This is a genomic window from Streptomyces sp. AC550_RSS872 (assembly GCF_019049285.1).
GTDB lineage: Bacteria > Actinomycetota > Actinomycetes > Streptomycetales > Streptomycetaceae > Streptomyces.
In genome coordinates this window covers 1-54,448 of the sequence record NZ_JAGMUL010000004.1, presented here as the reverse complement: position 1 = coordinate 54,448, position 54,448 = coordinate 1, and the positions used below count along the sequence as shown (strand labels likewise).

At 70.4% G+C, this 54,448-nt stretch carries 60 protein-coding genes and 1 pseudogene (1 of these 61 cut by a window edge); 33 read left to right on the top strand and 28 right to left on the bottom strand.

From position 1 onward, the window contains the following. From pstC to mshD, 10 genes are all read right to left on the bottom strand, one after another. A protein-coding gene (gene pstC, locus KUM44_RS01175) for a phosphate ABC transporter permease subunit PstC (RefSeq protein WP_217205608.1) crosses the window boundary here: on the bottom strand, window positions 1-722 show its 5' portion. It extends 283 nt beyond the left edge of the window; only the first 722 of its 1,005 coding nucleotides appear in the window; its start codon is at window positions 720-722; its stop codon lies off the left edge, out of view. Between the two features lie 103 nt (window positions 723-825). After that, window positions 826-1,950, bottom strand: coding sequence for a phosphate ABC transporter substrate-binding protein PstS (pstS, locus tag KUM44_RS01170; RefSeq protein WP_217205606.1), 1,125 nt, complete (start codon window positions 1,948-1,950; stop codon window positions 826-828). A 269-nt stretch (window positions 1,951-2,219) separates the two neighbouring features. After that, on the bottom strand, window positions 2,220-2,642 hold the full coding sequence (locus KUM44_RS01165) for an NUDIX hydrolase (protein WP_217205603.1): 423 nt from the start codon (window positions 2,640-2,642) through the stop codon (window positions 2,220-2,222). A 43-nt stretch (window positions 2,643-2,685) separates the two neighbouring features. Further along, on the bottom strand, window positions 2,686-3,912 hold the full coding sequence (locus tag KUM44_RS01160) for a CHAD domain-containing protein (protein WP_217205602.1): 1,227 nt from the start codon (window positions 3,910-3,912) through the stop codon (window positions 2,686-2,688). Beyond that, the gene (locus KUM44_RS01155; RefSeq protein ID WP_217205598.1) at window positions 3,893-6,265 is read right to left on the bottom strand and encodes an RNA degradosome polyphosphate kinase; all 2,373 of its coding nucleotides are present in this window, start codon (window positions 6,263-6,265) and stop codon (window positions 3,893-3,895) included. Before KUM44_RS01155 ends, KUM44_RS01160 begins: the two co-directional genes overlap by 20 nt. A 147-nt stretch (window positions 6,266-6,412) precedes the next feature. After that, a complete protein-coding gene (locus KUM44_RS01150; RefSeq protein ID WP_217205595.1) occupies window positions 6,413-7,345 on the bottom strand; it encodes a hypothetical protein in 933 nt (310 codons plus the stop codon). Further along, window positions 7,342-8,343 (bottom strand): ABC transporter permease, encoded by a 1,002-nt coding sequence (locus KUM44_RS01145; protein WP_217205594.1) that lies wholly within the window; start codon window positions 8,341-8,343, stop codon window positions 7,342-7,344. The genes KUM44_RS01150 and KUM44_RS01145 overlap by 4 nt, the downstream gene beginning before the upstream one ends. Then, window positions 8,340-9,227: an ABC transporter ATP-binding protein gene (locus tag KUM44_RS01140; protein WP_217205593.1), complete on the bottom strand. Its 888-nt coding sequence runs from the start codon at window positions 9,225-9,227 to the stop codon at window positions 8,340-8,342. The genes KUM44_RS01145 and KUM44_RS01140 overlap by 4 nt, the downstream gene beginning before the upstream one ends. Further along, window positions 9,224-9,610: a GntR family transcriptional regulator gene (locus KUM44_RS01135; protein ID WP_217205592.1), complete on the bottom strand. Its 387-nt coding sequence runs from the start codon at window positions 9,608-9,610 to the stop codon at window positions 9,224-9,226. Before KUM44_RS01135 ends, KUM44_RS01140 begins: the two co-directional genes overlap by 4 nt. 114 nt (window positions 9,611-9,724) lie before the next feature. Continuing rightward, window positions 9,725-10,651: a mycothiol synthase gene (gene mshD, locus KUM44_RS01130; protein WP_217205591.1), complete on the bottom strand. Its 927-nt coding sequence runs from the start codon at window positions 10,649-10,651 to the stop codon at window positions 9,725-9,727. Between the two features lie 181 nt (window positions 10,652-10,832). On the opposite strand from mshD, the gene KUM44_RS01125 reads away from it, so the two are divergent. From KUM44_RS01125 to KUM44_RS01110, 4 genes are all read left to right on the top strand, one after another. Beyond that, entirely contained in the window at window positions 10,833-12,644 is a 1,812-nt protein-coding gene (locus KUM44_RS01125) for a bifunctional UDP-sugar hydrolase/5'-nucleotidase (RefSeq protein ID WP_217205588.1), read from the top strand. 93 nt (window positions 12,645-12,737) lie between these two features. After that, a complete protein-coding gene (locus KUM44_RS01120) occupies window positions 12,738-13,943 on the top strand; it encodes a DUF2993 domain-containing protein (protein WP_217205587.1) in 1,206 nt (401 codons plus the stop codon). Window positions 13,944-14,034: 91 nt separating this feature from the next. Further along, entirely contained in the window at window positions 14,035-14,322 is a 288-nt protein-coding gene (locus KUM44_RS01115) for a hypothetical protein (RefSeq protein WP_217205585.1), read from the top strand. Then, window positions 14,319-14,717 carry a hypothetical protein gene (locus KUM44_RS01110; protein WP_217205584.1) on the top strand — a complete coding sequence of 133 codons (399 nt, stop codon included), beginning with the start codon at window positions 14,319-14,321 and terminating at the stop codon, window positions 14,715-14,717. Before KUM44_RS01115 ends, KUM44_RS01110 begins: the two co-directional genes overlap by 4 nt. A gap of 35 nt (window positions 14,718-14,752) precedes the next feature. On the opposite strand, the gene KUM44_RS01105 is transcribed toward KUM44_RS01110, so the two are convergent. From KUM44_RS01105 to KUM44_RS01095, 3 genes are all read right to left on the bottom strand, one after another. Further along, window positions 14,753-15,523 carry a carbonic anhydrase gene (locus KUM44_RS01105; protein ID WP_217205582.1) on the bottom strand — a complete coding sequence of 257 codons (771 nt, stop codon included), beginning with the start codon at window positions 15,521-15,523 and terminating at the stop codon, window positions 14,753-14,755. 151 nt (window positions 15,524-15,674) lie between these two features. Then, complete coding sequence (locus KUM44_RS01100; RefSeq protein ID WP_217205581.1) at window positions 15,675-17,756, bottom strand: pectinesterase family protein; 2,082 nt, start codon at window positions 17,754-17,756, stop codon at window positions 15,675-15,677. A 70-nt stretch (window positions 17,757-17,826) separates the two neighbouring features. Continuing rightward, window positions 17,827-18,684: a hypothetical protein gene (locus tag KUM44_RS01095; RefSeq protein ID WP_217205580.1), complete on the bottom strand. Its 858-nt coding sequence runs from the start codon at window positions 18,682-18,684 to the stop codon at window positions 17,827-17,829. A gap of 599 nt (window positions 18,685-19,283) precedes the next feature. Between KUM44_RS01095 and KUM44_RS01090 the strand changes: the two are divergent. Next, window positions 19,284-19,544: pseudogene (locus KUM44_RS01090) on the top strand (DUF397 domain-containing protein). Here KUM44_RS01090 and KUM44_RS44930 read toward each other — a convergent pair. From KUM44_RS44930 to KUM44_RS01060, 7 genes are all read right to left on the bottom strand, one after another. Further along, window positions 19,463-19,966 carry a hypothetical protein gene (locus tag KUM44_RS44930; protein ID WP_254388873.1) on the bottom strand — a complete coding sequence of 168 codons (504 nt, stop codon included), beginning with the start codon at window positions 19,964-19,966 and terminating at the stop codon, window positions 19,463-19,465. The pseudogene KUM44_RS01090 and the gene KUM44_RS44930 overlap by 82 nt on opposite strands. Window positions 19,967-20,068: 102 nt before the next feature. Beyond that, a complete protein-coding gene (locus KUM44_RS01085) occupies window positions 20,069-21,523 on the bottom strand; it encodes a cell wall metabolism sensor histidine kinase WalK (protein ID WP_217205579.1) in 1,455 nt (484 codons plus the stop codon). Continuing rightward, window positions 21,520-22,257 carry a response regulator transcription factor gene (locus KUM44_RS01080; RefSeq protein ID WP_217205577.1) on the bottom strand — a complete coding sequence of 246 codons (738 nt, stop codon included), beginning with the start codon at window positions 22,255-22,257 and terminating at the stop codon, window positions 21,520-21,522. The genes KUM44_RS01085 and KUM44_RS01080 overlap by 4 nt, the downstream gene beginning before the upstream one ends. 79 nt (window positions 22,258-22,336) lie before the next feature. Next, window positions 22,337-22,525 (bottom strand): hypothetical protein, encoded by a 189-nt coding sequence (locus KUM44_RS01075; RefSeq protein ID WP_217205575.1) that lies wholly within the window; start codon window positions 22,523-22,525, stop codon window positions 22,337-22,339. Window positions 22,526-22,552: 27 nt separating this feature from the next. After that, entirely contained in the window at window positions 22,553-23,572 is a 1,020-nt protein-coding gene (locus KUM44_RS01070; RefSeq protein WP_217205573.1) for a S1C family serine protease, read from the bottom strand. Between the two features lie 248 nt (window positions 23,573-23,820). Then, complete coding sequence (locus KUM44_RS01065; RefSeq protein WP_217205571.1) at window positions 23,821-24,843, bottom strand: LacI family DNA-binding transcriptional regulator; 1,023 nt, start codon at window positions 24,841-24,843, stop codon at window positions 23,821-23,823. A gap of 117 nt (window positions 24,844-24,960) precedes the next feature. After that, the gene (locus KUM44_RS01060) at window positions 24,961-25,740 is read right to left on the bottom strand and encodes a response regulator transcription factor (protein ID WP_217205569.1); all 780 of its coding nucleotides are present in this window, start codon (window positions 25,738-25,740) and stop codon (window positions 24,961-24,963) included. A 181-nt stretch (window positions 25,741-25,921) separates the two neighbouring features. On the opposite strand from KUM44_RS01060, the gene KUM44_RS01055 reads away from it, so the two are divergent. From KUM44_RS01055 to KUM44_RS01020, 9 genes are all read left to right on the top strand, one after another. Further along, window positions 25,922-26,794, top strand: a complete 873-nt coding sequence (locus KUM44_RS01055; protein WP_217205567.1) for an alpha/beta hydrolase — start codon at window positions 25,922-25,924, stop codon at window positions 26,792-26,794. 37 nt (window positions 26,795-26,831) lie between these two features. Continuing rightward, entirely contained in the window at window positions 26,832-27,086 is a 255-nt protein-coding gene (locus KUM44_RS01050) for a MoaD/ThiS family protein (RefSeq protein WP_030052141.1), read from the top strand. Window positions 27,087-27,088: 2 nt separating this feature from the next. Next, a complete protein-coding gene (locus KUM44_RS01045; protein WP_217205565.1) occupies window positions 27,089-28,405 on the top strand; it encodes a hypothetical protein in 1,317 nt (438 codons plus the stop codon). A gap of 297 nt (window positions 28,406-28,702) precedes the next feature. Beyond that, window positions 28,703-29,440: a DUF2993 domain-containing protein gene (locus tag KUM44_RS01040; RefSeq protein WP_217205651.1), complete on the top strand. Its 738-nt coding sequence runs from the start codon at window positions 28,703-28,705 to the stop codon at window positions 29,438-29,440. 200 nt (window positions 29,441-29,640) lie between these two features. After that, window positions 29,641-29,745, top strand: coding sequence for a putative leader peptide (locus KUM44_RS47465; protein ID WP_370260121.1), 105 nt, complete (start codon window positions 29,641-29,643; stop codon window positions 29,743-29,745). Between the two features lie 126 nt (window positions 29,746-29,871). Next, on the top strand, window positions 29,872-30,717 hold the full coding sequence (locus tag KUM44_RS01035) for a sulfurtransferase (protein WP_217205564.1): 846 nt from the start codon (window positions 29,872-29,874) through the stop codon (window positions 30,715-30,717). Window positions 30,718-30,777: 60 nt separating this feature from the next. Continuing rightward, complete coding sequence (locus tag KUM44_RS01030; protein WP_062723811.1) at window positions 30,778-31,065, top strand: DUF1416 domain-containing protein; 288 nt, start codon at window positions 30,778-30,780, stop codon at window positions 31,063-31,065. A gap of 229 nt (window positions 31,066-31,294) precedes the next feature. Continuing rightward, window positions 31,295-31,555 (top strand): DUF3099 domain-containing protein, encoded by a 261-nt coding sequence (locus KUM44_RS01025; protein ID WP_217205563.1) that lies wholly within the window; start codon window positions 31,295-31,297, stop codon window positions 31,553-31,555. 10 nt (window positions 31,556-31,565) lie between these two features. Beyond that, window positions 31,566-31,985 carry a VOC family protein gene (locus KUM44_RS01020; protein ID WP_217205561.1) on the top strand — a complete coding sequence of 140 codons (420 nt, stop codon included), beginning with the start codon at window positions 31,566-31,568 and terminating at the stop codon, window positions 31,983-31,985. On the opposite strand, the gene KUM44_RS01015 is transcribed toward KUM44_RS01020, so the two are convergent. Next, entirely contained in the window at window positions 31,979-32,341 is a 363-nt protein-coding gene (locus tag KUM44_RS01015) for a DsrE family protein (protein ID WP_217205559.1), read from the bottom strand. The genes KUM44_RS01020 and KUM44_RS01015 overlap by 7 nt on opposite strands. Window positions 32,342-32,488: 147 nt before the next feature. Here KUM44_RS01015 and KUM44_RS01010 point away from each other — a divergent pair, with 147 nt between their 5' ends. The 6 genes from KUM44_RS01010 to KUM44_RS00985 all read left to right on the top strand — a co-directional run bounded on the left by KUM44_RS01010 (window position 32,489) and on the right by KUM44_RS00985 (window position 37,287). Then, window positions 32,489-33,265, top strand: a complete 777-nt coding sequence (locus KUM44_RS01010; protein ID WP_254388872.1) for a hypothetical protein — start codon at window positions 32,489-32,491, stop codon at window positions 33,263-33,265. Next, on the top strand, window positions 33,262-34,167 hold the full coding sequence (locus KUM44_RS01005) for a hypothetical protein (RefSeq protein WP_254388871.1): 906 nt from the start codon (window positions 33,262-33,264) through the stop codon (window positions 34,165-34,167). Before KUM44_RS01010 ends, KUM44_RS01005 begins: the two co-directional genes overlap by 4 nt. After that, on the top strand, window positions 34,164-35,024 hold the full coding sequence (locus tag KUM44_RS01000; RefSeq protein WP_217205555.1) for a hypothetical protein: 861 nt from the start codon (window positions 34,164-34,166) through the stop codon (window positions 35,022-35,024). The genes KUM44_RS01005 and KUM44_RS01000 overlap by 4 nt, the downstream gene beginning before the upstream one ends. A 241-nt stretch (window positions 35,025-35,265) precedes the next feature. Further along, window positions 35,266-35,841 carry an FABP family protein gene (locus KUM44_RS00995; protein WP_217205553.1) on the top strand — a complete coding sequence of 192 codons (576 nt, stop codon included), beginning with the start codon at window positions 35,266-35,268 and terminating at the stop codon, window positions 35,839-35,841. A gap of 32 nt (window positions 35,842-35,873) precedes the next feature. After that, window positions 35,874-36,311 (top strand): Fur family transcriptional regulator, encoded by a 438-nt coding sequence (locus KUM44_RS00990; protein ID WP_217205547.1) that lies wholly within the window; start codon window positions 35,874-35,876, stop codon window positions 36,309-36,311. 10 nt (window positions 36,312-36,321) lie between these two features. Then, window positions 36,322-37,287 (top strand): folate-binding protein YgfZ, encoded by a 966-nt coding sequence (locus tag KUM44_RS00985; RefSeq protein ID WP_217205545.1) that lies wholly within the window; start codon window positions 36,322-36,324, stop codon window positions 37,285-37,287. A gap of 141 nt (window positions 37,288-37,428) precedes the next feature. On the opposite strand, the gene dtd is transcribed toward KUM44_RS00985, so the two are convergent. Next, a complete protein-coding gene (dtd, locus tag KUM44_RS00980; protein ID WP_217205544.1) occupies window positions 37,429-37,854 on the bottom strand; it encodes a D-aminoacyl-tRNA deacylase in 426 nt (141 codons plus the stop codon). Window positions 37,855-38,035: 181 nt separating this feature from the next. On the opposite strand from dtd, the gene KUM44_RS00975 reads away from it, so the two are divergent. Then, on the top strand, window positions 38,036-38,659 hold the full coding sequence (locus KUM44_RS00975; RefSeq protein WP_217205543.1) for an aerial mycelium formation protein: 624 nt from the start codon (window positions 38,036-38,038) through the stop codon (window positions 38,657-38,659). Window positions 38,660-38,879: 220 nt separating this feature from the next. Then, window positions 38,880-40,163: a GNAT family N-acetyltransferase gene (locus KUM44_RS00970; RefSeq protein ID WP_217205541.1), complete on the top strand. Its 1,284-nt coding sequence runs from the start codon at window positions 38,880-38,882 to the stop codon at window positions 40,161-40,163. A gap of 154 nt (window positions 40,164-40,317) precedes the next feature. On the opposite strand, the gene KUM44_RS00965 is transcribed toward KUM44_RS00970, so the two are convergent. Beyond that, window positions 40,318-40,503 (bottom strand): hypothetical protein, encoded by a 186-nt coding sequence (locus KUM44_RS00965; protein ID WP_217205539.1) that lies wholly within the window; start codon window positions 40,501-40,503, stop codon window positions 40,318-40,320. A gap of 201 nt (window positions 40,504-40,704) precedes the next feature. Between KUM44_RS00965 and KUM44_RS00960 the strand changes: the two genes are divergently transcribed. Continuing rightward, window positions 40,705-41,604 carry a GntR family transcriptional regulator gene (locus tag KUM44_RS00960; protein WP_308402449.1) on the top strand — a complete coding sequence of 300 codons (900 nt, stop codon included), beginning with the start codon at window positions 40,705-40,707 and terminating at the stop codon, window positions 41,602-41,604. An 11-nt stretch (window positions 41,605-41,615) separates the two neighbouring features. Here the strand turns inward: KUM44_RS00960 and KUM44_RS00955 are convergent, their stop codons facing one another. Then, on the bottom strand, window positions 41,616-41,816 hold the full coding sequence (locus KUM44_RS00955) for a hypothetical protein (protein ID WP_217205537.1): 201 nt from the start codon (window positions 41,814-41,816) through the stop codon (window positions 41,616-41,618). A gap of 175 nt (window positions 41,817-41,991) precedes the next feature. On the opposite strand from KUM44_RS00955, the gene KUM44_RS00950 reads away from it, so the two are divergent. From KUM44_RS00950 to KUM44_RS00920, 7 genes are all read left to right on the top strand, one after another. Further along, entirely contained in the window at window positions 41,992-42,867 is an 876-nt protein-coding gene (locus KUM44_RS00950) for a winged helix-turn-helix domain-containing protein (RefSeq protein WP_217205535.1), read from the top strand. Between the two features lie 36 nt (window positions 42,868-42,903). Further along, the gene (locus tag KUM44_RS00945) at window positions 42,904-43,605 is read left to right on the top strand and encodes an HAD family hydrolase (protein ID WP_217205533.1); all 702 of its coding nucleotides are present in this window, start codon (window positions 42,904-42,906) and stop codon (window positions 43,603-43,605) included. A 197-nt stretch (window positions 43,606-43,802) separates the two neighbouring features. Then, window positions 43,803-44,696 carry a GntR family transcriptional regulator gene (locus tag KUM44_RS00940; RefSeq protein WP_217205531.1) on the top strand — a complete coding sequence of 298 codons (894 nt, stop codon included), beginning with the start codon at window positions 43,803-43,805 and terminating at the stop codon, window positions 44,694-44,696. Between the two features lie 151 nt (window positions 44,697-44,847). Continuing rightward, window positions 44,848-46,008, top strand: coding sequence for an aminoglycoside phosphotransferase family protein (locus KUM44_RS00935; RefSeq protein WP_308402448.1), 1,161 nt, complete (start codon window positions 44,848-44,850; stop codon window positions 46,006-46,008). A 35-nt stretch (window positions 46,009-46,043) separates the two neighbouring features. Continuing rightward, the gene (locus KUM44_RS00930) at window positions 46,044-46,724 is read left to right on the top strand and encodes an HAD-IA family hydrolase (RefSeq protein ID WP_308402447.1); all 681 of its coding nucleotides are present in this window, start codon (window positions 46,044-46,046) and stop codon (window positions 46,722-46,724) included. 91 nt (window positions 46,725-46,815) lie between these two features. Next, complete coding sequence (locus KUM44_RS00925; protein ID WP_217205525.1) at window positions 46,816-47,442, top strand: TetR/AcrR family transcriptional regulator; 627 nt, start codon at window positions 46,816-46,818, stop codon at window positions 47,440-47,442. A gap of 41 nt (window positions 47,443-47,483) precedes the next feature. Then, the gene (locus tag KUM44_RS00920; RefSeq protein WP_217205523.1) at window positions 47,484-49,508 is read left to right on the top strand and encodes an AAA family ATPase; all 2,025 of its coding nucleotides are present in this window, start codon (window positions 47,484-47,486) and stop codon (window positions 49,506-49,508) included. Between the two features lie 33 nt (window positions 49,509-49,541). On the opposite strand, the gene KUM44_RS00915 is transcribed toward KUM44_RS00920, so the two are convergent. Beyond that, the gene (locus tag KUM44_RS00915; RefSeq protein ID WP_217205521.1) at window positions 49,542-50,384 is read right to left on the bottom strand and encodes a nitroreductase/quinone reductase family protein; all 843 of its coding nucleotides are present in this window, start codon (window positions 50,382-50,384) and stop codon (window positions 49,542-49,544) included. Window positions 50,385-50,565: 181 nt separating this feature from the next. Between KUM44_RS00915 and KUM44_RS00910 the strand changes: the two genes are divergently transcribed. Next, window positions 50,566-51,189, top strand: a complete 624-nt coding sequence (locus KUM44_RS00910; RefSeq protein WP_217205519.1) for an RraA family protein — start codon at window positions 50,566-50,568, stop codon at window positions 51,187-51,189. A gap of 44 nt (window positions 51,190-51,233) precedes the next feature. Beyond that, window positions 51,234-51,761: an HAD domain-containing protein gene (locus tag KUM44_RS00905; protein WP_217205646.1), complete on the top strand. Its 528-nt coding sequence runs from the start codon at window positions 51,234-51,236 to the stop codon at window positions 51,759-51,761. Here KUM44_RS00905 and KUM44_RS00900 read toward each other — a convergent pair. Beyond that, window positions 51,721-52,614 carry an NAD(P)-dependent oxidoreductase gene (locus KUM44_RS00900; protein ID WP_217205518.1) on the bottom strand — a complete coding sequence of 298 codons (894 nt, stop codon included), beginning with the start codon at window positions 52,612-52,614 and terminating at the stop codon, window positions 51,721-51,723. The two genes, KUM44_RS00905 and KUM44_RS00900, sit on opposite strands and share 41 nt — an antisense overlap. 63 nt (window positions 52,615-52,677) lie before the next feature. On the opposite strand from KUM44_RS00900, the gene KUM44_RS00895 reads away from it, so the two are divergent. Further along, the gene (locus KUM44_RS00895; RefSeq protein WP_217205515.1) at window positions 52,678-53,025 is read left to right on the top strand and encodes a helix-turn-helix domain-containing protein; all 348 of its coding nucleotides are present in this window, start codon (window positions 52,678-52,680) and stop codon (window positions 53,023-53,025) included. A gap of 226 nt (window positions 53,026-53,251) precedes the next feature. Here the strand turns inward: KUM44_RS00895 and KUM44_RS00890 are convergent, their stop codons facing one another. Then, complete coding sequence (locus KUM44_RS00890; RefSeq protein WP_217205513.1) at window positions 53,252-53,398, bottom strand: hypothetical protein; 147 nt, start codon at window positions 53,396-53,398, stop codon at window positions 53,252-53,254. Between the two features lie 127 nt (window positions 53,399-53,525). After that, window positions 53,526-54,386, bottom strand: coding sequence for a GNAT family N-acetyltransferase (locus KUM44_RS00885; protein ID WP_217205512.1), 861 nt, complete (start codon window positions 54,384-54,386; stop codon window positions 53,526-53,528). Between the last annotated feature and the right edge of the window lie 62 nt (window positions 54,387-54,448).

The following is a 54,448-nucleotide window of genomic DNA, read 5'->3' as shown; positions in this document are numbered from 1 at the left end:
CCGGAGCGGCCGAAGGGGAGGACCGCCATGCGGATCACTTCCCAGCGGGTGGCGCCGAGGGCCAGGGCGGCCTCCTCGTGCATCTGCGGGACCTGGCGGAAGACCTCACGGCTCACGTTTGTGATGATCGGCAGGATCATGATCGCGAGCAGGATGCCCACGGTGAGCATGGAGCGTGGCGCGCCGTTCTGCCAGGAGAAGATGCCGGTCCAGCCGAGGTAGTCGTTCAGCCAGCCGAACAGGCCGGTCAGCTGCGGCACGAGGATCAGGGCGCCCCACAGGCCGTAGACGATGGACGGCACGGCGGCGAGCAGGTCGATCACATACGCGATGGGGCCCCTGAGCCTGCGCGGGGCGTAGTGCGTGAGGAACAGTGCGATGGCGACCGCGATCGGGACCGCGATGACCATGGCGATGATCGAGGAGATGATCGTGCCGTAGGCCAGGACCGCGATGCCGAAGACCGGCGGATTGACACCGGTGTTCCACTCGAAGGTGGTCAGGAAGTTGCCCTCGTCCTTGCTGATGGCGAGGACGGCGCGGTAGGTGAGGAAGCCCGCGATCGCGGCCATGATCACCAGCAGCAGAATGCCCGACCCTCGGGACAGACCGAGGAAGATCCGGTCGCCGGGGCGGGTGGCGCCACGGGCGGCGCGCTTCTGCTCGGCCATGGGCGGCTGGGGAGTGGGGGGAGGTGCGTCAGCTATTTGTGTGGTGTCCATCGGGTTCTCCGGTCTGCGGAACCGCACGCGTTGTGCGGCTCCTGGCGGCGGTGCACCGGACGGTGCGGTCCGGTCCCACTGGGGAGACCGGACCGCACTCAGGTCAGCTCAGGCTCTCGACGGTCGTACGCACCTTGGCGATGATGTCGTCGGGCATGGGCGCGTAGTCGTTCTCGGCGAGGATCTTCTGGCCGTCCTCGGAGGCCGCGTAGCGCAGGAACGCCTTGACGGCGGGCAGCGTCTCCGCCTTGTTGCCCTTGTCGCAGACGATCTCGTACGTCACCAGGACCATCGGGTAGGCACCGTCGGCCTTGGTCGCGTAGTTCAGCTTCAGGGCCATGTCGTTGCCGGTGCCGACGACCTTGGCGTCCGCGATGGCCTTGGTGGCGTTGTCGACGGTCGCCTCGACCGGCTCGGCGGCGCCCGTGTCGATGGCGACGGTCTTGATGCCGTCCTTGGCGTACGACAGCTCGAAGTAGCCGATCGCGCCGGCGGTCTGCTTGACCTGTGCGGCGACGCCGGAGGACTGCGGAGCGGACTGGCCGCCCTTGGCCTGCCAGGCCTTGCCGCCCTCGTACGGGAAGTCCTTCTCGGCGGTGGCGATCAGGTACTTGGTGAAGTTGTCCGTGGTGCCGGACTCGTCCGAGCGGTGGAACGCCTGGATCTTGAGGTTGGGCAGCTTCGCGTCGGGGTTCAGCTTCGCGATCGCCGGGTCGTTCCAGTTGGTGATCTTGCTGTCGAAGATCTTGGCGATCGTCGAGGAGTCCAGGACGAGCTTGTCGACACCCGGGACGTTGTAGCCGACGGCGATCGGGCCGCCGACCATGGGCAGGTCGATGCCCTGACCGCCGGAGCAGATCTTCTTGGAGGCCTCGACCTCTTCGGGCTTCAGCGCCGAGTCCGAACCGGCCCACGGGACCTGGCCCTGCGTGAACGCGGTGACACCGGCACCGGAACCGCCGGCCTTGTAGTTGATCTCCACCTTGCAGGCCGGGGAGAACTGCTTGACCCACGCGTCGACCGCGTTCTTCTGCGCGGAGGAGCCGTCGGCGAGCAGCTGGCCCGAGGCGTCGTCACACTTGATGTTGCCGGCCGCGGCGCTGGCGGAGGCGTCGCCGCCGTTGCCGTTGCCGGTCTCGTCGGAGCCGCACGCCGTGAGGGCCAGGGCGCCGGAGACGGCGAGAGCGCCGAGAGCGAGAGCCCGCCGGTTCTTGCGCTGAAGCTTCACTTGAGGGAGTTCCTTCCAGGAGCCGCCGTCCTGAATTCGGCGGCGTGCGAAGAATGGGCGATGCCGGCGCGTCCCGTCGGGCGCGGTCCGTCATCGTTCAAGGCCGAAATTAGGCAGAACAGGTGAAGCGGCCGAAGGGCGTAAATGAACGAGGGGTGAACCCCTGGGGACGGTGCGGTGAGGTCACGGAACGCTTACGTTGTGGACACGGGTGCGTCCCGAGACTTTGTACGGATTGGTGCGGACCGGGCCAGGGTCTGGGGCAGGCTCTAGGCCAGGCGCAGCGACACCAGCAGGGCGTCCACGAGTGAGCGGTCTCTCGGCTGGGTCAGACGGCTCCGGGCGGCGGTGGGGGAGAGCCACAGCAGGCGGTCCACCTCGGTGCCCGGCGTGAAGGCGCCGGGGCCCGCCTCGGCCGCCCAGTAGCGGACCTCCTTGGGGCGGCCGTTGGCCAGATACCGCAGGGTCGGCAGTTCGGCGCCGGGCCGGGCGGAGTGCCCCGTCTCCTCCTCGACCTCGCGCAGCGCCCCGGCGAGGTGGTCCTCGTCCCGTTTCAGCTTGCCCTTCGGGTGGGACCAGTCGTCGTATTTCGGCCGGTGAATGAGGCATATCTCCAGCTGACCGTGTACCGGCGAACGGCGCCACAGGACGCAGCCGGCCGCTTGGACGGTGAGGTCGTTCGCGTAAGCCACCGGGGATGCCTCCTTCTGCCGGGGATGGCCTGGTGCGGGATGCCTACGGCGTCCCCACCGTCTGCCGCTGCCAGGACTGCTGGAACGCGAACCGCGCCGCCTCCACCTCGTGCCGCTGGTCGGCGTGCAGCACGCCGAGGGCGTACGCCGTCGCCGGGGCGATGCGCGGGGTGCGGGCCGCCTGGGCCGCGGCCGCCGCCGCCTCGGAGGCGTCGCGGTGCCGGTTCAGGGACTGGCCGGCCGCCAGCAGCCGTACGTCGACCGGGTCGCTGTCGCCGTGCAGGACCTCGCGGGCGTAGCGGTGCAGGCGCAGCAGCAGGCGGACCTGGTGCCAGGGCGCGTCCTGCGGATGCGGGGCCGGGTCCGGGGAGAGGCCGTGGATCAGGGCCTCCGCGTTGTAGGGGTGGCCGGCGGTCACCAGTGGAAGCGCCGTCACCGCGTCGGTGAGCCGCTCCTCGGCGGCGGCCGCGAGGGGGCGCAGGTCGGTGGTGGCCGCGGCGAGGGTGAGGGGGACCTCGCTGGCCAGTACGGCGATGTTGTCCGCGACGGCGTGGAAGCGGCTGCTTCCCAGGGCCTGGAGGGCGCTGGAGTGAGCTCGGGTCCGGGCCAGGGTGAGCTGGCGATCCAGCAGGGCGCCTGCTTTGGCCGCGCCCACGGTCAGGTTGCCGCGGTCGGGGGCGGCCGCCGGGTGGGCCGCGAGCCCGGCGCTGCCGGATGCCGCTCTCTGCGGGACGGGCGCCGTCCCAGCGGCGCGACTGCCCCGGGCCGGGTCGGCACGGCCGCCCGCCGCAGCGTCGTTACGGCTCCCCGACGGCACGGCGTCGCCGCTCGCCCCGAGCGCGTCAGGCGTCGCCATCTGGGCCGGCAGTACCGTCGCCCCCGACAACCGGTGCAGGGCCAGGAGCAGGCGTTCCAGGCGGGCCGCGTAGGCGTGTTCCATGGCCAGGGTGCCGGAGAGCCAGGCCAGTTCCGGGCGGATGGCTTCCGACCAGTCGGTGTCCAGCAAGGGCCGGAACGTGTGCAGGCTGGCGCTGATGCGGCGGGCCGAGCGGCGCAGGGCCCGGGCCGCGTCGACGGACTCCTGCGTGCCGTTGTCCACCGTTCTCGAGTCCGCTCGGCCGGGGGCACCCCCACCGCCGCCCCCGGTCTCCCGGTGCAGGCGCAGGGCGCGGAGGAACTCCGTGGCCTGGGCGCGCAGGTAGCCCGCGAGGGCGTCCCCGGTCACCGCCCCGGCCGTGGGGTCCGTCGGATCAAGGTGTTGCTGTGCCACGCCGGCGCCTCCGGGCGTCTATGAGCATCTCCTGGACGTTGCGCAAGGGCTGGCCCTCCGTGTCCGCCGCGTGCCGGGTCCACTCGCCGTCCGGGCCGAGGTGCCAGGACGCGGTGGTGTCGGACATACCGGTCTCCAGGAGCCGGTTGAGCGCGGCGCGGTGGGCCGGGTCGGTGACCCTGACCAGGGCTTCGATACGGCGGTCGAGGTTGCGGTGCATCATGTCGGCGCTGCCGAACCACACCTCGGGCTCGCCGCCGTTGCCGAAGGCGAAGACCCGGGAGTGTTCGAGGAAGCGGCCGAGGACCGAGCGGACGCGGATGTTCTCCGACAGTCCGGTCACGCCCGGGCGGATCGCGCAGATGCCGCGGACCCAGATGTCGACCGGCACGCCCGCCTGGGACGCGCCGTAGCAGGCGTCGATGATCGCCTCGTCGACCATGGAGTTGACCTTGATGCGGACGTAGGCAGGACGCCCGGCACGGTGGTGCTGGGCCTCCTTGTTGATCCGCGAGACCAGGCCGTCGCGCAGGGACTTGGGGGCCACCAGGAGGCGGCGGTAGGTCTCGCGGCGCGAGTAGCCGGACAGCCGGTTGAAGAGGTCCGAGAGGTCGGCGCCGACCTGCGGGTCGGCCGTCAGCAGGCCCAGGTCCTCGTACAGCCGTGCCGTCTTCGGGTGGTAGTTGCCGGTGCCGACGTGGCTGTAGCGCCGTAGCGTCTCGCCCTCCTGGCGGACCACCAGCGACAGCTTGCAGTGGGTCTTCAGGCCGACGAGGCCGTAGACGACATGGCAGCCGGCCTCCTCCAGCTTGCGCGCCCACTTGATGTTGGCGTGCTCGTCGAAGCGGGCCTTGATCTCGACCAGGACGAGGACCTGCTTGCCGGCCTCGGCGGCGTCGATGAGCGCGTTGACTATGGGGGAGTCGCCGGAGGTCCGGTACAGGGTCTGCTTGATCGCGAGGACGTCCGGGTCGTCGGCCGCCTGCTCCAGGAACGCCTGCACGGAGGTGGAGAAGGAGTCGTACGGGTGGTGGAGCAGGACGTCGCGGTTGCGCAGCGCGGCGAAGATGTCCGGCGGCGACGCGGATTCCACTTCGGCGAGGTCCCGGTGGGTGCCCGCGACGAACTTCGGGTACTTCAGCTCGGGCCGGTCGATGGAGGCGATGCGGAAGAGACCCGTGAGGTCCAGGGGGCCGGTCAGCGGGTAGACCTCGGCCTCGCTGACCTTCAGCTCGCGCACCAGCAGGTCCAGGACCTCCTGGTTGATGTTCTCCTCGACCTCCAGGCGCACCGGCGGCCCGAAGCGGCGCCGCATGAGCTCCTTCTCCAGGGCCTGGAGGAGGTTTTCGGCGTCGTCCTCCTCGACCTCCAGGTCCTCGTTGCGGGTGACCCGGAAGGCGTGGTGCTCCAGGACCTCCATGCCCGGGAACAGCTCCTCCAGGTGGGCCGCGATGACGTCCTCAAGGGGGACGAAGCGGCCCGGGGAGGCCTCCAGGAAGCGGGAGAGCAGCGGCGGGACCTTGACGCGCGCGAAGTGCGGGGTGCCGGTGACGGGGTTGCGGACCCGTACGGCCAGGTTCAGGGAGAGCCCGGAGATGTACGGGAAGGGGTGCGCCGGGTCGACCGCCAGCGGGGTCAGGACCGGGAAGATCTGGTGCCGGAAGAGGGTGAAGAGGCGGGCCTGCTCCTTCTCCGTCAGCTCCTGCCAGCGGACCAGGTGGATGCCCTCCTCCGCGAGCGCGGGGGCGACGTCCTCGTGGTAGCAGGCGGCGTGCCGGGCCATCAGCTCGCGGGAGCGGGCCCAGATCATCTCCAGCACCTCGCGCGGCTGGAGGCCGGACGCGGACCGGGTGGCGACACCGGTGGCGATACGGCGCTTCAGACCGGCGACGCGGACCATGAAGAACTCGTCCAGGTTGCTGGCGAAGATCGCCAGGAAGTTCGCCCGCTCCAGGAGCGGGGTGTTCGGGTCCTCGGCGAGTTCGAGGACGCGCTCGTTGAACGCGAGCCAGCTGCGCTCGCGGTCCAGGAACCGGCCCTGGGGCAGCTGGACACCTTCGATCTCGGTGACCTCGTACGCGTCGAGGTCGGCGTCGATGTCCGGTTCCAGATCGGAGACGACCGCCGAGACCGTGTGCGGACGGTGCGCCGCTATGGAGCCCACGGAGGGCTGGGCGTGCTGGACCTGTGCCTGGGCGTTGGAGGACTGGCTCATGTGCCCATTGTTCCGCGCCGCGAGCATTACGGGCGCGTCGGAAGCGGCGGGCGGGAGCGTGATCGGGAGGCGTCGGGCGTCCCCGTTCCCCGCGGTCCCCTCGGGGGGCGGCGAAGGCTCTGGCACGGCGGGCGTCATTGGCTGAGCGTCGCAAGCCCGTCTGAACCAATGGTTACGGAGACATGGCGTGTGGGATAGCGGGGGGCGGCTCGCGGGCGTCCAGGTGACGGTTCGTCGGTCCGGCCCGTACGTCCCTCCCCCCGTGGAGGGACGTACGGGCGGGTCTCAGGGGGTGCGGCGGCGCAGCGCCGCGAAGGCGGTGAGGGTCGCGGCGGCGGCGACGGCGAGAAGGATGCCGGTCTCGACGTACTGGAGGGGCCGGAGGTGGGACGGCGGGTGATACGTGGCCCGGACGATCCTGTCGCCCTGGTAGGTCCACTCCACCGCGAGGGACTCGTGGGGCAGCTGGAACCCCTGCGCGTCGGTCGCCCTGCGGGTGGCCGTGGGCCACAGGTGCTCGCGGCCGCGGTCCAGGACGTTGTAGAGAACGAGACAGGCGGCGAAGGACAGGCCGGCGGCGGGCAGCGGCCGGCCGCACAGCAGGCCGAACAGCGCCCCGAGGGACAGGCCCGCGAGGGCGTGGCCGACGGCGGTCGGTCCGGTGCTGATGTACGCCTCGGTCTGGTACCAGTGCCCGACCAGGGCCGGCTCCCCGTCGCCGCGGGCCAGGACGATCAGGGAGACGAGCGCGGAGGTGCCCACGGTGATCAGTACGGCGGGGACGGCGAGCTTGGCGGCCAGCCAGCGGGCCGGGGTCACCGACTGGGTCCAGGCCAGCCGGGCCGTTCCGCGCTCCAGCTCCTGCCCGACGAGCACGCCGCCCGCCCAGGCGGCGATCGGGAACATCAGGTAAGCGATCAGTTCGGTGACCAGCCTGATGCCGTCGATGTACCGCTCGTCGGCGGTGATCGAGCCGACCTCGGCGCACGAGGGCCTGGCGTCGGTGGGTGGCGAGGCGCACGCGGTGATGCCCGTGCGGGCCTCGTCGCCGATGGCGTACATCCAGATCAGGACGGCCGTGGCGAAGGCGAGTGTCAGGCACCAGAAGACCAGGGCGGTGCGGTGCACCCGCAGGACGGTCCAGGTCAGACCGCGGGGGCCGCGGGGAGGACGGCCCGTGGCCGGGGCCGCCGCGGCGGCGGACAGCACGGTGCTCATACGGCGGCTCCGGTACGGCGCTTCAGCAGCCGGAAGGCGATCAGCACCGTCAGGGCCGTGAGGGCGAGGGCGATGCCGGTCTCCATCAGCTGGAGGGGCCAGAAGTGGGAGGAGGGGTGGTAGTCGCGGTAGAAGCCGACGATGTCGTGCTCGGCGAGGCACTTGGTGTTGTCCACGCAGATGGGGTCCGGGACGCGGGCGCCGGTGGAGGTGAGGGCGCCCTCGTCGACGACCATGCCGATGTACGCCGGGTACCCGTGCTTGTTCGTGAGCGTCTCCAGTGGCCACAGATACGGGCGCACGGTGCCGAGCACGGTCGTCAGGAGCGCGAGCACGACGACCGCCAGGCCGAGCGCGGGCAGGGCGCGGCGCTGGAGCAGGCCCGCCAGGACGCCGACGGCGAGGCCGAGCAGGGCGTAGGAGATGCCGACGGTGCCGTTGGCCTCGAAGATGGTGCCCTGGTACCAGCTCCGTGAGCCCATCGCCGCCCGCAGCGGACCGTCCGCCGACCACAGCAGGCGGTGCAGCAGCGTGAGCACGAGCATGCCGGCGGTGAGCAGGGCGGCCGGGACGGCGAGCTTGGCGGCCAGCCAGCGGGCCGGGCTGACGGACTGCGTCCACGCCAACTGGGCGGTGCCGTTCTCCAGTTCGCGCCCGATGAGCGCGGCGCCGGCCCAGGCGGCGGTGAGGAACGGTGCGAGGTCGAGGATTCCGGCGCCGATATCGACGGCCGTGTCGTACATGGTGTAGGCGGGGCCCTGGGAGACGCAGCCCAGGCCCGGATGGTTCGTTTCGCAGTGCAGGCTGCGGTACTCGGACCACGCGGCGTCCACGCCCGGACCGTACGCCCACAGCAGTGCTCCCGCGCCGACGGCCACCAGCAGCAGCCAGAACCACAGCGCCCAGCGGTGCAGCCGCAGCATCGCCCAGAGCAGGCCGCGCGGGCCCCGGGAGGCCGTGCCGACGGTGGACGTGTCGAGGGTCGTCACGGCGGTCATACGGCGGCCTCCCGCGCGTCGTCGAGGCGGAGGGCCGGCGCCTCGGGGGCGCGCAGATGAGCCAGGACCAGCTCCTCCAGGGTCGGGGCGGTCGCCTGCCAGGACTCGCCGAGGGGGCCCTCGGGCCGTACGAGTGCGGTGACCTGACGTCCTGTCGTGCGGGACTCGACGACGGTGTGCGGGTCCAGCGACCCGTCGGCCCGGCCGGTGACGAGGCGGTGCGCGGCGAGCAGGTCGTCCAGCGGGCCGGCGAGGCGGACGCGGCCGGCGCCGAGCAGCAGGAGGTGGTCGCAGGCGCCGTCCAGTTCGGCCACGACATGCGAGGACATGACAACCGTGGTGCCGTGTTCGGCCGCGTCGGCCATGAGCGTGGCCATCAGCTGGTGCCGGGCCAGCGGGTCGAGGTCGGCCATCGGCTCGTCCAGGAGCAGCAGTTCGGGGCGCTTGCCGAGGGCGAGGGCGAGGGCGACGCGGGTGCGCTGGCCGCCGGAGAGCGTGCGGATCCTGGCGTCCGCCTCGAGTTCGCCCTCGGCGACGATCCGCTCGGCGACCCGGTCGTCCCAGCGGCCGGGGTTCAGCTCACGGCCGTAGCGCAGGGTGTCGGCGACGGTGAGCTGGGGGTGCAGGGGCTTGTCCTGGGCGACGTACGCGAGCCGTTCGCGGACCGCGCTCGGGGCGGTGCCGAGGACGGTGATCGTGCCGTCGGTGGGGTGCAGCAGTCCGGCGGCGAGGGAGAGCAGCGTGGACTTGCCGGCGCCGTTCGGGCCGACGACGGCGCACACGGTGCCCGTCGGGAGCCGGAAGGAGCAGCCGTCCAGGGCCTGCTTGCGTCGTCGCCCGAACCCCTTGCCGAGCGCGGCCGCCTCGATGGCGGTCTCGGTCATGACTCGTCCCCCTTGAAGTGCGTGTCCAGTACTGCGGTGAAGAGCGCGTCCACGTCGTCGTGGTCCAGCCCGGCCTCGCGGGCCCGCACGGCCCAGGCCTCCAGCTCGGTGCGCAGGGGCGACTCGGCGGGTGCGGTGTTCAGCCCGCGTCGCACGAACGTCCCGAGTCCTCGGCGTGCCTCGACCAGGCCCTCGCGTTCCAGTTCGCGGTAGGCCTTGAGGACGGTGTTGGGGTTGATGGCGGTCGCCTCGACGACCTCACGGGCCGTGGGCAGCTTGTCGCCGGGCTCCAGCAGGCCCAGACGCAGGGCCTGTTTGGTCTGCTGGACGATCTGTACGTAGGTGGCGACGCCGGAGCGTCGGTCGATGCGGTACTCGACCATGCCGTTCCACCACCCTTTCACTAATTGAGTAGTGAAAGGGTGGTGCAAAGTAAGGGGCGGCGTCAAGGTCGCCGCCCCTTACGGGAGTTATGTCAGGTTTCTGTGCCCGGGTTCTCAGGTCTCCGTGCGGTACATCAGGTCCGTCTCGTACGTCGTGAACCCGAGCCGCTCGTACACCGACACCGCCGCCTTGTTGTCGGCGTCGACGTAGAGCATCGCCGTGGGCAGCCCCTGTGCGGCCAGATGCCGCAGCCCGATGGTCGTCAGGGCCTTGCCCAGACCGCCGCCCTGCGACCCCGGGCGCACGCCGAGGACGTACACCTCGCCGAGCCCCTCCTCCGCGTGGACCTTCGTCCAGTGGAAGCCGACGAGCTCGCCGTCCCGTTCCGCCAGGAAGAAGCCGACCGGGTCGAACCAGGGCTCGGCCTTGCGGTCGTCGAGGTCGCGCTGGGTGAGGGAGCCCTGCTCGGGGTGGTGGGCGAAGGCGGCGGCGTTCACCGCGAGCCAGGCCGCGTCGTCCTGGCCGGGTACGAAGGAGCGGACCGTCACGCCCTCGGGGAGTACCGGGTCCGGCAGCGACAGGTCCGCCAACGGGCGGCGCATCTGGCGCAGTTCGCGGAAGAGGGTCAGGCCGAGGACCTGGGAGAGGTGGCGGGCGGCGGAGTGGCCGCCGTGGGCCCACACCCGCAGCCGCTTGCCGGACGCGCCGAGGAGGGCCGAGCCCAGCGCGCGGCCGTGCCCGTGGCCGCGGTGCGCGGGGTGGACGACCAGCTCGGCGGCGGGCGCCTCCACCGGGTCGGTGTCCTCCAGCTGGGCGTAGCCGACCAGTTCGCCGGCGACGGTCAGCAGCAGGTGCGACACGCCCTCGCGCGCTCCGCCACGCAGCTGGAGCCGCCCCTGCTCGGACACCGCCTGCTGCCCGTCGCTCCGGACGGCCTCCGTGAGCAGCTCCAGTACGGCCTCGGTCTGCTCCGGGGTGAGCTCGGCGTGGGTCTCGATGGAACGGGTCGGGAGGGGGTGTCCGGTGTCGTCGCTGGTCATGCGTATGAGGGTAAGGGCCGGTTCGGGCAAAGTCCCGGCACAGAAGCAATCAAGGTGTAACCAGGAACCCCCTGTCGCGCTACGCGCGTTGACTCTAGGCTGCCGCCCGACGGGGCCATGTCACTCACGACACGCAGGTCACTCAGGACCGACGTGTCATCCACGACTCACAGGGGGGCGGATGTCAGCCACATCCCACCAGCAGCACCGCAGACGCCGTACGTACGCGCTCGTCGCCACCGCCGCCGGACTCGCCACCGTCGGCGCGCTGGCCGCGGCGCTCCCCGCGACCGCGACGCCGGAGAGCTCGGGCAAGGGCGGCCACGGTTACCACTTCGACCGTTACCGGGACGTCCAGCTGCTGTCCTTCAACGACCTGCACGGCAACCTGGAGCCGCCGTCCGGTTCCTCCGGCCGGGTCACCGAGGTGCAGCACGACGGCACGACGAAGACGATCGACGCCGGTGGGGTGGAGTACCTGGCCACCCATCTGCGCAAGGCCCGGGAGGGGAACAAGTACTCCATCACCGCCGCCGGCGGTGACATGGTCGGCGCCTCCCCGCTGATCTCGGGCCTCTTCCACGACGAGCCCACCATCGAGGCCCTGAACAAGCTCGACCTGGACGTGACGAGCGTCGGCAACCACGAGTTCGACGAGGGTGCCCGGGAGCTGGCCCGGCTCCAGAACGGCGGCTGCCACCCCACGGCCGGCTGCTACGCGGACAAGGAGTTCCAGGGCGCCGACTTCCCCTACCTCGCCGCGAACGTCCTCGACGAGAAGACCGGCAAGCCGATCCTCAAGCCCTACTGGGTGTGGAAGAAGAAGGACGTCAAGGTCGGCTTCATCGGAGTGACCCTGGAGGACACCCCGGGTGTCGTCTCCGCCGAGGGCGTCAAGGGCCTGAAGTTCAAGGACGAGGTCGAGACGATCAACAAGTACGCCAAGGTGCTCCAGCGCCAGGGCGTGAAGTCGATCGTCGCGCTGATCCACGAGGGCGGGGCCCCGGCGTCGACGTCGTACAACTACGACTGTGACGCGCCCGGCGCCGGTGACGGCATCTCCGGCCCGATCGTCGACATCGCCAAGAACATCACGCCGCAGGTCGACGCGCTGGTCACCGGCCACACGCACGCCGCGTACGTCTGCACGATCGACGACCCGGCGGGCAAGCCGCGCATGGTGACGTCGGCCGCGTCCTTCGGCCGTCTCTACACCGACACGACGCTGACGTACGACCGCTTCACCGGCGACATCGCCCGTACGGCCGTGAAGTCCGCGAACCACGTGGTCACCCGGGACGTCCCCAAGGCGCCCGACATGACCGCGCTGATCGACAAGTGGAACACCCTCGCGGCGCCCATCGGCAACCGCGCGATCGGCTACATATCCGGCGACATCGGCAACACCGGGACGGAGTCGCCGATCGGTGACCTGATCGCGGACGCGCAACTGGCGCACGGCAAGGAGCTGGACCCGGAGACGGACCTGGCGCTGATGAACCCGGGCGGTGTCCGGGCACCGCTGACCTACGCGGCCAAGGGAAGCGAGGGCGACGGCGTGGTGACGTACGCCGAGGGCTTCACCGTGCAGCCGTTCTCCAACACCGTGAACCTCCAGGACTTCACCGGTGAGCAGCTGATCCAGGTGCTCAAGGAGCAGGTGAGCGGCACCAACGCGGCGTCGCCGAAGGTTCTCCAGCCCTCCGCGGGGCTGACGTACACGCTGGACCTGACGAAGTCGGGCGCCGAGCGGGTGGTGACGGACTCGATCAGGCTGAACGGCGAGGCGATCAACCCGACGGCCACCTACCGCGTCGCCACCAACAGCTTCCTCGCGGGCGGCGGCGACGGCTTCCCGACGCTGGGCCAGGGCACGAACGACCTGGTCGGCTCGGACGACCTGACCGCGCTGGAGAAGTACCTGACGGCCAACTCCTCGGCCGCCAGCCCGATCACGCCGCCGGCGGCGAACCGGATCACGGTCGTGCGGTAGTTCAACACGGTAGTAAGTGAACCGGCGTGAACTAGATCGCAAACCTCCGGTAGAGGTTGCGGGTGGGGGGTGTGCGCATGGTCGGATGGGCCGATGCGTTCCCCCCACCCCATACCGGCGCATTCCTATCCAAACCCATATGACGAACTCGCCAGTCTGGACGATGGTCCACTGACGGAGTTCCTCCTCGAGGAGCGGGACGAGGCGGAGGCCCAGGACGATCCCTGGGCTCCGCCCAACCACCGCCGGGGCAGCCGCCGCAAGCGGCGGAGCCGGCTCGCGGGCCTGTCGTTCGCGATGAAGGCCGTGGTCGGCCTCGTCGTCCTGGCCGCCTTCCTCACCCTCGCCGACCGCTGGGCCCTCCTCTATGCCGAGCGCAGAGCGGCGGACACCCTCAAGGACCGTCTGAACCTGGCGGTCGCCCCCGAAGTCCAGATCGACGGCTTCCCCTTCCTCACCCAGGTCGCCGACGAGCGGCTGGACTCGGTGAAGGTGACGGTCCCCGACGTGGCCGCCGACCGGGTCTCGCTCGCGCAGGTGACGGCGACCGCGCGAGACGTACGACTGGACACCGACGGCCTGACGTCGGTACGCGGCGCCGACGTCCCCCGCCTGGAGGGCGACGTCCTGCTCTCCTTCGCCGACCTGAACCGTGAACTCGGCGCGTCCCAGGTGACGTTCACCGGCGAGGGCCACGACCGGGTCCGGGCGCGCGGCACCCTGCCGGTCGCCGGGCACGACCTCAGCCTGCGGGCCGAGGCCCGGATCGTGCGGAACGGCGACCGTGGCATCGCCACCCACATCGGCGGCATGCGCCTGGACATCGGCGACCTGGCCACGTACCGCCCCGGCGCCCGCACCTCGGAGGGCCTGCACCTGAGCCGGAAGTCGGCGGCCCGCCTCACCCACGAGACCCGCAAGGCGAAGGCGCTCCTGTCGATCCCGTCGGTCGTGCGGCGCCTCGGAGTGCCCGACTCGGTCGTCCGCGCGGCCCTGCGCAACGAGTCCAAGCTGACCGACCTGACCGGCACCCCGCGCTTCGTCCAGCAGGCCATGCGGCTGAACCTCATCGACCTGGCCCTCGACCACCCCCAGCTCCTGGGGCTCCTGGGCTTCGACCCCGCCCTCCTCGACGCCCTGCCCCGTCTCACCCGCCCGGTCCTCGCCGACCAGCTGTCCCTGGGCTTCCGCCTCCCGGAGCCGCCGAGCGGGCAGGTGCGGTTGCGGGATGTGCGGGTGGAGGAGGACGGGATCAGGGTGCGGTTGGAGGGAACCGGGCTGGCGATCGGCGGGAAATAGAACCATGCAAGAGATCGCCGGGTCTCACACCTTTTGGACGAACCGAGTGGGAAACCGGGCCCCTCTGCCGTGGCGCGACTATGGTGATGGCATGGCAGAGCACACGACCATCCAGGTGTCCCGACAGGCTCGCGACCAGCTCGCCCAGGTGGCGAAGGAGCGGGGCATGACTTTGGGGCAGTTGGTCGAGCAGCTGGCCGCGGAGCAACCCACAGCGGCGCAGATCGCCGAGCGCGTGGCGGCGGACCGGCAAGTCGTCCGTGACGTGATCGGCCTTGACATCAGCGATGAGGAGTTCGACAAGGCGCCCGACGTACTGGGCAACATCAACCGGATCGCTGCCGAGAAGGTCCGCAAGGCCCGTGGAGCGGCTGCGTGATCATTCTCGACACCGGCGCCACGCGTGCCCTCGCCGACGGGCACAAGACGCTGAATCTTCTCGCCGGGAACATGGCACGTACCCCGGGCGACCTCCTCCGCGTTCCCGCCGCTTGTCTCATGCAGGCGGAGTCCGAGGACGCCGGGGCCGCACGACGAGTGCTTGCCTTTTCCTCGGTCGTGGTCGATCCGCTGGACATGGTGGCGGCGGTCAGCGTCGGCACGATGATCAGGGACGGATACGGCGGCGCCGACACCTGCCACGCCCTGTACTGCGCCTTGCCGCGCGCGGAGTTCGCAGGGATGTCGATCCTGCTCACCGACGGGGAGCAGAACTATCCGCCGGGCGTGGTCACCGTCGACATCGACTCCCCCGGCATGCTCGGCTTCCGCTGACGCCGGGCATGCCGGGCGGCCTGTGCTCGCGGGCGTCAGGCGATCCGCCGGACCCGCTGGCTGGTCAGGTCGTAACGGGCGCCCACGATGGCCAGCTTGCCGGCGGTGACCTTCGCGGCGAGGTCGGGCTCCGCGGCGAGGCGGGCGTGGACGGCCCGTACGTTGGCGTCGATGGTGGAGGCGATGCGGGCGTCGCCCTCCTGGGTGCGGTCTATGTTCGGGGCTATCTGGTCGGCTATGTACTGGATGTGGGCCGGCAGCCGCTTGCCGGACTCGTCCGACTCGACGGCCGCCTTCACGGCACCGCACGACTGGTGTCCGAGGACCACGACCAGGGGGATGTCCAGTTCGAGCACGCCGTAGGCGACGCTGCCGAGTACGGCCTCGTCCAGGACCTCGCCGGCGGAGCGCACGGTCATCAGGTCACCGAGGCCCTGGTCGAAGACCAGCTCCGGCGGGACGCGGGAGTCGATGCAGCCGAGGACGACCGCGAAGGGATGCTGTCCCGTGGTCAGCTCCTGTCGCACGGTCGGCGACTCGTCCGGATGGCGCTCACGGAACGTACGCCAGCGCTGGTTGCCCGCGGCGAGCTCGCACAGGGCCTCCTCGGGCGTACTGGGGCGACGGCGCGCGGGGGCGGTGGGCGTGGCGGAGGCGGGAGCGGCGCCGAGGGCCGCAGTGGCCCCCAGCGCCGCGGTCCCGGTGAGCCCGAACCGCAGGAGTGCGCGGCGGGCAGGAGAGGCAAGGGCGAACCGCCTGTGGGCGGATACGGTCGGCTGGGCGCCAACGGCTCTGTCAGAGTTCACGGGGTGGAACGTACGCCCGAAACTCGAACCAGAATTTCACCTTGCGGAATCATGGACGGGCACGGGGGACTTATGGTTGATCGTTTGACTGCTCTTGACGATCCCCCGCGCCTGCCTTGACGTTGAGCGGACGAGCGGCGGCCCGCAGAGCTCAGGAAGCCGCGGGCGTCCAGTCGCCCAGCCAGTCCGCGACCTCCTGGCCGGCGGCCTGGGCGTCGCTCAGATGCGGGCGGTCGGAGCCGGCCGGGCCGGAACCTGGGCCCGTGTTCTTGTACTCGGCGAACCGGTCGTCCTTCCAGGAGAACCCGCTCATGTCCGTCCAGGGCGTGGACTTGACCGCCGCGCTGAGGGTCGTGTTGCGGACCGTCGTCTGGGGGTCGAGGGTCGCGTCGCCGCCCGCGTGCCAGGGGCGGCCCAGATAGAAGCTGGACGCGGAGACGTCGCCGTTCACGGCCGAGTTGGCGATCAGGATGCCCTTGCGGTTCGCGGCCGTGCTGGGGGCGGTGACATAGCCGGCCGACGTGCCGTCCCAGCGCTTCTTCAGCGTGATGACCGAGCGGTCGATCACGGCCGACGCCCGGCCGAAGATGAAGTCGACGTTGCCGGTGACGTGGGAGTTCCTGACGTAGACCCGGCCGAGCCTGTCCTTCGCGGCGGTGTCCAGCAGCAGGGTGTCCTGGTCGCCCTCGGTGATGATCCCGTCCAGGAACACCTTGTCGGCGGCGGTACGCAGGGCCACGGCCTGGTGGCCGCTCAGGTTCTGGTTCGCCTTCTCGTCGAAGTCGTTGGAGATCGTCAGGTTGCGGGCCTGGAAGTCGTCGGCCTCGACGGCGACGGTGGCGCTGCCCCCGGTGCCGTAGGTGCCGCCGCCCGGCTTCGGGGTCCCGGCCGCGTTGTTGTAGACGATGACCGTGTCCTTGCGGCTGCCCCCGGTGCCCTGGATGGTGACGTGCGGCTTGTTGGACGGGACCTTCACGGTCTCCCGGTACGTCCCGGGCTTGACGGCGATCACGACCCGCGACGCGTTGTTCGCCGGTACGGCGTTCACGGCCCCCTGCACGGTCGAGTACTGCCCGCTGCCGTCCTTGGCGACGGTGAGGGTGGTGGCGGCCGCTTTGGTGCTCGCGTCGGCGCTACCGGTCGTACCGATGGAACTACGCGGTCCCGCAGTGGACTTGAGGAGGGCCGGGACATCGGCTGCCGTGTCGAGCGTGTACGCGTAGTACGCCTTCGGGTCGAAGGCCGTACCCCCGCTCTCGTTACGGCCGCTCGTCCCCGAGAACACGTTGCCGCGCTGGACGAGCGTGGCGGTGCTGTCCTTGGTGACGGGGTTGTTCATGCCCTGGAAGCAGGAGTTCTCCAGGACCATCGCGGTCCTGCCGCGCGAGTAGTTGCCGTACGAGGACTTGATGGCCGTGCCCGCCACGTCCTCCAGGAAGTTGTTGTAGAGGTGCGCGTGGGCGGCGTTGTCGGTGGACGGGTTGCGCTGCTCGGTCTCGCGGATCCAGTTGTGGTGGATCGTGATGTCCGTCTTGACGTTCTCGGTCCAGCCGATGCCGAAGGTCTTGTTGTTCTGGCTGAGCTTGTTCCAGGACACGGTCACGTTCGTGCTGTCCTTGCGGACGTCGATGAGCCCGTCGGCCATGTGCCGCAGATCGTTCTGGTCGATCCACACATGGTGGGCGCCGTCCATCTGGATGGCGTCGAAGTCGTGGTCCTTGTCGTTCCAGATGCCTTGGTACGCGTCCCGGATGGTGAGGTTCCGGATGATGACGTTGTGGACCCCTTGGCCGAGGAAGAAGCCACCGCCGACGATGTGCCCGGACGTCCCGGCCCCGACGATGGTCTTGTCCGACCGGACCTTGATCTCTTTCCCGACCGGGTTCATGGTGATGGTCCCGGCGACGACGATGACGTGCGGCTCGGCGGCCGTCGCGTACTTCTCCAGGTCGGCCTGCGTCTTAACGGTGACGATCTGCCCGTCCCGCCCCCCGTAAGTGCCCTTCTGGCCAAGGGAGTCGACGGAGGCGAAGCTGTCGGCGGTGGCCGTGGCCCAGGCGGGGGCGGCGGCGGTCGAGGCGGCCGCCTGCTCCTGGGCGTCGGCGCCGAGGAGGCCGAGGTCGGTGCCGTGGGCGAGGGTGCCGGCGGCGGTCAGGGCGAGGGGGACCCCGACCACCAGGGCCTTGCGGCTTCTGCGGTGCCGGGGCCGGGCCTTGCTGTGCTGCTCACGCATGCGGCGATCCGTTCCGTGCGGGGGATGGTTGCTCCGAAGAGCGGTCGCCGCCCCCGCACGGAAGGGTTGCCTACTTGGTGCAGGTGTTGGGGTCCAGCTTCTCCTCGATCTTGTCCTCGCGGCCGTCGGGCTGGCCGTTGGGCAGGAGCTTGTCGGAGACGCCGTCGATGTAGTAGCCGTACGAGTAGATCGTCTTCCAGCTCGCGTCCCGGCCACGCCAGGTATGGGCGGTGACCTCGCCGTCACCCTTGTTCCACTGGTAGTCCTCGACGTAGAAGACCGGGTTCACGCGCACCACGCGCTGGTACGGCGTCCACGTCACGGCCACCTGCCGGCACGGCGGGATGGTCTTCTCGCTGCGGGTCTCGAACCGGGACTCCTTCTCCCAGCCCCACTCGTAACCGGCGCTGCCGCCCACGCTGCCCGAGAAGATGCTCTTGGCGAGGGAGAAACTGATCTCGCCCCCAACACTCTTCTTGGCGAACGTCTTGGTGCCGTAGCTGCTGACGAACGTCTCCTTGTCGTCCGCCGAGCCCCGGTTGCCGATCCACCGGGACGTGCGGACCGGCTCGCCCTTGATGGACCAGGTCGAGGCCTCGGCGTAACCGCACCAGCCGCGGAACAGCTCCCACGAACCGGCGGGCACCCACAGCCCGAAGACGTCCCGCAGGTACTCGTCCCGGGTCTTGAACTCGCCGGTGTCGACGTTGAGGGCGCCGTAGACGCCCGTCAGGCTGCCCTCCTGGCCGCAGAGCCGCTCGATCATCAGGTCGGTGTCGCCGGGGTCGACGCCCCGGACGTTCTGAGCGCCACCGGGACCGGCCGCCTGGGCGGAACCGGCGCCCGCCAGCACCCCGGATATGGCGAGGGCGGCGGAAGCGATGCTCAGGGCGCTCTTCTTGAGCGTCGATTTGCGAATGAGTCGCATGGGGGTTGGCTCACTCCTGTGTGCTGTGCACGGGCGCCGACGGGTCCGGTCGGCACCTGTCTGACAGCCAGGAAGATTGCAGAGAACTCGCGGGTAGGGTCGGGATCAGGTGAGGATGACAGGACATCGACAGCTGGGTGGGGGTGTCTGTCGGGTTTTATCGGCTTTGGTCCGCCGCCGCGCAACAGGAGTAACTCCGATAGCTGATACGTGAGTTGAGGAACTCGACGGACGCTACGCGGGTCAGTGACCGCCTGGACATCTGGCCATGGGGTGCGGGGCGGGCAAGGTGCGACGCCGGTGTCGTGTGCGTTCGCGATCATGTTCCACGCGTATGGGCGGGCGCCCGGCCCGGTCCGGGGGGAGGGAGTTGGGCGGGCGCCGCGCCTCCAACTCTCGTGCCCCGTACATTTGTTGCGCCTCGGCCGAAAGGCCGGGCTTCCCCCTGCTCCCCACCCTCGCCCTCGGCCTCGGCCGAACGGCCGACCCTCGGCGAGTGGAGGTGACCGGGGTTCGAGGCCCAAGGTCCCCGCGGGCGACGTGCTGCTCTTCGGGGCGTCCTCGTGGTCCGCGTTCGTGCACGGCGTGAAGGAGACCGCGTGACACCTGACCGCACCACCGCCGTGTGGCGCAAGTCGTCCTACAGCGAAGGCGGAGACAAACGACTGCGTTGAGGTCGCCGACGGCCACCCCGGCATGGTCCCCGTCCGCGACAGCAAGAACCCGGACGGTTGGGCACTTGTCTTCGGCGCGACCCCTGGGCGTCCTTCCTCGCCTCTCAAGAACTGGGCGCCGGAGTCGCGTCGTCGTCCGTCGTCGCGACGGCGCTGCGGTTCTGTCGGCTCAGGTGGACGGCGTGAAGCAGGGTGCCGACCGCCGCCGCGCCGCTCAGCAGGGAGCCGAAGGCCGTGATCAGCGAGCCGGGGCCGTCGCCACCAGCGCCCGGGGGCACCGCGACGACGGTCTGGGTCACGACGGTCACCGGGGTCGGGAGCTCGGTCGGCTCACCCGGCTCGGTCGGTTCCCTGGTCGGTGTGACGGTCCCGCCGTCGCTCGGCCCCTGGGTTGCGCCCTGGCCCGGATCGCTCGGTCCTCCGATCGGCGTGTCGGACGTCTCCGGCGGCCGCGTGGTGTACCAGCTGGTCGACGCGGCCCCCCGTGCGTGCGGCTCCTCGTCCGACCCCGACACCAACGCCAGGACGAGAAGCGAAACAGCACCGCCCGTGAACATGACGCCCAAGGTGGTCCACAGGGCGATTTTCGATCGCGAGTTCTTCAACATGGCTCCCCCTCGCCACGAGCGTAGGGGAAACGGCCGGGAAGTGGATCTCCATTCCCGGCCGCTTTGAATAAGCAACGCCGCTGAGCAAAGTCAGAGTTGAAGCTAGGACTCCTGCGGCTCCGCAGGCGGCGGCGTCGGCGCCCCCGGCAGCCGTACCGTCGCCACGGTCCCGCCGCCCTCCGCGTGCGCCAGCGTGACCTGCCCGCCCGCCTGCTGCACCGTACGTGCCACGATGGACAGACCCAGCCCCGACCCCGGCAGGGCACGCGCACTCGGTGAGCGCCAGAAGCGGTCGAAGACGTGGGGGAGTTCGTCGGCGGGGATGCCGGGGCCGTGGTCGCGGACGGTCAGGACACCATCGGCGAGCTGCACCTCGATCGTGCCGCCCTCGGGGCTGAACTTCACCGCGTTGTCGAGGATGTTGACCACCGCACGCTCAAGAGCCGCCGGTTCCGCGCGGACGTACCAGGGCTGGACGTCGGCCGTGATCGTCAGTTCCGGACCGCGGAGGCGGGCGCGGCGCAGGGCCGACTCGACCGTGTCCTCCAGCGAGATCACCTGGACGCGTTCGCCGCGCTGGCCCTCCGAGCGGGACAGTTCCTGCAAGTCGCCGATCAGAGCGGCCAGTTCGGTCATCTGGGCCTTGACCGAGGCGAGGAGGGCCTTGCGGTCGGCCTCGGGGATCGGGCGTCCCGTCTCCTCGCTGCGGGTGAGGAGTTCGATGTTGGTGCGCAGGGAGGTGAGGGGGGTGCGCAGTTCGTGGCCGGCGTCGGCGATGAGCTGCTGTTGCAACTCGCGGGAGCTGGCCAGGGCCGAGGTCATGGAGTTGAAGGAGCGGGAGAGGCGGGCCACCTCGTCCTCGGAGTCGTCCTCGACCGGGATGCGGATGTTCAGGTCCTCGGTGCGGGCGACGTGTTCCACGGCGTCGGTGAGCTTGTCGACGGGGCGGAGACCGGCGCGGGCCACGGCCAGGCCGGCGGCGCCCGCGCCCACCACTCCCACGCCGGAGACGAGGAGGAGGATCAGGGCGAGGTCGTTGAGGGTGGACTGGGTGCCCTTCAGGGGTACGCCCACCACGAGGGCGGCGTCCGACTCGGCCCCGGTGACCGAGTCCCTGAGGGTGATGGGAAACGTCAGGACACGGAGGTCGTCGCCGTCCTCGTTGGTGCCGTTGCGGAAGAAGCCGTCGCCACCCCTCTTGATCGCGTCCTGGTCGGACTGGGTGACGTTGACGACGCCCAGCGAGTTCGGGAGGAGGCAGGGGGTTCCGTCAGCCTTGACCACCTGTGAGTAGGTGGTCCGGAAGTTGTTGAGTGTCTGCTGGGGAGTCTGGGTGCACTCGGTGTACGCGTCCCCGATCTGCGCGATCTGCTGAGGCCCCTTGATGGCCGCGACCCTCTTCAGGTCCTCGTCCACCTGCGCGTACAGCTTCCCCTGCACAATGAACCAGCACGTCACCGAAACCGCCGCCACCGCGAACGCCACCGCCGCCGCCACCAACAGCGCCAGCCGCGACCGGATCGGCAGCGACCGGAACCGGCGCAGCACCCTGTTCACTCCGCCCCACCCTGCCGCAGCACATACCCCACACCCCGCACCGTGTGCACGAGCCGCGGCTCGCCCCCCGCCTCGGTCTTGCGGCGCAGGTACATGACGTACACGTCCAGCGAATTCGACGACGGCTCGAAGTCGAAGCCCCAGACCGCCTTGAGGATCTGCTCACGCGTCAGCACCTGGCGCGGATGCGCCATGAACATCTCCAGCAGCGTGAACTCCGTACGGGTCAGCTCCATCGGCCGCCCACCCCGCGTGACCTCCCGGGTCGCGAGGTCCATGCGCAGGTCGGCGAAGGTCAGCGCCTCGTCGTCCTCCACCGCGCCCGCACCGGCCGCCGCCGCGTACGAGCTGCGCCGCAGCAGCGCGCGGACCCGGGCGAAGAGCTCGTCCAGTTCGAAGGGCTTGACCAGGTAGTCATCGGCGCCGGCGTCGAGGCCCGTCACGCGGTCGCCGACCGTGTCGCGGGCGGTCAGCATGAGGATCGGGGTCGTGTCACCGGCGCCACGGATGCGACGGGCGGCGGTCAGGCCGTCCATGCGGGGCATCTGGATGTCCAGGACCACGAGGTCGGGCCGGTAGGCCGTCGCCTTCTCCAGGGCGTCGGCGCCGTCGACCGCGACCTCCGTGTCGTACCCCTCGAAGGCGAGGCTGCGCTGGAGTGCTTCACGCACCGCCGGCTCGTCGTCGACGATCAGGATGCGCTGGGGGTCACGGTCGCCATCGGCGGGGCTCATGGGCTCGGGATCCTCGGGGTGCGGTGGGACGGGGGCTGAGCGGCTGAACGCCTTCAGCCTCGCATGCTTCTCGGCTTGCTCAGCCTCGTACGGTACGGCGACGGCCGCGGGCGGCAGCGGCCCTGCGGCCCGCGCTCGGGCGGGCGGTCGCCAGCTCCGGTGCCCGGGACGGCGCCGTCGGCGAGTGCGGGGCGCCCGCGACGGAGAGGGCCAGGGCGAGGTCGGCGGGGCCGACGCCGGTCGCGGTGTGCTCGACCTGCTGGATCATGACGTACTCCCTCTGGCGCCTCGCGCTTCAGTCGGTGGAACCGGCCCGCAGCTTCGCCAGGTCGGACTTGACGGTGTTGATCGGGATGGCGAAGCCGAGGCCCACGCTGCCCGCGTCGGACGAACCCGAGCCGGCGGCCGAGTACATCGCGGAGTTGATGCCGATGATGTTGCCGTTCATGTCGATCAGCGCGCCGCCCGAGTTGCCGGGGTTCAGGGACGCGTCCGTCTGGATCGCCTTGTACGTCGTCGTCGAGGACCCGGTGTCGCCGTTGAACTGCTGGCCGCCGAACTCGAACGGCCAACCGCCGCCGCCCTGCTGCTGTTGCTGCCCCTGGCTCTCGTCCGTCGAGACGGTCACGTCACGGTCGAGCGCGGACACGATGCCGCTGGTGACGGTGCCGGTCAGGCCCTCGGGGGAGCCGATCGCCACGACCTGGTCGCCGACCTGGACGCCGGAGGAGTTGCCGAGGGTGGCCACCCTCAGCCCGGAGGCGTTCTGGAGCTTGATCAGCGCGAGGTCCTTGCTGCTGTCGGTGCCGACGACCTCGGCGGTGTACTCCTTGCCGTCACTGGTCCGCACCTTGACCGAGGTGGCGCCGGAGACGACGTGGTTGTTGGTGACGATCTCGCCGCCACTGGTGATGATCACGCCGGAGCCGGTGGAGGAACCGGCGTTGGACTGGGCGTTGATCTCGACGATGCTCGGGCTGACCGCCTTCGCGACCCCGGAGACCGTGCCCTTCTGGCTGGAGGGGACGACGTTGGTGCTGGTGGAGCTGGAGGTCGCGACCGTGTCCTGGCCGGTCAGCTCCTGTATGCCGTACGCCGTGCCGCCCCCGATCGCGGCGGCGACGATCGCCACTGCGGCGATGAGGGCGACGGGACCGCGGGGCCGCCGCGCCCTCGGCTGCCGGCCGGCCGGCTCGGTGAGGAGAGCGGTCGGTGCCGTCGGCTGGTGCGCCGGCGGGGGCGGCCACTCCGGGTTCACGGGAGCGCCCTGGTACGGGTGGTCGTATGCGCCGCTGTGGCGGAAGCTCTCGGTCATGGAGATGAGCATGTCGCCCGACCATGAGAGCTCCCTGAGTGCTCCCTGAGAAGCCCGGCAGAACCCCGTATGCCCGATATAAAACCCCCACTGGTCGGGGGCGGGGGCTTCTCAGAGACCTTTCAGAAAGGGCAACAGGACTGCGACGCCCCTAGGGGCGCGGGGCTGTATCGATGTGCGGCTCCGCCGCGTGGGCGCGACCAGCCACACACGACCGGCACCCGCACGACCCCAGAACCCCCGAGCTCTCAGGCGCACCCGCACGACTTCCGTGTGACCAGCCGCGACGGAAACACCTTGAGTCGCTCACGCCGCGATCCCGCCACTCGCAGCCCGTCGTCCAGCACCAGATCCACCGCGGCCCGAGCCATCGCCGACCGGTCCGACGCGATCGTCGTCAGCGGCGGATCCGTCAACGCCGCTTCCTTGATGTCGTCGAACCCGGTGACAGCCAGCTCACCCGGCACGTCGATCCGCAGCTCCCGCGCAGCCCGCAGCACACCGATGGCCTGGTCGTCGGTGGAGCAGAAGATCGCGGGCGGCCGCCGCGGCCCGGAGAGGATCTCCAGCGCTACGCGATACGCGTCGTAGCGGTTGTACGGCGCCTCGAACAGCCGCCCCTCGGTCGGGATCCCGGCCTCGGACATCGCGCGCCGCCAGCCCTCGACGTGGTCGGAGACCGGGTCGCCGACCGCGGGGGTCTCGGCGGTGCCGCCCACACAGGCGACGTACTCGTAGCCGTGTTCCAGAAGGTGGCGTACGGCGAGCTGGGCGCCGCCCAGGTCGTCGGTGACGACGGCGACGTCGTCGATGGCCTCGGGCCGCTCGTGCAACAGCACCACCCGGGCGTCCCAGGCCTCGATCTCCGCGGCGGCCAGGTCGTTCAGGGCGTGCGAGACCAGGATGAGCCCCGAGACGCGCATCCCGAGGAACGCCCGCAGATAGTGGACCTCGCGCTCGCCGACGTAGTCGGAGTTGCCGACGAGGACCATCTTTCCGCGCTCGGCGGCGGCCCACTCGACCGCGTGTGCCATCTCGCCGAAGAAGGGCTGGCGGGCGTCCGGCACGATCAGGCCTATGAGATCCGTGCGCCGCGAGGCCATCGCCTGGGCGACCCGGTCGGGCCGGTACCCCAGCTCCTTGATCGCGGCGAGGACACGCTCGCGCGTGGCCGGGGCGACCGGCCGGGGTCCGTTGTTGATGACGTAACTGACGACGGCAGTGGAAGTCCCTGCCAGCCGCGCCACGTCATCGCGAGTCACCTTGGCCACGCGCGGAGTCTACGCGGATGGACCTGCTCTGGGCAGGGCGTGAAGGCGCTTGCCTGGCGCCGGGCTGTCACTCTCCCGCACGCGAGCAGCGCCCTGTGCGCCCTGCCCGAGCGTCCGCTAGGCGTCGGCACGGACCTCGGCGCCGTCCAGGGCGGCCGTCTCGTCCGAATCCGCCGATTTTGCCCGGTCGGCCTTGGCCTTGGCTTCGTCGGCGGCGCGATCGACCTTCTCGGGAGTAACGAATCGATAACCGACGTTCCGGACGGTTCCGATGAGCGACTCGTGCTCGGGGCCGAGCTTGGCGCGCAGCCGTCGTACGTGGACGTCGACCGTCCGGGTACCACCGAAGTAGTCGTAGCCCCAGACCTCCTGGAGCAGCTGCGCGCGCGTGAAGACGCGGCCCGGGTGCTGGGCGAGGTACTTGAGGAGCTCGAACTCCTTGAAGGTGAGGTCGAGGACCCGCCCCTTGAGCTTGGCGGAGTACGTCGCCTCGTCGACCGACAGGTCGCCGTTGCGGATCTCCATGGGGGAGTCGTCGCTGACGATCTGCTGGCGGCCCATGGCGAGCCGCAGTCGCGCCTCGACCTCGGCCGGACCGGCGGTGTCGAGGAGCACGTCGTCGATGCCCCAGTCGGCGGTGACGGCGGCGAGGCCGCCCTCGGTGACGACGAGGACGAGCGGACAGCCGGGGCCGGTCGAGCGCAGCAGCTGGCACAGGCTGCGCACCTGCGGGAGGTCGCGGCGGCCGTCGATCAGGATGACGTCGGCACCCGGGGTGTCGACGAGTGCCGGGCCTTCCGCCGGAGCCACGCGCACGTTGTGCAGCAGCAGGCCGAGTGCCGGGAGCACCTCCGTCGACGGCTGGAGGGCGTTGGTCAGGAGCAGCAGAGAACTCATACGTCTGGTTCCTCCTCGGTCCCTGCGAGGACGTGTGCGGTACGGAACTGCTCTGCGATCCCGAAGGCCCCGTACACCTGCGGTCACCTGAGGTTTCCCGCGCCGTATACAACGCTTCCGAAAGCACAAAAGGACCCGGGGGCTACGCTGCCCGAGTCCTCTGCCCAGCAGAATAGCCGACATGAGCATCGGTCCGGCAGGTCATGTGGCACGATCCACGGTTCGTCCGCACTCTGAGACAACCAGACGTACACCTTTGCGGACGTATCTGCACACCGAAGACGGCGTGACCGTCGATTCCGTATACGACCCGGGTGCGGTCGTATACGACTCCTCGCGTCCATCTGCCGGTGACCTGGTGTTCGTCGTCGCCCACGGCTTCACCGGCGATGTGGATCGGCCACATGTACGACGGGTGGTGGAGGCCTTCACCCGGTACGGCGCCGTGGTCACCTTCTCCTTCCGCGGGCACGGCGCCTCCGGCGGCCGTTCGACGGTCGGGGACCGCGAGGTGCTCGACCTGGCGGCCGCGGTGCGCTGGGCCCGCGACCTCGGGCACACGCGCGTGACGACCGTCGGCTTCTCCATGGGCGGCTCGGTGGTGCTGCGGCACGCGGCGCTGTACCGGCCGGGCGAGCAGGAGCGTGAGGGGCGCGCGGGGGCGCATACGGACGCGGTGGTCTCGGTGAGTGCGCCGGCCCGCTGGTACTACCGGGGCACGGCTCCCATGCGCAAGCTCCACTGGCTGGTGACCCGGCCCGAGGGCCGTCTGGTGGGCCGCTACGGATTCCGTACGCGCATCCACCACCGGGAGTGGAATCCGGTGCCGCTCTCCCCGGTGGAGGCGGTCCCGCGGATCGCGCCCACCCCGTTGCTGATCGTGCACGGCGACCGCGACGGCTACTTCCCCCTGGACCACCCCCGCATGCTGGCCGAGGCGGCCGGTGACCACGGGGAACTCTGGCTGGAGCCCGGCATGGGCCACGCCGAGCACGCGGCCGACGACAAACTGCTGGCCCGCATCGGGGACTGGGCCGGCGCACAGGGCGGCTAGCCTGACGGGGTACACAGCCGACCGACAGAGGAACCGCATGCCCAAGGTCACGGTGCGCTACTGGGCCGCCGCGAAGGCCGCGGCCGGGATCGCCGAGGAGCCGTTCGACGCGGCCACGCTCGCCGAGGCGCTCGACGCAGCCCGCGAGCGACACCCCGGTGAACTCGTGCGCGTCCTACAGCGATGCTCGTTCCTCGTCGACGGTGACCCCGTGGGCACCCGCGAACATGAGACGGTACGGCTGGCCGACGGCGGCACGGTCGAGGTGCTCCCGCCGTTCGCAGGAGGGTGACGATGACCGACCAGCCGTATCAGGGGTACGACCAGTACGACCCGTACCAGCAGCCCGCGCCGCCGCAGGGGTGGCCCGGGCAGCAGGCGTACGACGACCAGCAGGCCGCCCAGCAGCACACGCAGCAGTGGCAGGGCCAGACCTGGGAGACCCACGTCCAGCCGCCGGTGCCGCCGGCCTCGGCCGCGGAGACGGCCTATCTGCCGTCGCAGGGGGCGGGTGTGCCGGGGGCGGCCGGGGGAGCAGGGGCGGCCGCGGGAGCGGGAGCGTACGCGGGGTCGGGGTACGGCGAGACCGGGCAGGGGTGGGGCGGCGCGCCGCAGGGCCAGGCCCAGCCCCACCCGCAGGCTCAGGCCCAGCCCCACCCGCAGGCCCAGGCCCACCCGCAGGTCCAGGCCTACGCCCAGGCTCGACCGGGCCATGCTCAGCCGCAGGCTTACGCCCAGCAGGCCCCTGCCCCTGGTCATGCCTCTGCCCCTGCCCATGCCCAGCGCTCCCCCGCGGAAAGGGAGCCCGAGTCGGGTGAGGGCCCCGGGTACGGTCCCGCGACCGTCGCCGGCAACTCCCGCATCACGGACGCCCAGCGGGCCCGGCTTGAGGGCCGTTCGCCGATCATCGAGCCGGGGGTCCAGCCGGCCGGGCTCACGGCGCTGCTGGGACTGCTGCTCTCCGGCGCGGCGGCCATCGGGTCGTACGCCCTTCTCGTCCCGCTCGTCGTCCTTCAGGCCGTGACCGCGGCGGGCTGGTTCCGGCTGAACGGCATGTGGCCTGCCCGGCAGGGCATCGCGCTGGCCTTCGCGGGGGCGCTGACCGCGGACGTGGCGTTGCTGGTGGCCGACCGTGCTCCGGCGGCGATCCTCGGCACGCTGGGGGTCTGGGTACTGCTGACGCTGGTCCTTCAGCTGCGCTCGCACGCTGATCCGGACGAGCGGATGTACGGGCTGATGGCGACGGTGGTCTCGGCGGCGCTGTCGATCGTCGCGGGTGGGTATCTCGCGGCCGAGGCGGATGCGGTGAGTGTGGGGGCGGTGGCGGTGGCTGTCGCGGTGCTGGTGCGTGCGTTGCCGTTGCCGACGGTGGTCTCTGTGGTGATGGCGTTGCTTGCGGGGGCGGGGGCCGGTGGTGTGGTCGGTGCGATGACCGGGGTGGGGTCCGGTGGGGCCTTGCTCGGGGCCGGGGCCGCGGTGTGTGCGCTGGTCGGGCATCGGGTGGCCAGTTATGACTATCCGTCGCGGTTCGTGCACTTCACGGCGGGCGTCGCGTTGCCGCTGGCGGCTGCGGCGCCGGCGGTGTACGTGCTGGGACGGGCGTTCGTCTGAACCGGCTTTTCCTCGCCCCCGCCGCCCCTGCCCGTCCCGTCCCTGGGGGCTGCGCCCGAACTCAGCCTCTCCGGCGTTTGAGGAGCGGGGTCTGGGGCGGAGCCCCAGAAGGGGCGCGGGGCTGTATCGATATGCGGCTCCGCCGCGTGGGCGCGACCGGATGGGACGGGTTGGGGCGGCGGGGGCGAGGAAAGCCCAGGCCTGCTGTCACAGGTGATCGACAATTCGCTGGTCCAAGCCTTCCGCAGAGTTACGCTCGTCGCCATTGACGACTCTGAGGTGGGGGAACACCACAACATGCGAGCCCTGCGGATACTGCTGATAACCGTCGTGATCCTGGGCGGCCTCTTCGTACTGGCCGACCGCCTCGCCGTGGGGTTCGCCGAGGACGAGGCGGCCGGGAAGCTTCAGAGCTCCGAGAACCTCGCCGCCGCGCCGGACGTGTCCATCAAGGGCTTTCCCTTCCTGACGCAGGTGGCGAGCGGTTCGCTGGACGATGTCGAGGTCGGGATCAAGGACTACGAGGCGGCGACCGGCACCGACGGCAAGACGATCCGGATCGACGACCTGACGGCGAACATGAAGGGCGTCGAGTTCTCCGGCGACTACAGCTCCGCCACCGCGGCCACCGCCACCGGCACCGCGTCCATCACCTACGCCGAGCTGCTGAGGACCGCCAAGTCCGAGCCCACCGAGGTCGCGCCCGGCGTCACCGCCGGCGTCATCGGACTGTCGGACGGCGGCAACGGCAAGATCAAGGTCGCCGTCGAGGCCACCGTCCTCGGCACCAAGCTGCCGAACCCGGTCTACGTGCTCAGCTCCGTCACCACCGAGGGCGACACCGTGAAGGTGCACGCCGACACCCTGCCCGACTTCGGCGGCGCCGACATCGCCGAGAACCGGGCCCGCGCGATCACCGACTTCGAGCAGAAGATCGACGGTCTCCCCGGCGGCATCCAGCTCGACAAGGTCCAGGCGGCGAAGAACGGCGTCGAGATCACGGTGAAGGGTTCGGACGTCCGCCTCGCGGGGTAGTACGGCTGCGACCGCGAAGGACCTCCTCCTCTTCTTCCTCTTCCTCCCGTGTCCGATTGGCGAGACGGCGCCGTCCGTTCCGTAGATGTGACTGCCGATACACGCACCCGGAAGCCTTGCGGGACCGGCCTCGGCAGCCTGTCGATCCCGTATCGCGGACAATCTCGTCTCAGCATGCGACACACCGGTGACACGCCCGCATGTCCGTCCCTACGATCGAGCCCATGAAGCGACAGGCGGATCTCACGAAGCGGCGGGCAGTAGACCTCTGCCGCGTTGCCGCCATGCTCTGTCGCCCCTTCTGAGCGGAAGCTCCGACTTCTGCGTTTCCCCGCTGCCCTGACCAGGGCACAGGTGCGTCGTCTCGGTCCGAGCACGCACCCCCTCGCACTCGCACGCCCCGCCGCAACTGCCCCGGAGGAGAGAAGAGCATGAGCCGCAGCGACGTCCTCGTCGACGCCGACTGGGTCCAGGAGAACCTGGACAACCCCAACATCGCGATCGTGGAGGTGGACGAAGACACGTCCGCCTACGAGAAGAACCACATCAAGAACGCGATCCGGATCGACTGGACCAAGGACCTCCAGGACCCGGTCCGCCGCGACTTCGTCGACCAGGAGGGCTTCGAGAAGCTTCTGTCGGCCAAGGGCATCGCCAACGACACCCTGGTGATCCTCTACGGCGGCAACAACAACTGGTTCGCCTCGTACGCCTACTGGTACTTCAAGCTCTACGGCCACGAGAACGTCAAGCTTCTCGACGGCGGCCGCAAGAAGTGGGAGCTGGACGCCCGCGAGCTGGTCGACGGCACCGAGATCCCCGAGCGCCCGGCCACCGAGTACAAGGCCAAGGCGCAGGACAAGTCCATCCGTGCCTTCCGTGACGACGTCGTCGCCGCGATCGGCTCGCAGAACCTGGTCGACGTGCGCTCGCCCGACGAGTTCTCCGGCAAGCTGCTCGCCCCGGCCCACCTGCCGCAGGAGCAGTCGCAGCGTCCGGGCCACGTCCCGTCCGCCCGCAACATCCCGTGGTCCAAGAACGCCAACGACGACGGCACCTTCAAGTCGGACGAGGAGCTCAAGGAGCTCTACGCCGAGGAGCAGGTCGACCTGGCGAAGGACACCATCGCCTACTGCCGTATCGGTGAGCGCTCCGCGCTGACCTGGTTCGTCCTGCACGAGCTGCTCGGTGTGGAGAACGTCAAGAACTACGACGGCTCCTGGACGGAGTACGGCAGTCTGGTCGGCGTTCCGATCGAGCTCGGCGCCAACAAGTAAGACAACCTCTTCCATCCCGACCGGCCTTCGTTTCCGGTCAGACCCCTCTTGGAGAAAGACATGTGTGGAGCGAAGGCCGGCGGCCCCGACGCCTCGACGATCAAGCCCGGTGAGACCACGATCCAGGGCCAGGTGACGAAGGACGGCGAGCCGGTGGTCGGTTACGTCCGACTGCTGGACTCGACCGGCGAGTTCACCGCGGAGGTCCCCACCTCCGCCACGGGCCAGTTCCGCTTCTACGCGGCCGAGGGCACCTGGACCGTACGCGCGCTGGTCCCCGGCGGCACCGCCGACCGCACGGTCGTCGCCCAGCAGGGCGGCCTGGCCGAGGTGGCCATCACGGTCTGAGCGACACCCTGACCGGCCGAAGGGCCGTACCCCACGGGTTGGACACCCGGGGTACGGCCCTTTGGCGTGGGCCGGCCCATTCTTGACGGGCCCCTTGCACTGCTTCGCACGCTGCGGGACCCTGCGCCGGACTCCGTCCGTCGGCCTTCGGCGCGGGCCTGCGTCGATGGGGTCGGTCGTGGCCCGCCGGGCCGGCCCGCTACGTGCAGGGCGGGCCTACCCTGAAGTCATGTACGCACGGCGACGTCATCTCTACTTCGCCATGATGGGGACGTGCATCACGCTCTTCGTCCTGGCCTGGGGGGTCGTGCGTCTGTGGTCGGTGCCGGTGGCCGTGGGGATGTGTGTGGTGGCCATGGTCATTCCGCCGCTGGCCGCGATGGTCGCCAACCGGCGGGGGCCGGAGGACCGCTGGTGGGACGACCCGTCCGGGGATCCGAAGTCCGACGAGTGGTGGGACGAGCTGGACGGGAAGAAGCGGCGGCAGTAGGAAGGCGGGCATGTCGCCTACGAAGTTGTCCACCGTGGTGCTCGACGCGCGGGACGCGCAGGAACTCGCCGGTTTCTACCAGCGGCTGCTGGGCTATGTGGTGCGCGCCGAGGAGCCGGACTGGGTCCTCATCGGGCCGCCACCCGGCACCGAGGGAACGTCCCTCGCCTTCGAGACCGAACCCGACTACGTGCCGCCCGTCTGGCCCAGCCGCAGGCCCGGCGACCAGCAGATGATGCTGCACCTGGACATCGAGGTCGACGACCTGGAGGCCGAGACCGCGCGGGCGCTGGCGGAAGGGGCGTGGCTCGCGGAGTACCAGCCCCAGGACGACGTACGCGTGCTCTACGACCCGTCCGGGCACCCCTTCTGCCTCTGGACCGAGGAGTCGACCGAGGAGTCGACCGAGGAGTCCCCCGCGGCTCAGTAGACGAGCGCCTGCGTCTCGTCCGCCAGAGCCTCCTGGACGAAGACCTGGGCGCCCGCGATCCGTACGCCCTCGATGACGTCCTTCTCCGTGATGTCCCGGCGGGCCGCGCACTGGGTGCACAGGGTGAGGCGGCCGCTCGCGAGGATCGCGTCGATCAGGTCGGGGAGCGGGGCCGCGTGGGGGAGCTCGAACTCGGCGGCGCGGCCCGGCAGGGCGAACCACGCGGACTCGCCGGTCAGCCATACGGAGACGTTGACGCCGCTGGCCACGGCCACCGCCGCGACCGTGAACGCCTGTGAGCAGCGTTCGGGGGCATCGGCCCCCGCCGTCACCTTGATCACCAGCTTCTTCGCCATGGCCGAATCGTAATCAACTCCCTTACAACCTGCGGCGTTGGCCATGGGTCTCCTGTGCGCGCGCATACGGAATGCGCACTTCACGTTCCGTGGGGGGACGTCTTGGATGTACCTGAAGAAGTGGGAGAGGCGGCTGACGCGCCGGTCATGCCGGTTTCCTCGGCTGCGCCCGCGCACCCGGAGGTGCCCGGACCGGCCGAGCCGGCCGCCCTGCCCCGGCCTCGTCGCCGCGGGCGCACCGCGGCGCTCCTGATCGCCGGAGCCGTGCTCGGGCTCGTCGCCGGGACCTGTACCGGTTACCTGGTGCAGGCCGATCGCCGGCCCACGAAACTGCCGCCCCTCTCCCAGCCCGTGGTCGAGCGGGCCAAGGGGGTGGCCGAGCCGCTGTCCGCCGCCGAGGACCGCCGGGTGAGGACCGACGGTGATCTGCGCGAGCTGCTGCTCCAGCGGCCCAAGGGCGCGCGGGACACCGTGATCACGGCGGGCACCGACGGCTGGTTGGACCTAGCCGACTACGCGGACGGCTACGAGGAGCCGGGCGAGATGTTCGGCGACCTCGTCAGCGACGAGTTCCGCCGTGCCGCCGTCACGGGCTGGCGGGTGGGCACCACCTACAACGTCGAGATCCAGCTGGCACAGTTCCGCCAGGAGCAGGCCCTGGCGGCCGGCGGCCACGCCGAGGGCGCGTACTACTGGGCCGAGGAGGAGCCCGACACCCGCAGCTGGCCCATCCCCGGCACGGGTGACGGCATGGCGTACGTGCACGACACCCCGGAGCGGGACGCCGGCTACCTCCCGCTGTACTCGGCCGAGGCACACGCCTGGCGCGGCGACATCGCGATGCACATCTGGGTCTACGACACCAAGCCGATCTCCAAGGAGAAGATCATGGATCTCGCCGAGCGGCAGATGGGGCGGCTGTGACCGAGATATCCGAGAGCCCTCAGAACGCCGAGAACGCCGAGAACGCCGAGAACGCCGAGAACGCCGAGGGCTCCGAGAACGTCCAGGGCGCTCAGGGCGCTCAGGGCGCCGAGAACCCCCGGGCCGCCGAGAGCACCGCGAGCCCCGAGCGGAAGCGGCCGCGGCCCTCGCGGCTCGGCGCCCTCGCCGGGACCGTCCTGCTGCTGGGTGCCGTCGTCGCCGGTGCCGGCTACACCGTCGTCACCGTCCAGGGCGCCGACCGGGACCCGGGCCGGCCTACCTGGAAGTTCCCCAAGCCGTCCGCGGCCGACGCCAAGGCGGAGAAGGCGGGCTCGGGACTGCGCGGGCTGCTGCTGCCGTACGGGGAGAACGGCTACACCCGCGGCCCCGACCTCGGAGAGTTCGGGGCCGACGCCGAGCTCAGCGGACGTCAGGCCACCGCCCTGCGCAAGGACTCGCTCAAGGACCTGCCCCGCACCCAGCGTCGGCAGCTGGAGAAGGAGATCGACAAGCAGAGCGTCAAGGGCATGGTGATGCGCAGCTACTTCTACGCGACCCGCCGCGCCATCAACTTCGACGAGGCGTTCTCCGTCAGCGTCACCCTGGCACGGATGGAGAGCCGTACGGCCGCACGGGACATCGCGACGTCCCAGAACGAGTTCTTCTCCGCGCTCGGCGTCTTCCGCAAGGGGCCGAAGATCGAGGGCCACAAGAACGCCAAGTGCTTCCTGACGCCCAAGGGCGAGGACGAGGAGCTCGACGGCGTGTTCTGCGCGGCCTACTCGGGTGACGTGCTGATCAGCTTCACCGCTGCGGGCATCCGACCGGTCGACCTGGCCGGCATCGGGGTGTTCGTCACCCGGCAGCTCGACCGCATCGACGACCAGGGGATGGCCGTATGACCGAGCAGCAGTACACCGCCACGGCGCCCCTGGCCGACATCCCGCCGGAGCCGGCGGGCGATCCGGCCGTTCCGGCCGTTCCCCCCGTGAAGAAGGACCGCCGTGTCCTGCGCGCCGTCCTGCGTTGGACCGCGGCCGTCGTCGTCTTCGCCGCCGTCGGCGCCTCCACCGCGTACGGAATCACGCGTATGGAACGCACGGACGTGCCCGGTCTCGCGACCGAGACGGACGGGCGCTGGACGTACCCGGAGATCACCAGGCCGCCGCTGCCCGCCGGCAGCCCGGCGCCGTTCGCCGAGGAGAACCTGGCCTCCCTCCACCACGCGGACCTGCGCGAGCTGCTGCTGCCGGCGCCCACGGGGGCCGAGGCGGACAAGGAGCTGAGCGGGCGCGACGGCTGGCTGGCCACGAAGGACTTCCTGTCGGCGTACGCACTGGAGGAAGACCGGGACAACCTCGGCCAGCTGCTCACGGACCACGCCCTGCGGCACATCGCGGCCCGTGGCTGGACCACGCCGGACGGTACGCGCACGCGGATCTACCTGCTCCAGTTCGAGTCCGGTCAGGTGGCTGACGTGCTTCAGCAGGACCACCTCACCAACTTCGACTCGCCCGCCTACGGCCTGCGCGGTGCCGACCGGATGCACATGGACGAGGGCTTCCCCGCCGACGCCGAGGTCGTCGACGTACGGCACTACGCCTACGCCGAGGCCAAGCCGTACGGCGCCGAGCAGGTCCGGCAGGCGTACCTGGTCTCCGGTGACGTGCTGGGGCTGGTCGTGCAGGCCCGCAAGGGCGGGGCCGCGGCCGTCCCGTTCCAGCAGACGGTGGTCCTACAGAGCCAGCTGCTCGGCTGAGCCCGCGAGGGCGTACCTCATACGGAGGGCCCGGCCCCGGCCGCGTAAGCTGGGGCCCGGCCCTGTGTACGCAAAGCATTCCCCACGCTCAATCGAGGAGCACCCCGTGGAGATCTTCTTCGAAGCCCTGCTGGTCCTGGTCTGCGTCGGCGTTCTCGCCTTCGCCGGGCTGACCGTGAAGAAGCTGTACCAGGGCCAGCGCTGACCGCCATCACCGACGTACGAGACTTCTGAGCTGCTCATGATCGAGATCCCGTCCGACCTCCACAAGGACCTCGTCCCCCTCGCCTTCCTGCTCGGCAACTGGGCGGGCGCGGGCGTGCACGACTTCCCCGGCTCCGAGAAGTGCAACTTCGGGCAGGAGGTCGCCTTCACGCACGACGGCCGGGACTTCCTGGAGTACCGCTCTCACACCTGGGTGCTGGACAACGAAGGCAACAAGGTGCGGCCGCTGGAGTCCGAGCACGGCTTCTGGCGCATCGACGCCGACCGCAAGGTCGAGGTCACGATGGTCCGCAACGACGGCGTCGTCGAGGTCTGGTACGGCGAGATGGCCGACAAGAAGCCCCAGATCGACCTGGTGACGGACGCCGTGGCCCGCACGGCCGCCTCCGGCCCCTACACCGGGGGCAAGCGGCTCTACGGCTACGTCAAGAGCGACCTGATGTGGGTCGGCGAGAAGCAGACCCCCGAGGTCGAGCTGCGCCCCTACATGTCGGCCCACCTGAAGAAGGTCGTCACCCCGGAGGAGGTCGAGCGCTGGGCCAAGGCCCTGCCGGACGACCTTCCGGACGACGGCATCGCCTTCTTCAAGTAGGCATCCCGTCGACTGGCTCTAGACTTTCCGGTGTGGTGAGCACCGACTGGAAGAGCGACCTCAGGCAGCGCGGCTACCGGCTGACGCCGCAGCGTCAGCTTGTCCTCGAAGCTGTGGACACCCTCGAGCACGCGACCCCCGACGACATCCTCGTGGAAGTGAGGAAGACGGCGTCGGGGGTCAACATCTCCACCGTGTACCGGACCCTGGAGCTCCTGGAGGAACTCGGGCTGGTCAGCCACGCCCACCTCGGGCACGGTGCGCCGACGTACCACCTCGCCGACCGCCACCACCACCTCCACCTGGTCTGCCGCGACTGCGAGAACGTCATCGAGGCGGACGTCCAGGTGGCCGCCGAGTTCACCGCCAAGCTGAGCCGGACCTTCGGCTTCGAGACCGACATGAAGCACTTCGCGATCTTCGGCCGCTGCAAGGACTGCTCCCTGAAGAGTTCAACTACCGAGTCGTAGGCTTAGGCATATGAAGAGCCCCCTGCTGACCCTGCCCGGCGCCGTGCCCGCCGAGGGCGTGGACGAAGGCGTCGCCGCGCACTACGGCGATCTGTTCCGCGAGCAGCGCGCCCTCGCCGACGGCTCCGGTTTCGTCGACCTCTCGCACCGCGGAGTCGTCGCCGTCACCGGCCAGGACCGGCTGAGCTGGCTGCATCTGCTGCTCACCCAGCACGTCAGCGACCTCCCGGTGGGCGAGGCCACCGAAGCGCTGATCCTCTCGGCGCACGGCCACATCGAACACGCGCTGTACCTGGTCGACGACGGCACGACGGTCTGGGCCCATGTCGAGCCCGGCACCCAGGACGCGCTGATCGCGTACCTGGAGTCGATGAAGTTCTTCTACCAGGTCGAAGTCGCCGACCGGACCGCCGAGTTCGCGGTCGTCCACCTGCCCGCCGGATCCATCGCCGAGATCCCCGAGGGCGCCGTCGTACGCGAGACGGCGTACGGCCGTGACCTGTTCCTCCCGCGTGCCGACCTGGAGTCGTACGCCGAGAAGGCGGGTCCGGCGGCCGGCATCCTCGCCTACGAGGCGCTGCGCGTCGAGCACCACCGCCCGCGCCTCGGCTTCGAGACCGACCACCGCACCATCCCGCACGAGCTGGGCTGGATCGGCACCGCGGTGCACTTGCAGAAGGGCTGCTACCGCGGCCAGGAGACGGTCGCCCGGGTCCACAACCTCGGCAAGCCGCCGCGCCGCCTGGTCTTCCTGCACCTGGACGGCAGCGACGTCCACCTGCCCCCGCACGGCACGGAGCTCCGGCCGGCCGACGAGGGCCCCGACGGCCGCAAGATCGGCTTCATCACCACATCGGTACGGCACCACGAGCTGGGCCCGGTCGCGCTGGCGCTGGTCAAGCGGAACGTGCCGGTGGACGCGAGGCTCCTGGCCGGAGAGACAGCGGCCGCACAGGAAGTGGTCGTCGAGCCGTAGCCGTGCGACTGCGGCTCCGGGCTCGCCAGGGGGTGTTTTGAAAGTCCCGCACAGCACCCACGGCGCCCGGCACGCACCGGCTGCGACACCAGCCGCTGCCGCGGCGGGCGCGGGCACCGCACGGGACTTTCAAAACACCCCCTAGATCTCCAGCAGCACGGTGAACGGGCCGTCGTTCGTCAGACCCACCCGCATCTTGGCGCCGAACCGGCCCGTCGCCACCGTCGCGCCCAGGGCGCGGAGTTGGGCGACGACCTCGTCGACGAGCGGCTCGGCGACATCTCCGGGCGCGGCGGCGTTCCAGGTGGGCCGGCGTCCCTTGCGGGCATCGCCGTACAGGGTGAACTGGCTGATGACGAGGAGCGGGGCGTCGATGTCGCTGCACGACCTCTCGTCGTTCAGCATGCGGATCGACCAGAGTTTGCGGGCGAGTTGGGCGGCCTTCTCCTTGGTGTCCTCGTGCGTGACACCGACGAGCACGCACAGCCCTTCGCCCACGATCTCGCCGACGGTCTCGTCATCCACGACGACACTCGCGCCGTCCACCCTCTGCACCACAGCTCGCATGCGGCCATCATGCCCGGTGAGGGGGAAGCCGCCGGTAAAGGGGCCTGCCGGGGCTTCTTCGCGGTCTCTTTTTTGATCCTTAAGCCCCCATCTGGGGCCGTTCGTGGGCACTCGGTCACATAGGGGCCACTTGGGATGGCACCATGCTTCCACACGCCGGTCGAGGGGACGGTAGAGGCATATGAGCACACCGAGTACCGGGCAGCCTCCTGGGGCTGTCGTGTTGAGTCACACGGGCCAGCCGGCCGGGCTGAGGCCGCCCACGCAGCGCACGGCCGACGATCCGGGCCCGGGGGCGGATCCACGGCTGCCCGTCGATCCGCCCGAGCCCGATCTGACCGTGCTCAGTCTGCCCGAGCTGCGCACCCTGCGGCGGGACGCACAGCGGGACGAGGCGGACCTGAGTTATGTACGTCGACTGCTGCAAGGGCGGATCGACATCCTGCGGGCGGAACTCGCGCGGCGCTCTCCCGCGGGCGCGGCGTCCGTCGTGGAGCGACTCTCGGAGATCCTCACCGACGCCCCGGCCCGCCACCGCTCGTCGGCCCGCCACGTCACCCTGGGCACCCCGCAGAGCGAGGAGTACCGGCTGCTGGCGGCCGAGATGCTGGCCGAGGTGGAACTGTCGGACCTTCAGGCGCGGACGGACGTCGAGCTGAACGCCGCGATGGGCAGGCTGGTGGGGTACGAGCAGCAGGTGTCCCGACGCCGGCAGCGGTTGCAGCGGACGGCGGACGACTGCGGGGCGGAGATCACACGCCGTTACCGGGACGGCGAGGCCGTGGTGGACGACCTGCTGACCTAGCTGACGCCGGCTGCGCGGCCACCGCCCGGTGGGGGCTGGTCGCGCAGTTCCCCGCGCCCCTTGGGAGCACTTTCAGCCCGTCCGGCGTGTGCGGACGAGGCCCGGAGGGCCGACAGCGGGGGTCTGGGGGGCGCAGCCCCCGGGGGCGGGACGGGTAGGGGCGGCAGGGGCGAGGAAAAATGCGAGGACACCCCCGCACCCACCTCCCTACCGTGACCCCATGAGCCGTCCCGAACCCGACACAGGCACAGACGTCCGCCCCATCACCGAGGCCGACATCCCCGACTGGATCAGGGCCCTGAACACGGGCTTCCTCCGCACCCCCGACGTCTCCGGGACGGAGATAGCGGACCGCAGCTCGTACCTCGTCCCGTCCCGCACCCTCGGCGCCTTCGACACCGGCCGCTGCGTCGCCACGTTCCGGTCCTTCGCGCAGGAGATCACTGCGGTCGGCGGCGCCCCCGTCCCCGCCGACGCCATAACGAACGTCACCGTCACCCCCACCCACCGCCGCCGAGGCCTCCTCACCCGCATGATGGCCCACGACCTCACCGCAGCGAAGGACCGCGGCGACGTCGTAGCCACCCTGATCGCCGCCGAGTACCCGATCTACGGCCGCTACGGCTTCGGCCCCGCCACCTGGACCACCCAGTGGACGGTCGACGTCCCACGCGCCGGCCTCGACCCGAGGTGGGCCGGCCCCGAGGACGGCGGCCGTATCGACCTCGTGGACGGGGCGGACGTACGCAAGCTCGGCCCGGAGCTGTACGAGAGGGTGCGCGGCGCGCAGCCGGGTGCCGTCGACCGGGACGAGCGGTGGTGGCAGGTCGGCACCGGGGTGCTGCGCCTGGACAGGTCCCCGTGGACCGAGCCCTTCTTCGCCGTGTACCGCTCGGCGGGCGGCGAGGTGCAGGGGCTGGTGTCGTACCAGGCGGACGACCACTGGGGCGACGGCAAGCAGCCGTTGAACACGGCGTCCGTGAACTGGCTGATCGCGGCGGCCCCGGACGCCGAGCGGGCGCTGTGGCGCTATCTGTGCTCGATCGACTGGATCACCACGGTGAAGAGCGGCTGGCGGGCCCCCGACGACCTCCTGCCCTTCTACCTGCCCGATCCGCGGGCCGCCCGGGTCACGACACAGGCGGACTGGCTGTGGGTGCGGATCCTGGACGTCGTACGGGCTCTGGAGGCGCGGACGTACGAGGGGCAGGGGACGCTGGTGCTCGACGTCGTGGACGGGGGCGGCCACGGGAGCGCAGGCGGTTTCACGGGTGGGCGGTACCGGCTGGACGTGTCCGCGGACGGTGCCTCGTGCACCCCGACCACGGCGACCCCCGAACTCACCCTCGACATCGCCGACCTGGGCCGGCTGTGGCTCGGCGACGAGTCCGCGGTGCGGCTCGCCGCGCTGGGCCGGGTGCGGGAAGAACGAGCGGGCGCCGCCCTGGTGGTCGACGCCCTGCTGCGTACGTCCAGGCGGCCTTGGTGCCCGGACGTCTTCTGAGGCTCCTCTCTGTCGGCGGCAGGTCTGTTCATCCGTAGCGTGCTGTTCGGTTGTGACTGTGCGATGTCGTTGTTCAGTTGTCGCTGTTGAGTTGTGGCTGTGCTGTTGGTGCAGACTGACCAGGCTCCCGGCTCCCCTCCGGAAGGGAGCCCGGTCAGCCGGACTGGGCGAGCAGCATCACGAGGATGACCGCTCCGATGCCGCCGATCACGGTGTTCTTGGCCTTGATCCCCAGGGTCAGCGCGACGAAGGCGATGAGGCCCATCGCGCCGTACTTCATCTGGAGGAGCTGCTCGAATCCGATGGCCAGGGCGGCGACTGCGAGGTAGATGAGCGGCATGAGGTCCGTCCTTCCGAGTGGGCGGAGCGGACCCCGCCGATGTGAGGTGCTGAGCGCGCCGGAGCGACCAACCATCGGAAAGTGCAACCATGTTGAACAAGTTGGTGACCAACTTACCGCGAGTTGCTTTGGCTTGGAAGTGTCCGGTAACCACCTTTCGGTTAACTGCCGCGAGATGGCGCAAAGTTGTAACCTTCCGATGTGACCTCGGAAGGCGCTGCCGTCAACGGCGGCAAGAAGAGGACGCGCTCGCACCGTGAAGTGGCGGAGGTGCTGCGCCAACGGATCAGGTCCGGCGAGCTGCGACCTGGCCAACGCATGCCCACGCAGGCCCAGCTGGCCGACGAGTTCGACGTCGAGCGCGGAGCCGTGCGGCAGGCCCTGCGCATCCTGCACTCGGAGAGCCTGCTCACCAATGTGTCCAAAGGGGCCCCGGCGACCGTCGCCCCCGACCTCGGCAGGGCGTTGACCGGCACCGGAGTACCGCCGGCGCCCACCATGGCAGCCCTCGCCCCGCGCATCGCGGCCGCCTTCGCCGCCCCGCACGTCGAGATCGACGCCCTGTGCCTGACCTCGGTCTCCCTCACGCTCGCCATCGGCGAACCGCTCCGCCAGATCCACGCCGGACAGCTGAAACCGGCCAGGCTCGACGTGCGTGTCCTGCTGCCCAGCCGCGACATCCCGCTCGCGTTTCCGGCGCCGGTGGACGCCTCGGCCGACGGCGCCTACCAACAGCTGCGGCGCCGCTGGCTCGCCCAGCGCAACGCCCAGGGCCAGGTGCTCCAGCACCGTCTGCTGGCGCTGCGCTCGACGCACGGCATCGATGTGCAGGTCACCTTCCGTGCGCTGCCCTTCACCCCGCCGGTGAAGCTCTACCTGCTCAACAACGCGGAGGCGCTCTTCGCCTACTACACGCTGACCCGCCGCGAGGTGGAGATCGACCACCGGCATCTGGAGACGTACGACCCCAATGGCACACAGTCCTTGCTGTTCGCCTTTCAGCGCGGGACCGAGCATCGCGACACCTCGTTCGTGGAGCAGTCCCGCCTGTGGTTCGACGCGCTCTGGGAGACCATCAGCACCGAGTTGTCCCTGGACTGACAGCGGCCGGATCACAGCGCCTGCCTTGAGAGCATCAGGACGAGCAAGAGCGCGCCGATGGTGCTGCACGTCTGGTTGCGGGCCTTGACGCCGATGGCGAACAGAAGCAGCGCGAGGAGGCCCAGGACGCCGTATCTCCACAGAATGATCTGCTGCACAGTGAAGACGAAGGCGGTGACGAAGGCGGTGACGAAGGCGGCGAACTCGTTCACGGCGGTGTCTCCTTGGGGCAGGGAGGAAGAAGCTCTCCTTCGGCGGGAAGTGCACTGATAACTCTGTCGAGTTGGTCGAAGTTGGCAGCCAACTGTGGTTATGTAGTACCAACTTGGAGGGTGGGCCTAAACAGCGTCCGGAGAACTCCCCCGAAGTGGGATGAGGTCGTAGCGTTTGGTCGTGGCCGAGGAGAACGTGGCAGTGAACGGCAGCAGAAGACTCTCGCCCCAGCAGATCGCCGACATCCTGCGGGAACGGATCCGCGTCGGTGACCTCAAGGCGGGCGACCGCCTGCCCACCCAGGCCGATCTGGCAGAGGAGTTCGGGGTGGAGCGCGGCGCCGTACGCCAGGCCCTGCGCGCACTCCAGGAGGACGGTCTCCTCACCAACGTGAGCAGGGGGAGTCCGCCGCGGATCGCCGAGCCGACGCCGGCGAGGGAGGGGCCGCAGCCGACGATGGTCGGGCTGGCGCCGCGGCTGACGGAGGCGTTCTCGAAGGCGCATGTGTGCATCGATGCCGCCTGTCTCACCGCCGAGAGTCTGATGATCGCCCTGAGCGAGCCCATCCGCCTGATCCATGCGGGCACTCTCGACCCCGAGTCGATCAACGTCCGCATCCTGCTGCCGTCCCGGGACATCGATCCCGCCTTCCCGGTCCCGGTCGAGAGCCGCGAGGACGACCCCGTTCATCAGCGCCGGCTGGCGATGCGCAACGCTCAGGTGCAGGTGCTGCGGCACAATCTGCTGGCGCTGCGCGCGACGCATGGCATCGATGTGCAGATCACCTTCCGTGCGCTGCCCTTCACCCCGCCGGTGAAGCTGTACCTGCTGAACCGTGACGAAGCGCTGATCGGCTACTACGTCCTGACCGAACGCCGGGAGGAGTACGAAGAGAAGACGGTGGACATGTACGACGTCCTGGGCTCCCAGTCCGTCCTCTTCTCCTTCGTGAAGACGGCCGGGGTGCGGGACGCGGCGTTCGTGGCGGAGTCCCAGAAGTGGTTCGATGCCCTCTGGGAGACCATCACCACGGATCTGAACCTCCCCTAGCCCCGCCGGCCACCCGGCGTGGCGCAGACTGAATCGGTGACCTCGTACACGGATGACCTCCACGATCTGATCACCCGCGTCCGGTTCGTGCTCTGGGACTTCGACGGTCCGATCTGCCGCCTCTTCGCCGGCCACAAGGCGGACTCCGTGGCCAGGGAACTCGTCCGATGGCTCGACGGATCCGGGATGCGGCACATGTTGACCCACGAGGAGCGGCGGTTCGCCGACCCGTACGAGGTGCTGAGGGCGGTCGATCGCCGGTGTCCGGGCAGTGACCTGGTGGCGGAGGTGGAGGCGCGACTCACGCGGGAGGAACTGCGAGCGGCCTCGTCCGCCATGCCGACCCCCTACGCCGACGACCTCGTCCTGGCATGGGCGGCGAGGGGCGCGCGCCTGGCGGTCACCACGAACAACTCGCCGGCCGCGGCACGCAAGTACTTGCGGACACGGGGGTTGGAAAGTTGCTTCGGGCCGCACATCTACGGGCGCACCCAGGACCCGAACCTCCTCAAGCCGCATCCGCACTCTCTCCGGCAGGCGCTGGCCGCGCTCGGCGCGGACCCGTCGGACGCGCTGATGGTCGGCGACGGGCCCACGGATCTCCTGGCCGCACAGCAAGCCGGCGTCGCCTTCATCGGGTACGCACGCAACGACAGGAAGGAGGAGCTGCTGCGGGAGGCGGAGGCCGAGCACATCGTGCTCTCCCTGAGTGAGGTGCTGCGGGGACTCAAGGTCTGAGCGGCCCTCGACGGAGGAAGTTGCCACGATCGTCACCCCTTTCACCTACACCCGTCCTACAACTTTCTGTCCAATTGGCTTGCTTGCCTGATGAGTTACTTCCCAACTGGACTGATCGCTTAACTTCCAGTCCAATCGGGTCGGTTGTCTGACTGGAAGTGGGTTGGTTCTGGGCTGGTAGGAGTACGATCGCGGGCGTGAGCGAAGACGTGAGCGAAGACCGGAGCGACGGCGAAGGCGGCGCGACGTACCAGTGGGTCAGAGGCGAACTCCTCAATCGTCTGACCGATGGGACATACGTCCTGGACTCACGTCTGCCGTCCCAGCGTGAGCTGGCGGAAGAGTTCAACGTGTCGCGGGACACCGTGCAGAAGGTGCTGCGGGAGCTGGCCGGCGAGGGCTGGATCACCTCGCGGCAGGGCAGTGGGACCAGGGTGATCCGGGGGCAGTCGCCCATATCGTCCCCCGGGGGGCGCAGCGTCTCCCTGGAAGAGCTCATGGACGAGGCCTTCCAGAAACCGGAGGTCACCCTTGACGTCTACACGCTCAGCTCCGAGACGCTGGCGTTCCAGATCCACCGGCAGGACGAACAGATTCGGCTCAAGCGTCCGAAACTTCAGCGGATCGCCCTGCGCATGCTGCTGCCCGCCAAGAACCTGACGGGCCGGCAGTATCCGAAGGCCGTGGACGACAAGGACGACGCGGCGGTGTGGGAACGCCATCTCGACACCATGCGCAGGAGTACGGACGCGATCCAGGAGAAACTCCAGGGCCTCAAGGCCGAGGGGTACGTGCCGTCCGTGGACCTTGAGATCCGCTACGTGAACCTCCAACCCACCCAGAAGGTGTACCTGGTCAACGGCACGGCGATGTTGTCCGCGCCGTATGTGCCGGTCATGCGCCCGATCTACCTGGTGGCGCACGACAAGCACGTGGAGGCGTTCGACGTGCTGGGTGTGGGCGCCCCGCTCACGTACGACGTCAAGGACGACCACGAGCACTCGCCGGCCTCCCAGAGGGTGGCCAATCACCGGAAGTGGTTCGACGCGATGTGGGAACTACTCGCCCGCGCTGAGCATCACAGGCCGTGAGGAGAGTCGTCCAAATGGTGACACGGCGGGAAGTGGGCGACCCCGCCTACTACTCTGCGCGCTCATGTCCCCCCAACTGCCCGGCAGGGCGCATCGGGCTCTCGTGCGTTTTCTTGCGGAGAACCGCCGTGCGAGTGCGTACGAAGAAGTGGTGATCGGCCACCACAACATGAATCACATCCGCCCGCTCGGACAGCCGCTGGCCCTTTTGCTGGGAGAGCGCTCCGGTCAGGTCCGCGCCAAGTTCCGCACGCCCTTCGAGACGATCGAGGTGGTGCCGCGGATCTGGCCGCGGGAGTCGGAGATCCTGCGTGTCGTGGGGTCCCGGTTGCCCGATGCGCCGCGCTGCCTCGCGGACTTCGGCGTGTGGTCTCTGGACACCTTGGTGAAGGGGCGCGTGCTGTCGGACGTCGTGCCGGAGGGGACCGTCGGAGCCGACCGGCTGGCGGCGCTGGCCGACTTCTTCGTGACCCTGTCCGACGTACCGAAGGAGGAGCTGCCCGGCTTGCCCGCCGACTGGCCCGAGGACGGGGACAGTCTTGGCTTCCTGCACTGGCTGGCCGGGTTTGCCGCCGACCGGGTGTACCAGGCCAACCTGCCCCGCTTCGGCGCACTGTTCGACGCCGTCGGGGTTCCGGGGGACGCCATGGAACGGTTCCTGAACGCGACGCCGCCGCTCACACGGCGCCCCTTCGCCCTGCTGCACACGGACGTTCACCGGGCGAACATCGTGCTCTCCCCGCGACGGGACGGTGAGCGGCTCGTTGTCATCGACTGGGAGACGGCCATGTACGGCGACCCGCTGCATGAACTCGCCACCCATCTCGTCCGTATGCAGTACGGCAAGACGGAAAAGGACCTGATGGTCGGATTGTGGGCTGAGGCGATGCGCCGGGCCGGACACGGGGAGATGGCCGCCGGTCTGGAACGCGATCTGCCCTCGTACCTGGGCTTCGAACTCGCGCAGTCGGTGTTCCCCGACGTGATGCGTGCTGCCCTCCGTCTCCCGGACCAGCCCACCGACCGGGACTTCGCCGAGGCCGCTGAGCGGGTGTGCCGTGCGCTGTGGCGGGCCAGGGAGCCGCTGCGACTTGAGGAGCGGCCGGTGGACGAGGACGTGGTCCGGCAGGCGCTTCGGCGGTGGCAGGCGTCGGACGACCGAGTTGCGCTCGTGAAAGGGCGCGGAAAGGGAGTGCGTGGATGGGACGACTCGCGCAGGCGCAAGCGCCGGGGAGGGAGCCCGGGAGCCGGACTGCTGAACGGGATGATCGGAGCATTGCTGCTGACCAGGATGACTGTGATGCCGCGGTAGTCGCCGCGCGGGCGCTCCTGGAGTGGTCGACCTGCGTGCTGTTCGATTTCGACGGTCCGATCTGTCGGTTGTTTCCCCGGGGCTCCTCACGACCGCTGGCAGAGGAACTTCGCCGCCTGGTGGCGGCCTTCGGCCTCGAGGACGCCCTGACCGGCGCCGAGCGGACCGGGAAGGATCCGCATCTGGTGCTGCGTGCCGTACACCAGGCAGCGGCGCGGGCGGATGTCCGCCGGGGCTTCGAGGACGTGGACTTCGGGCAGTTGGTCGGAGCGCTCGAAGCGGCGGTGACCGAGGGCGAGCTCACCGCGGTGCGGGTCGCCTGGCCCACCCCGAACGCGGACGAGTTCATCGGCCGGCTGGCCGAACGCGGGCTGTGCCTCGCCGTCGTGACCAACAACTCCCCGCACGCGGCCGGGTGTTATCTCCGGGAGCGCGGGCTGGAAGGGCACTTCAAGGCGATCCACGGCCGTACCGCCGACCCCGGTTTGATGAAACCGCATCCCGACGTCGTCCGGCGAGCCCTGGAGAGCCTGGGGCTGCCGCCGCAGGACGCGGTGATGATCGGGGACACGCCGACGGACCTGGAAGCCGCGACGGAGGCGGGTGTGGGGTTCATCGGGTACGGCAGGAACGAGGCCAAGCGGAAACTGCTGCGGGACGCCGGGGCGAAGGTCGTTCTGGGGGCGTACGCTCCGTTGATCGAAGGAATGGGGTAGAGGGGGGCCGCCGCCCATGACTCCAGAGCCCGTGTCGGGGGCACGGACTCGCGTCGATGAGATGTGGGCCGTTATGCGTAGGCTCACCCCCATGTCAGAGACCGGACTGCGCGAACGCAAGAAGCAGCGGATGTACCAGACCGTGTCGGACACCGCCATCCGCCTCTTCCTGGAGAGGGGCTTCGACGCCGTCTCCGTCGCCGATGTCGCCGCCGCGGCGGAGATCTCCAAGCCGACGCTGTTCCGGTACTTCCCGACGAAGGAGGATCTCGTCCTGTACCGGTTCGCCGATCACGAGGACGAGGCCGCGCGGGTCGTGCGGGAGGGGCCGTCGCCGGTCGAGGCGCTGCGTCGGCACTTTCTCGACGGGCTGGAGCGGTGTGACCCGATCACGGGGCTCAATGACGATCCCGAGGTGCTCGCCTACCAGTCGTTGCTGTACGGGACTCCCGCGCTGGTCGCTCGCATGTACGGCTACCTGGAGCGTTCGGAGGCCGCGCTGGCCGAGGCGCTGGGGGGAGGGCTGGAGGCGCGGCTGGCCGCGGGGCAGATCGTGGCGGTGCAGCGGGTCCTCGCGCAGGAGAACTGGCGGCGGATCGCGGCGGGGGAGCGGGCGGCCGAGGTGCGGGGGGATGCCATGGCGGCCGCCGAGCGGGCGTTCGGGGTCTTGGAGGCCGGGCTGCCGGGGCTGGTCGCCCGCCATACTGAGGCTGAGTAAAAGATTTAACTCGGTTACGTTATTTCGGTACGCTCCATGGAATGACGTCACCCGACCCTGCCCTCCGCCACGCCCTCGACCAGGAACGCGCCCACCACGACCGCTGCCGCACCGCCCTCGCCGTCATGGTCGACGGCGCCGACGAACAGGTCGTCATCGGCGAGAACGCCTCCGCCTCCGGTGCCGATGCCGAGATCCTCGGCTACCAGCTGCGCAGCCAGGCCAAGGCGATGCACGAGCTGCCCGAGGGGCCGTTGTTCTTCGGGCGGCTGGACTTCAGCGGCCCGGAGCAGCAGGCGCTGCACATCGGGCGGCTGCGGATCAGCGAGCATCCCGCCGCGCCGCCCCTCGTCGTCGACTGGCGCGCACCCGTCTCCCGCGCCTTCTACCAGGCCGGCGCCCGCGACCCGCAGGGTGTCGCCGTCCGCCGGCGCTTCGGCTGGGCGCCCGGCAGCCGCGGGGACTCCGCCGACCTCACCGGCCTGGAGGACGAGCACCTCGCCCGGGGCGAATCGCGGGCCGGCGAGATCGTCGCGCGGGAGATCGAACGGCCCCGCGTCGGACCCATGCGGGACATCGCGGCCACCATCCAGCCCGAGCAGGACGATCTCGTACGAGGTGACCTCACCCTCTCCGTATGCGTCCAGGGCGCCCCCGGCACCGGTAAGACCGCCGTCGGCCTGCACCGCGCCGCGTACCTGCTCTACACCCACCCGCAGCGCATCCGGCGTGGCGGCCTGCTGATCCTCGGCCCCAACCGGACCTTCCTCTCCTACATCTCCGAGGTGCTGCCCGCCCTCGGCGAGACCGGCGTACGGCAGTCCACGCTGCGGGACGAGATCGCCCGGCATCCGGTCAAGCGAAGGGAGGACGAGAGGGCCGCCGCCGTCAAGCACGACGCCCGGATGGCCGAGGTGCTGCGGCGCGCTCTGTACGCGCGCGTGGGCGGCGGCGAGGGGATCGGTCCGCTGGCCGTGCCCGAGGGGTCGTATCGGTGGCGGGTGGCGGAGGGTGAGCTGCTGCGGATCGTGGCGGGGGTGCGGGCCGAGGAGCCGCCTTACGCCGTGGGGCGGGAGCGGGTACGCACGCGGGTCGTGCGACGGATCCTGGAGCAGGCCGAGCGCCGGGGCGGGCCGCCGGGTGCCGCGTGGCTGAAGAAGATCTCGCGGGCGCGGGCGGTCGGGGAGTACGTCGACGCCGTGTGGCCGCGGGTTCGGCCGGAGGAGGTCGTATCCCGACTGCTCATGGATCCGGAGGAGTTGGCGCGGGCCGCCGACGGGCTGCTGGACGCCGACGAGCAGAAGGCGCTGCTCTGGGCGAGGCCGCCGCGGTCGTGGAAGTCGGCACGCTGGTCGGCCGCCGATCTCGTGCTGCTCGACGAGGTGGCCGGGCTCATCGAGCATCCGCAGCAGTACGGCCATGTCGTCGTCGACGAGGCGCAGGACCTGTCGCCGATGGAGTGCCGGGCGATCGCGCGGCGGGCCGCGTTCGGGTCGGTGACCGTGCTCGGGGACCTGGCGCAGGGGACGACTCCGTGGGCGGCGCGATCGTGGGAGACGGTGATGGCGCAGCTCGGGAAGCCGGACGCGGTGGTCGTACCGCTCACCACCGGGTTCCGGGTGCCGCGGGCGGTGCTGGCGCTGGCCAACCGGCTGCTGGAGCGGCTGGACGTGGCGGTGCCGGCGGCCCGTTCGCTGCGGGGGGACGGGGAGCTGCGGTTCCGGGCGGCCGACGGTGATCTGCCGGGAGCGGTCGTGGGTGCCGTACGGGACGCGCTGGGCCGGGAGGGATCCGTCGGGGTCGTCGCGGCGGACGCGGACGTGGACCTGGTGTGGGAGGCGCTGCGGTCGGCCGGGATCGGGGCGGGCGGCGCGGACGAGCTGGGGGCACGGGTGGCCGTCGTACCGGCGAGTGTGGTGAAGGGGCTGGAGTACGACCATGTCGTCGCCGTGGAGCCGGCGGCGATCGTGGAGGCGGAGGAGCGGGGGCTGCACCGGCTGTATGTGGTGGTGACGCGGGCGGTGGCGGGGCTGGAGGTGGTGCACGGGAGACCGTTGCCGTGGTGAGGGCCACGAAGGGCGACGGCCTCCCGTGCGCGGTTACGCCGCGTCGAGGAGCGGGACCAACTGCTCCTCCTCGTATGTCAGATGGGCCTCCAGCGCCGCGGTGAGCCGCTCCACCTCGGCGCGGGCGGCGGCGGGGTCCGTGTCCTCGGCGGTCACCACGCGGCGCAGGTCCTCGACGAGCTCGGCGATCCGCTCGTGCTCCTCGCCCAGCCGGGCCAGCGCGGGCGCGAACTCGGGGTGGCGGTCGGCCAGGACGGGGAACATGCCGATGTCCTCGCCGGTGTGGTGGTTGTGCAGACCCGCGCAGAAGGTCAGACAGTTGACGCGCAGCTGGGCGCCGAGGGTCGTACCGGCGCCGGCGCTCATCTCCTCGCGGATCAGGGCGAGTTCGCGGCGGAAGGCGTCGTGGACGACCCTGATGGCCTCGCCCATGGAGGAGGCGTTGATGTTCGGGGGCCCGCCCTGGGCGATCTCGTACAGGGCGACCACGGGGATCACCCGGTCCGTCTTCTCCTGGTACGCCGCCCAGCCCGGATCGGCCTCCACGGCCCGCGCGAAGGCGCGGTCACGCTCCTCGCCTTCGAGGACGACAGCCCGCGCCTCGTAGGTGAACGCGCCGCTCTCGATGGTGACCCGGGGGTTCGCGAGGAGGTTGTGGAACCACGCGGGATGCTTGGGGGCGCCGGCGGCCGAGGCGATGACCAGGACGCGGTCGCCGCCGTCGGGGAGATAGCCGACGGGGGTGGTGTGCGGGCGGCCGGTGCGGGCGCCGGTGGTGGTGAGCAGCAGGAGCCGGGCGCCTTCGAAGTAGCCGCCGACGCGGCCCTTGTTGGCGCGGAACTCCTCGATGACCTGCTGGTTGAAGTCGTGGGGCAATTCTCTCTCTTTCTCTGTCGCTGGATGTCCGTACGGAGGGCACGGAGGGAAAGGCGAAGAGAAAGAGAGGCGGGCTCCTGGCCCGCCGCCACAGCCTCACTCAGAGGCCGGGCAACACCCAACTCGCTCACGGCACATGGCCGACCCGGCAGTCATGGAACGAGACGGTACCGTCCGTCCCATGACGACCGCCACGCAATTCCAGGAGATCCCCACGACGACGCTCGCCGACCTGCTGGGCCGCGCGCAGGTCATGGGCGTCGGCATCCGCCCGCTGTGGGCCCCCGTACCGCGTGTCGCCGGCCCCGCGTACACGGTGTCGTGCCCGCCCGGCGACAACCTGATGCTGCACGCCGCCATCCACCGCGCGCCGGCCGGCTCGGTCGTGGTCGTGGAGTCGGGAGACCTCGACCACGCCCTGGCCGGCGGAAACGTCTGTGCCGTCGCCCAGCGCCGCGGAATCGCCGCGTTCGTCGCCGACGGCGTGATCCGGGACCTGGCCGAGGTACGGGAGGCGCGCTTCCCGGTCTTCGCGCGGGGCGTCATCCCGATCCCGGGCACCAAGGCGGCCGTACGGCCGTTGAACGAGCGGGTGAGCTGCGGGGGTGTGGCGGTGGACGCCGGGGACGTGGTGGTGGCCGACGAGGAGGGTGTCGTGGTCGTCCCCGCGGCCCGCCGGGAGGAGATCCTCGCGGCGGCCCGCGCCAGACTGGCCAAGGAGGCGGACGAATCCCTCGACGACTGGGAGGCGGCACACCGGGCCCGTATCGACAAGATCCTGGCGGAGGGCGGGTTCGAGGGGTGAGCTCGCCGACGCCGGGCCCTTCGGCGCCTTCGGTGGCGTCGTCGGTGCTCGTGTTCCTGGACGTCGACGGCACTCTGATCCCCTTCGGGGCGGACCGCCCGTACCCCGTGTACAAGGCGGCCCACCCACTCCCCGAGACGGTCGCCCACCCCCTGCTCTCCCGCGTCGACCCCGCCCTCGGCGCCCGCCTGGCCGGGCTCGTCGCGCTCGGCTGTGAGCTGGTGTGGGCCACGACCTGGCTGGACGACGCGAACACCTCCCTCGCGCCGTGGCTCGGGCTGCCCGCGCTGCCGGTGGTGGAGTGGCCGGACGAGGGCGACGAACCCCGGCCCGGGCCGCGCGGACTGCACTGGAAGACCCGGCCGTTGGTGGCGCGGGCAGCCGGGCGCCCCTTCGTCTGGATCGACGACGAGATCACCGACGCCGACCGGGCCTGGGTGGCCGGCCACCACCCCTCACCCGCCCTCCTCCACCGCGTCGACCACCGCCACGGCCTGACCGAGCGGGACTTCGCCGTTCTGGCGGAGTGGGTCAGCGCAGGTGGCGGGCCAGTACCTCGGTCACCCGAGTGACACCGTCCGCCCCGTGCCCCAGCCCGATGACCCGGCGGGCCTGTCCCTCGGCGGCACGCATGATGCCCGCGTCGATGCCGTGGGACTCGGAGGTCTCGACGATATGGGCCATGGAGGAGGCGCCGGAGGTGATCGGGTTGAGTTCGCCGGAGTAGGAGCCGTCGTCGGCGTCGCCCGCGAACTCCTCGAAGAGCGGCGCCAGGATCGCGCCGATGCCCTGTGCGTGGGGGAGCAGTTCTCGCGCGGTGATGCCCTCGGCCCGGGCGATGGCCAAGGCGTGCGCGTAGCCCGACATCGCCGTCCAGAAGATGTCGAGCAGGGCGATGTCGTAGGCGGCGGCCCGGCCGAAGTCCTCGCCGAGGTGGGTGTGGGCCCCGCCGAGCCTCTCCAGGACGGGCAGGTGCTCGCGGTACAGATCCTCGGGACCGCTGTAGATGACCTCCGCTTCCGGCGTCCCGATGGTCGTGGTCATCGACATGATCGCGCCGTCCAGATAACGGATGCCGTGCGCGGTCGCCCATGCCGCCGCGTCCCGGGCCCGGGACGGGGTGTCGGCGCTGAGGTTCACGAGCGTACGGCCCTTGAGCGCGTCGGTGACCGCGTCCTGCCGCAGGACCGCGTCGGCGGCGTCGTAGTTCACCACGCAGACGACGGTCAGCGGACTGGCGGTGACCGCCTCGGCGGCGGACGCGGCCGATGTGACACCGCGGCCGACGAGCTCCCGGTCCCGCCCCGGCGTGCGGTTCCAGACGGTGACGCGCAGGCCCGCGTCCAGGAACGCACCGGCCAGAGCACGGCCCATCGGGCCGAGACCGATGACGGTGACGGCGGACTCGTGGTCGTAGGTGGGCATGACTCAACTCCCTGTAGAGTAGCGATAATTGATGACAAAAGGGGTGGGGAAAGGGGCGGGGAAATGTCGCGTCGGCGCAATGATCCGAACGTCTGCGGGGTGACCGCCGCGCTCGCCGTGGTCGACGGCAAGTGGAAGACGTCGCTGCTGTGGCTGCTGGAGTCCGGCCCGCACCGCCCGGCGGAACTGCGCCGCCGCCTGCCCGGCCTCAGCGAGAAGGTGCTGACCCAGGCGCTGCGCGAGATGGAGACGGACGGTCTGGTGGACCGTGAGGTCTACGACGTGCTGCCGCTGAAGACCGTCTACTCGCTGACCGAGTTCGGCCGAGACCTGGCCGAGGCTCTCGGTCCGCTCTCCGACTGGGGTCACCGCCGCCTGGAGCGGTTGACCGGGGCCCAGCCGGTCTCCTGAACTGAAACGCCACCTCCGTCCGCCGCGCGCGCCCGCCGTACAACTCGTCAGGTGACCGGGCGCCTCCGGGCCCCGTCGATCACCCACATCAAGGGTCGGACGGGGGCGGCGCGCTGCCAAGTACCCACAAAAAAGTGGGTATCGGCGGGGTGCGTACGGCTACGCCCGCGCCAGCTCTGCCGAGCAGGCCGCGGAGGTACGGCGGGTGACTGAAGGAACGGAGGTTCTAGAGCACGCGGAGGTTGGCGAGGGGGATGTTCCACTCGTTCCGTTCGATGTTTCCATGGTCGTCCTGAGCGGCAGCCGGTACCGCGACCAGCATCAGCCCGGCGACTACAGCGGCCGCCAGAACGGCGACGACACCACGCTTCACGATTCCTCCTCGACGACGCCCGTACCGACCACCCTGCGCCGGGCCACCGCGCCCGCCCGCGCGGACACGCCGCGCGGCCGACGGGTTCAGCCGCTCGGTGGCGGTGCGGGGGACGAGCAGCCGCGGGTCAGGAGAAGTCGTACGCCGCCCAGTCGGTGAGCGTGCGATAGCCGAGGCGCTGGTAGAGGGCGTTGCTGGTGGGGTTGGCCAGGTCCGCGAAGAGGACGACCTCCTTCGCGCCGGCGGCCAGTGCGGCCCGGCTCACCTCCGTCGTCACCGCAGCCGCGTAGCCGCGACCGCGCAGGTGGGCCGGGGTGTAGACGATGTCCACCTGGATCTGGCCGCCGATCAGCGGGTTCATTCCCGCGAGGGAGACGGGGGTGCCGTCCGGGGTCTCCCAGAGGGTGTAGCGCTTGTCGGCGTAACGCGTGCCGGCCCAGGACTCGGCGTCGATGGTGACGTCCTCCCCGACGGCCCTGGCGAACTCGCCGCACCAGAACATGACTTGATCGAGATCCTCCTCGCCCAGGACCCGCCCCCGGCCCGCCGGCATCGGATCCGGCGGGGTGAGCGTGCCGAGGCGGTACAGCCGGAGCCGGATGTCACGGAGTTTCGGCGTGACGCCGGTACGCCGCTGCCAGGCTTCGGCGAAGGCGGTGGCGGTGCTGTGGTCCGCGCTGACGGCGGGGAGGGAGTGCCCCAGCGCGCAGAGGTGGGCGGCGAGGGTGTCGGCCTGCTGCGGCGTGAGCGGGGTGAGGCACAGCGCGCGGGGCGGGAGGCGGTAGAAGGCGGCGTGCACCTCGCCGGCCCGCTCCAGCATGCCGAAGACGGGCGCCTCGCTCCCGAACGCCTCCGCCCCACGCGTCCGCACTCTCTCGGCCCACGTCAGCGGCATGACATGCATCCCGGGCCGCGTCCGCAGAAAGCCTCCGGCTCGGGCGAGGAAGTCGTCCACGTCTTGGGCGAGGTGCCAGTCGTCTGGGCGCATGGGGGTCAGCATTCCCGATGGGGTGGGTGGGGGCTGTGGGGTGGGTTGGCGGAGTGGTGGGT

Coding starts and splice junctions, on each gene's coding strand:
- KUM44_RS01155 (WP_217205598.1), bottom strand. CDS start 6,265: ATGACGCCCGCCGTGCCAGAGCCTTCGCCGCCCCCCGAGGGGACCGCG.
- KUM44_RS01150 (WP_217205595.1), bottom strand. CDS start 7,345: ATGAGCACCGTGCTGTCCGCCGCCGCGGCGGCCCCGGCCACGGGCCGT.
- KUM44_RS01145 (WP_217205594.1), bottom strand. CDS start 8,343: ATGACCGCCGTGACGACCCTCGACACGTCCACCGTCGGCACGGCCTCC.
- KUM44_RS01140 (WP_217205593.1), bottom strand. CDS start 9,227: ATGACCGAGACCGCCATCGAGGCGGCCGCGCTCGGCAAGGGGTTCGGG.
- KUM44_RS01135 (WP_217205592.1), bottom strand. CDS start 9,610: ATGGTCGAGTACCGCATCGACCGACGCTCCGGCGTCGCCACCTACGTA.
- mshD (WP_217205591.1), bottom strand. CDS start 10,651: ATGACCAGCGACGACACCGGACACCCCCTCCCGACCCGTTCCATCGAG.
- KUM44_RS01125 (WP_217205588.1), top strand. CDS start 10,833: ATGTCAGCCACATCCCACCAGCAGCACCGCAGACGCCGTACGTACGCG.
- KUM44_RS01120 (WP_217205587.1), top strand. CDS start 12,738: ATGCGTTCCCCCCACCCCATACCGGCGCATTCCTATCCAAACCCATAT.
- KUM44_RS01115 (WP_217205585.1), top strand. CDS start 14,035: ATGGCAGAGCACACGACCATCCAGGTGTCCCGACAGGCTCGCGACCAG.
- KUM44_RS01100 (WP_217205581.1), bottom strand. CDS start 17,756: ATGCGTGAGCAGCACAGCAAGGCCCGGCCCCGGCACCGCAGAAGCCGC.
- KUM44_RS01095 (WP_217205580.1), bottom strand. CDS start 18,684: ATGCGACTCATTCGCAAATCGACGCTCAAGAAGAGCGCCCTGAGCATC.
- KUM44_RS44930 (WP_254388873.1), bottom strand. CDS start 19,966: ATGTTGAAGAACTCGCGATCGAAAATCGCCCTGTGGACCACCTTGGGC.
- KUM44_RS01080 (WP_217205577.1), bottom strand. CDS start 22,257: ATGAGCCCCGCCGATGGCGACCGTGACCCCCAGCGCATCCTGATCGTC.
- KUM44_RS01075 (WP_217205575.1), bottom strand. CDS start 22,525: ATGATCCAGCAGGTCGAGCACACCGCGACCGGCGTCGGCCCCGCCGAC.
- KUM44_RS01070 (WP_217205573.1), bottom strand. CDS start 23,572: ATGACCGAGAGCTTCCGCCACAGCGGCGCATACGACCACCCGTACCAG.
- KUM44_RS01060 (WP_217205569.1), bottom strand. CDS start 25,740: ATGAGTTCTCTGCTGCTCCTGACCAACGCCCTCCAGCCGTCGACGGAG.
- KUM44_RS01055 (WP_217205567.1), top strand. CDS start 25,922: ATGAGCATCGGTCCGGCAGGTCATGTGGCACGATCCACGGTTCGTCCG.
- KUM44_RS01050 (WP_030052141.1), top strand. CDS start 26,832: ATGCCCAAGGTCACGGTGCGCTACTGGGCCGCCGCGAAGGCCGCGGCC.
- KUM44_RS01045 (WP_217205565.1), top strand. CDS start 27,089: ATGACCGACCAGCCGTATCAGGGGTACGACCAGTACGACCCGTACCAG.
- KUM44_RS01040 (WP_217205651.1), top strand. CDS start 28,703: ATGCGAGCCCTGCGGATACTGCTGATAACCGTCGTGATCCTGGGCGGC.
- KUM44_RS47465 (WP_370260121.1), top strand. CDS start 29,641: ATGTCCGTCCCTACGATCGAGCCCATGAAGCGACAGGCGGATCTCACG.
- KUM44_RS01035 (WP_217205564.1), top strand. CDS start 29,872: ATGAGCCGCAGCGACGTCCTCGTCGACGCCGACTGGGTCCAGGAGAAC.
- KUM44_RS01030 (WP_062723811.1), top strand. CDS start 30,778: ATGTGTGGAGCGAAGGCCGGCGGCCCCGACGCCTCGACGATCAAGCCC.
- KUM44_RS01025 (WP_217205563.1), top strand. CDS start 31,295: ATGTACGCACGGCGACGTCATCTCTACTTCGCCATGATGGGGACGTGC.
- KUM44_RS01020 (WP_217205561.1), top strand. CDS start 31,566: ATGTCGCCTACGAAGTTGTCCACCGTGGTGCTCGACGCGCGGGACGCG.
- KUM44_RS01015 (WP_217205559.1), bottom strand. CDS start 32,341: ATGGCGAAGAAGCTGGTGATCAAGGTGACGGCGGGGGCCGATGCCCCC.
- KUM44_RS01010 (WP_254388872.1), top strand. CDS start 32,489: ATGCCGGTTTCCTCGGCTGCGCCCGCGCACCCGGAGGTGCCCGGACCG.
- KUM44_RS01000 (WP_217205555.1), top strand. CDS start 34,164: ATGACCGAGCAGCAGTACACCGCCACGGCGCCCCTGGCCGACATCCCG.
- KUM44_RS00995 (WP_217205553.1), top strand. CDS start 35,266: ATGATCGAGATCCCGTCCGACCTCCACAAGGACCTCGTCCCCCTCGCC.
- KUM44_RS00985 (WP_217205545.1), top strand. CDS start 36,322: ATGAAGAGCCCCCTGCTGACCCTGCCCGGCGCCGTGCCCGCCGAGGGC.
- dtd (WP_217205544.1), bottom strand. CDS start 37,854: ATGCGAGCTGTGGTGCAGAGGGTGGACGGCGCGAGTGTCGTCGTGGAT.
- KUM44_RS00975 (WP_217205543.1), top strand. CDS start 38,036: ATGAGCACACCGAGTACCGGGCAGCCTCCTGGGGCTGTCGTGTTGAGT.
- KUM44_RS00970 (WP_217205541.1), top strand. CDS start 38,880: ATGAGCCGTCCCGAACCCGACACAGGCACAGACGTCCGCCCCATCACC.
- KUM44_RS00965 (WP_217205539.1), bottom strand. CDS start 40,503: ATGCCGCTCATCTACCTCGCAGTCGCCGCCCTGGCCATCGGATTCGAG.
- KUM44_RS00925 (WP_217205525.1), top strand. CDS start 46,816: ATGTCAGAGACCGGACTGCGCGAACGCAAGAAGCAGCGGATGTACCAG.
- KUM44_RS00920 (WP_217205523.1), top strand. CDS start 47,484: ATGACGTCACCCGACCCTGCCCTCCGCCACGCCCTCGACCAGGAACGC.
- KUM44_RS00910 (WP_217205519.1), top strand. CDS start 50,566: ATGACGACCGCCACGCAATTCCAGGAGATCCCCACGACGACGCTCGCC.
- KUM44_RS00900 (WP_217205518.1), bottom strand. CDS start 52,614: ATGCCCACCTACGACCACGAGTCCGCCGTCACCGTCATCGGTCTCGGC.
- KUM44_RS00895 (WP_217205515.1), top strand. CDS start 52,678: ATGTCGCGTCGGCGCAATGATCCGAACGTCTGCGGGGTGACCGCCGCG.
- KUM44_RS00885 (WP_217205512.1), bottom strand. CDS start 54,386: ATGCGCCCAGACGACTGGCACCTCGCCCAAGACGTGGACGACTTCCTC.